Raw genomic sequence first — 55,228 nt, 5'->3', positions numbered from 1 at the left:
CTCGATCTTGGTGGCCATGTCGGCCATCATGAAGCGCAGCCCCTGGAAGTCGGCGATCGGGTGTCCGAACTGCTTGCGGTCCAGGGCGTACACCAGCGCCTCGTCCAGCGCTGCCTGCGCGACGCCGATGGCGCAGGCCGCGATGCCCAGGCGTCCTGCGTCCAGTGCGGCCAGGGCGATGGAGAAGCCCTGCCCCTCCTCGCCGATGCGGCGGGAGTCGGGCACCCGTACGCCGTCGAAGTGCAGCTGGGCGGTGGGCGAGCCCTTCATGCCCATCTTCTTCTCGGGCACGGCCGCGCTCAGGCCCTCCGCGTCCCCGGGGACCAGGAAGGCCGTGATGCCCTTGGGGCCCTCGACGCCGGTGCGGGCGAGGACGGTGTAGAAGTCGGCGACTCCGCCGTGGGTGATCCAGGCCTTGGTGCCGGTGATGATCCAGTCGTCGCCGTCGCGCACCGCCTTGGTGGTGAGCGAGGCGGCGTCGGAGCCGGCGGCCGGCTCGGAGAGGCAGTAGGCGCCCAGCAGGCCGCCGCCGAGCATCGCGGGCAGGTGGGCGCCCTGCTGCTCCTTGGTGCCGTAACCGGCGAGGCCGTGGCAGGCCAGGGAGTGCACGCTGACGCCGAGACCGACGGTGAGGCGGGCCGCGGCCAGCTCCTCCAGGACCTGGAGGTAGACCTCGTACGGCTGCTCGCCGCCGCCGTACTCACCGGCGTACGGGAGGCCGAGCAGCCCCGCGTCGGAGAGGAGGGTGAAGACCTCTCGCGGGAAGCGTCCGGAGTCCTCTTCCTCGGCGGCTCGGGGGCGGATCTCCCTCTGGGCGATCTCGCGTACGAGTGCGAGGAGGTCCCGGGACTCCTCGGTGGGCAGCTGACGGTCCACCGGCTGCGGGGCGCGGTCGGTCATGGCGGCGCTCTCCTCCCTGGTCGGGCACGGCGGCGACGCGTGAGTGGTGGGACGCGGCGCCGGGTCTCGGTGCTCTTGCAGCCGATCCTGCCCGGCCCGGATCACGGGCGGGGCTGTTCAGCGGCTGCGGCGGCTTGAGTATGCCCGATCAGGGACCTCCCGTCACCGGGGCAAGATCACCAGATGGGTCGAACGGCTCTTCGAGGGCGGGAGGTGCCGGACACTCCGGGACGAACTCCTCGATCACGGTGAGCGTCGCGCGCAGCTGGCGCACCAGCAAGGCTGCGAGCCTGCCGCGGTCGGGCTGGTCCGGGGCGCCCGGCCGGCCGATCCACTCCAGGGTGGTCCCCTCCACCCCGGAGAGCCAGCCGACCAGGGCGAGCCGGGCGAGGGGCGGGAGGGCGCGGTGCCCGTACGCGCCTTCGGCGATGGTGGCGACGAGTTCCTCGCGGACGGCGTCACGGATGGCGAGCACCTCGGCGTCGGAGCCGACGCCGCCGGTGACGATGGTGCGGTAGGCGGCGTGGTGGTGTTCGGCGTAGTGCAGGTAGCCGTCGATGGTGCGGCGGACCCGCTCCGCGCCCGGGAGGTCGGTGTCGCCGCCGGCGCGGGCGACGAGTTCGGCGACGGAGTCCTCGACGATGGCGAGGTAGTAGCCGCGTTTGCTCTTGAAGTAGTAGTAGATCAGCCCCTTGGCGACGCCCGCGTGCTTGGCGATGTCGTCCATGGAGAGCGCGTCGTACGAGGTGTCGGCGAACAACTTGCGTCCGGTCGCTATGAGTTCGGCCCTGCGGACCTGCGAACGCTCGGTCGTACCGCGCCGTTGACTATTATTCAAATTCAGCCCTAGCCTCGAACTGCCACAAGATGCCCGAAGTATGGCAGCACTTCCCCTGCGCACCGGACGACGTACGGGAGGAAGACCATGAGCACCGAGAGCACGCGCAAGGGCACGGGACGGCCCCGCGAGGGCCGGGTCCACTGGAAGAGGACGGCCGCCGTCGCGCTGCCCGCGGTCGCCGCCGTCGGCGCGCTGGCCGTGGTCGCGTCACCTTCAGCCCGGACGGGCTGCCCGCTCCCCCGGTCATCCCGCCGTTCGTCTTCATGACCCAGGTCAGTGCCGAGCAGGCACTGGTCACGTCCGACGTCCTCGTCACCGAAGGACTGCGACTGGACGCGGCTACAGCCAGCCGACCTGCGTGACGAACATGGCGACGACGACCACGAGGGTCCAGCCGAGGACGTGCTCCAGCCAGGAGGAGCCGTCCTCGGGGCCCCCGGTACGGACGAGGCCGCGGGCGCGGGCGGTGGGGGTGGCGGTGTCTGCGGTCATGCCGTCCAATGTGCCATCGTTCGCGGCTTTCGCGGGAGAGACGATCGTCACGGTCGGCGTCGGCGCCTTCCGGCCTCCGCGCCAGACGCCGCGGCACGCCACCGGGCCCCGGCCGCCCCGGATTCACGGAGCGGTCGGGGCCCGGTGGCCGACGCCGGTCTCTTCCGGCGTCCGCGTCAGACGCGGGTCTCGCGGTTGCGGCCTGCCATGGCCGCCATCGCGAGGCCGAGACACAGGGCGACGCCTCCGGCGATCACATTGCTGACCACCGTGCGCGTCGTGTCCATCTCACCGGCGATGACCCACGGGGCGACGATCGTCCACGCACCGAGGCCGACCGCCGTCCACGCCATCGCGTGGGTGCGCTCGTAGGCGGAACCCAGACCGCCCATGCACAGGCAGTAGGCCAGGCCGGCGATCAGGTTGTTGATGGCCAGCGGGGTCAGGGTGCTGAATCCCGCGATCCACGGGGAGGCCGCCAGGTACAGGCCCGTGAGGAGGGCCAGTGCTTCTACGGCCTGAGCGGCGGGGGTGCTGGTCACCCGCTCGAACCGAGTGCGCATCTCGGCGAGGTCGGGGTGGTGCTCGATGCTCGGATGGGTGGTCATGGCGGGCCGCCTCCTATTGCGACGAAGCCTTTATGTGCCGTTTACCCCATTATGTTCCGCTTATCCGTGCTGGTCAGTCAACGGGAAACTTCGCGCGGAAGCCTCGCGGCCGCTTCACAGCACTCCGACCAGCCGCAGCGCCGCGATCTGCGCCGGGCTCGGGAGCGCCGGAACGTAGAGGTAGCAGATGCCCCCGGTGCCCGAGGTGACCTTGCCGGTGGTGCCCAGCCGCTTGGTGCGCAGCCAGATGTTCTCCCACTCGGCGCGCTTGTAGACGCGCCGGACGGAGCGGTTGTCGGGCGAGTTGGGGTCGTTGGCGATCACGTCCCCAGCGGCGGTGAAGCCGATGACGGTCATCAGGTGGCCGGTGGTCCCGTAGCCCGCGCCGGTGAGCTCCTCGGGGCGGAACGACTGCGAGGTGATGGCCGGGATGCCGGCGCCGACCAGGGTCTCCAGGTCGGTCAGGGAGGTGAGGCGGGTGACGACGCCGGCGAGAGAGCGGTAGGTGGCGGCGTACGCGGCGTTGAAGGGCCAGTTCCCGCAGCCCTTGTAGGCGGCGTCGTAGGTGGAGCGGGCCGCGTGGCAGATCTGCGGGTCGGCGTACTTGGGGTTCACCCAGGTCAGGGCGGTGGCGCTGGCCTTGCGGCCCCAGAACTCGATGATCATCTGGGAGGAGGTCGGGCTGCACCAGGCCTCGCCGCCGTTGTCGTATTCGGGGTACTGGCCGGCGTGGGTCTCCTGCGAGTAGCGCGGGACCTTCAGCTCGTGGGCCTTGCCGGAGGGGGTGGAGGCGGGGACGGTGAAGCGGTCCGGGACGTCGGAGGCCATGGCGCCGGCCAGCCATACGGTGGGGCCGCGGTCGGCGCCCGGCTTGCGGTGCAGGGTCAGGCGCAGCTGCCAGTCCGTGATCCGCAGGCCGCCGGCCGCGGCCGGGGCGTCGACGGCGAGGGTGTCGGTCCAGACGGTGGACTTGCCGTCGCTCTGGCCGTCCACCGAGGTGCGGCGGATGTCGCGGTCGCCGGAGGCCCACCGGCCCATGACGTACCAGGGGGTGGCGGCGCCGTCGGTGTAGGTGCCGCGCAGTTCGATCTGGATCCAGGTGCCGGCCGGGGTGTGGGCGTTCCAGGAGGCGATGGCCTCGGTGGCGGGCACGGTGGAGCGGTGTACCGGCGAGGTCCAGGTGGCGTACTCCCAGGTGCTCTTCTTCCCGGTGTGCGGGTCGGCGTACTCGGTGCGGCCGGTCGCCGCGGCGATCTCCAGGCCGGGGCGGGCGCCGGCGACGGCGGTGGTGCCCTCGTGGGCGCCGGCCAGCCAGTGGGCGTACGAGAACCAGAACCGGTTGTCGACGGTGCGGCCCGGCGCCCGTGGGGCGGGCGGGACGGCGGCCGAGGCGCCGGCGCCCGGGACGGTGGCGGCGGTGGCCGCGGCGGCGACCGCGAGTGCGGCGACGAGTACGGCCCTGCGTGGCGTGGGTGTGGTCATCGCGAGGTTCCCCCGGGGTGGGTCGGCGCTTCGGTGGCTTCACCCTTCCAGTTCCCGGCGGCCGCAGGCCGAAGCCACGGGTCGTGTCGGGCTTGTCTACGCTGGTCGGGTGGAGCCACACCAGTCACTTGAGTCACTCGCACGGGAGCTCGCCGCCTCGCCCCCCTCCCTCGGCCCGGTGCGGCTGATCGGGATCGACGGGCACGCCGGATCCGGGAAGAGCACCTTCGCGGGGCGGCTCGCCGAGGCGCTGGGGGCTCCCGTGCTGCATCTGGACGACGTGGCCAGCCACGAGGAGCTGTTCGGCTGGGAGGAGCGGCTGCGCGCGCAGGTGCTGGAGCCGCTGGGCGAGGGACGGGCCGCGCACTGGGCCCCGTACGACTGGGTGGAGCGCCGCTTCGGGCCGCAGCGGGTGCTCGAGCCGGCGCCGGTGCTGCTCGTCGAGGGGGTCGGGGCCGGGCGGCGGGCGCTGCGGCCGCATCTGGCGCGGTTGCTGTGGATGGAAACGCCGCGCTCGCAGTCCTGGGGGCGGGGGCGAAACCGGGACGGGCGTGAACTTTCCGACTTCTGGGACGGATGGGAGCGCGCGGAGCTCGCGCACTTCTCCAGCGACCCTTCGCGCCCCTTCGCCGACACCCTGGTACGCCAGAGCGGTACGGGATACGAGTGGTCTTCCGGGACGGGTGAGACCGCGGGAACCGGCGCTTCCGTCACCGGGGGTGACGAACTCCCCCGGGCCTGAGCGGCCCCGGAAATCCGCTTTCGCCGGGCCTCCGCCGACCCGCTTGACCTCGGGCCCGCAGCGGCCTTACGTTCTCAATGCGCGGCCTTTACGGGCCGCCGCGGACACGAAGCCCCCGATTGTTCCCCCGTGATCGGGGGCTTCGTTCTGCCCGCGCGCCCCCTCCGCGCCGGTGTCGCGCGGGGCGAATCCGCCCCGGCCCTTCACCCTGAGTCACCACAACCGCCCGGGGCGCATGCCCGAACCGGGCCTGTCGCGCCCTACGTAAGGTGCCGTACCGCAGGTACGATGCACCCCTGATTTCATCGGCGCAGTGGGCAACTCGCGCGCTCGAAGCGGGGGTTACCGCGCACCACGGGGGCAGGCTTGTGGGGGACGTGATGGATTTCGGCACGCCGGGCAGCATGCACTCCCCGGCCGAACTCGCCTGGCTGCGCGGGGTCGACGCCTGCACGATGGGCGCCTATCCGCAGGCCGAGGAGGAGTTCCGGGCGGCCGTACGACTCGATCCCTCGATGGCCGACGGCTGGCTGGGCCTGCACGCGCTACGGGTCGACACCGGCAATGCCTTATTGCGCATGTACGCGCACCGGGACCGGTTCGGCGAGCAGCGGGCCCGGCACCGGCGGACCCTGAACTCCTGGTACTGGCTGGGCTGGTGGGTGCAGCCGGTGCTGGAGAGCCGGCGGGACCTGCTGCTCGCCCACGCCTCGCACTGGCTGGACGGCCGCCACGTGCCCGAGCTGGACCAGGCCCTCGCCGCGCTGCCGCCGGTGGACACCGATGCGCAGGTGCGCTTCCTGCACGCCTGCCGGGCCTATCTGGTCAAGGACTGGGACCAGCTGGTCCGGCACACCGAACCGCTGGTGAACGATCCGCTCCTCGGGATCGAGGCGGGGCTGTTCGGCGGGATGGCCCGGGTCCGGCTGGAGATGTACGGGCAGGCGGAGCCGATGCTGTCGGCGGCCCTGATGCGGTGTCGCAGCGAGCAGCCGCAGCGCAAGGAGCTGCGGTACTGGCTGGCGCGGGCGCACGAGGGCACCGGGCGCAGTGCGGCGGCGCTGCCGCTGTACCGGGCGGTGCACCGGGTGGATCCCTCCTTCATGGACACGGCGGCCCGGCTGACGGCCATCGAGGACGGTGACGACACCGACGGCATGGCCGATCTGGCGGGCCTGGCGGGGTACGCCGGGTACGGGGCCCACGCCGGGCACGGCACGTCCCCGGCCGGCGGGGACTTCGCGGCGGTCGCGCTGGGCGGCGGGCCCGTCCAGGACATCGCGGCGGACGGCCAGGTCGAGCCGGACCCGCTGACTCCGCCCACGCCTCCCGGGGGCCGGGTGGAGGGCGCACGGCGCAAGGTGTCCGTCCCGCCACAGGGCGCGCCCGAGGAGCTGCCGGCCGGGCCGGCGGACCCGGCGGCGCTCGCCGAGGCGCTGGCGGAGCTGGAGCGCATGGTGGGCCTGGAACCGGTCAAGCGGCAGGTGAAGGCGCTCTCCGCGCAGCTGCACATGGCGAGGCTGAGGGCGGGGCAGGGGCTGCCGGTGCAGCCGCCGAAACGCCACTTCGTGTTCTCCGGGCCCTCGGGCACCGGCAAGACGACGGTGGCCCGGATCCTGGGCCGGGTCTTCTACGCGCTGGGCCTGCTCGGCGGCGACCACCTGGTGGAGGCGCAACGGGCGGACCTCGTCGGCGAGTTCCTCGGGCAGACGGCGGTGAAGGCGAACGAGCTGATCGACTCCGCGATCGGCGGGGTGCTGTTCGTGGACGAGGCGTACTCGCTGTCGAACTCGGGCTACAGCAAGGGCGACGCGTACGGCGACGAGGCCCTGCAGGTGCTGCTCAAGCGGGCCGAGGACAACCGGGACCACCTGGTGGTGATCCTGGCCGGCTATCCGGCCGGGATGGACCGGCTGCTGGCCGCCAACCCGGGGCTGTCCTCGCGGTTCACCACCCGGGTGGACTTCCCCAGCTACCGGCCGCTGGAACTGACCGCGATCGGCGGGGTGCTGGCGGACTCGAACGGGGACCACTGGGACGAGGAGGCGCTGGAGGAACTGCGCAGCATCAGCGGGCACGTGGTCGAGCAGGGGTGGATCGACGAGCTCGGCAACGGCCGCTTCCTGCGGACGCTGTACGAGAAGAGCTGCGCGTACCGGGACCTGCGGCTGGCGGGCTTCGCGGGTGAGCCGTCGCGGGACGACCTGGCCACGCTGCGGCTGCCGGACCTGATGCAGGCGTACGGGGAGGTCCTGTCGGGGCGGGGGCCGCAGGAACGGCCGGAGCCGCCGTTGTGACCCCGGCGGGCCGCTGTGGCCGCTGCGCGGAGCCTCTCCCCGCCCCGCCCTTTCTCCGTTTCCCGGGGCTCCGCCCCAGACCCCGTACGTGCGCTCCGCGCCCGTGCCCTCAAACGCCGGGCGGGCTGAAAATCAGCCCCGCCGGCGGTTGAGGCGCGGGGGTCCGGCGGCGGCTACGCGCCCCGCACGTAGGCCCGGTGCGACGGGTCGCGGACCTCGCCGACCAGCATTTCCAGGACGTCCTCCAGGGCGACCAGGCCGAGGATCCGGCCGTCCTGGTCCGCCACCTGGGCCAAGTGGGTGGCGTTGCGGCGCATGACGCCGAGGGCGTCGTCCAGTGGGACGGTGGCGCACAGCGTGGTCATCCGGCGCCAGACCCGCTGGGGTACGGCCCGCTCCCGGTCCTCCAGGTCCAGTACGTCCTTGACGTGCAGGTAGCCCATGAAGGCGCCGCTGTCGGCACGGACGGGGAAGCGGGAGTAGCCGGTCCGCACGGTCAGCTGCTCGATCTGGCGCGGGGTGACGGCCGGGTCGACCGTGACCAGGCGGTCCCGGTCCAGGAGGACGTCGGTGACGGGGCGGCTGCCCAGTTCCAGTGCGTCCTCCAGCCGCTCCTGCTCGACCGGTTCCAGGAGCCCGGCCTGCCGGGAGTCCTTGAGGAGGCGGCCCAGCTGGGCGGAGGTGTAGACGGCCTCGACCTCGTCCTTGGGCTCGACCTTGAAGAGCTTCAGGACGAGCTTGGCGCAGGCGCCGAGCGCGGTGGTGACGGGCCCGCAGAGGCGCGCGAAGGCCACCAGGCCGGGGCTGAACCACAGGGCGGTCTTCTCGGGGGCGGCCATGGCGAGGTTCTTGGGGACCATCTCGCCGATGACCAGGTGCAGGAAGACCACGGCGGCGAGCGCGAAGGCGTAGCCGAGGGGGTGGATCAGGCCCTGCGGTACGTGGACGGCGTGGAAGACGGGCTCCAGGAGCCGGGCCACGGTGGGTTCGGCGACCGCTCCGAGGGTGAGCGAGCAGACGGTGATGCCGAACTGTGCGGCGGCCATCATGCGGGGCAGGTTCTCCAGGCCGTGGAGCACCTGGCGGGCCCGCTTGGAGTCGGCCGCGAGGGGTTCGATCTGGCTGCGGCGGACGGAGACGAGCGCGAACTCGGCTCCGACGAAGAAACCGTTGGCCAGGACCAGGAGCAGGGCGAAGAGGAGCTGGAGCGCGTTCATCGGGTGGCCCCTTCCAGCTCGGCCCGCTGCGGGACCGGGTCGCCGTGGCGGCCGGAGCCGAGCGCGGCGGCGTTGTCGGCCTGCGAGGCCTGCTTGTACGGGCCGGCGGCGGGCACCGTCGTCAGCCGGACCAGCCGCACCCGCTCGGCGCGGTTGCGGCCGACCCGGCGGACCGAGAGCTTCCAGCCGGGGAGCTCCGCGCGGTCCCCGGGGGCGGGGATCCGGCCGAGCAGGTCGGCGACGAGGCCGGCGACGGTCTCGTACGGGCCTTCGGGCACCTCCAGGCCTATCCGGCGCAGGGTCTGGACCCGGCAGCTGCCGTCGGCCTCCCAGGAGGGGCGGCCGTCCTCGGCCGCCACGACGGCCAGTTCGGGGCTGTCGTCCTCGGCGAGGTCGTGCTCGTCGCGGACCTCGCCGACGAGCTCCTCCACGATGTCCTCGAGCGTGACCACGCCGGCGGTGCCGCCGTACTCGTCGACGACCACGGCCATGGGCTGTTCGCTGCGCAGCCGCTCCAGCAGCGGCTGTACGGGCAGGGAGCCGGGCACCAGCAGCGGGGCGACGCAGATCCGGCTGACGCTGGTGCGGTCGCGTTCCGCCTCGGGCACGGCGAGGGCGTCCTTGAGGTGGACCACGCCGGTGATCTCGTCGATGCGTTCCCGGTAGACCGGGAAGCGGGACAGGCCCGTGGCGCGGGTCAGGTTGAGCACGTCGGCCGCGGTGGCCGTGTGCATGAGGGCGCTGACCTTCACACGGGGGGTCATGACGTGCTGGGCCGTGAGCCCGCCCAGCGACAGGGTCCGTACGAAGAGGTCGGCGGTGTCCTGTTCGAGGGCGCCGGCCTGGGCCGAGTGGCGGACCAGGGAGACCAGTTCGCCGGGGGTGCGGGCCGAGGCCATCTCGTCCGTCGGTTCCACGCCGAGCGCCCGGACGAGCCGGTTGGCCACGGCGTTGAGGCCGGCGATGACCGGCCGGAAGGCGCGGGAGAAGGCGTTCTGCGGTCCGGCGACGAAGCGGGCCACCTGGAGCGGCCGGGAGACCGCCCAGTTCTTCGGGACGAGCTCGCCGACGACCATCTGGACGGCCGAGGCGAGCAGCATGCCGATGACGACGGCGACGCCGGATACGGCTCCCCGGGGCAGGCCCGTGGCGGCCAGCGGCCCGGCCAGCAGTGCGGCGAGCGCGGGCTGGGCGAGCATGCCGACGACGAGGGAGGTGATGGTGATGCCGAGCTGGGTGCCGGAGAGCTGGAAGGACAGCTCCCGCAGGGCCTTGACGACCGTACGGGCACGGCGGTCACCGTCGGCTGCGGCGCGTTCGGCCTCGGGTCGCTCCACGGTGACGAGGCCGAATTCGGCCGCCACGAAGAAGCCGTTGGCGAGGATCAGGGCGAAAGCCGCCAGGAGCAGGAGTAGCGGGGTGGTCATGCCGCCGCCTCCGGAGGGAGGGCGGCGCGGGTATTACCGGACGATCCGTCCATTGCTGGAGGGAGTCACTCCTCAAGTCGCAGGTGCCCTCGGGCCACGGGGTCCCGGGGCCGGTGGGAGGGCGCACAGCTGCGCCCCGCCACCAGGGTAGTCACTGATATCGCGGCCGCAACGGTACGCAGCGACGAGGTTCGGGGCGATCAGTGGGCGTTTGTACCGGTTCCGCGGGCCTCGGCGAGGGCGCGCAGGGCGCGCGCGTCGCCGATCGCCTGCTGCTTGGCGACGCCCGGCTGGATGCCGAGGGCGGGCAGGCTGGTGCCGTCGCTGAGGTCCAGGAACACCCACGGGTCGCCGGGGCGGAGGTTGACGCGCAGGATCTGCGCCCACTCCAGGCGGCGGGTGGTGGTCAGGTTGACGACGGTGACCCCGGTCTCGTCCGCGACCACCTTGGGGCGGCTGAGCAGGACGAGTACGGAGGTCAGCAGGGTGGCGACGAAGACGAAGCTGATCCGCTCGCCGGGCTGGAGGCGCTCCAGCATCACGGCGATGGTGGTGATGGTGGCGAACATGGCGAGGCCGACGCTCAGCAGGACGACCCGGGTGCGGGTCGGCCGGAAGGTGACCGGCAGGGTGGGCGGTGCGGGCTGGGCGGCGGACTCGGCCATGGTGCTTGGGGTGCCTTCTGCAGTGGTGTCGCGGGCCGGACGGGTCAGAGACGGCAGGCGTGGATCGAGGTGGTGAGGATCGCGCGCGCGCCGAGCTCGTACAGGTCGTCCATGATCCGCTGGGCTTCCTTGGCCGGGACCATGGCGCGGACCGCGACCCAGCCCTCGTTGTGCAGCGGGGAGATGGTCGGCGACTCCAGGCCCGGGGTGAGGGCGACCGCGCGCTCCAGGTGCTCGGCGCGGCAGTCGTAGTCCATCATCACGTAGCTGCGGGCGACCAGGACGCCCTGGAGGCGGCGCAGGAACTGCTGGGCCTGCGGGTCGTCGGCGTCGGCGCCGTTGCGCCGGATGACGACGGCCTCGGACCGCAGGATCGGCTCGCCGATGACCTCCAGGCCCGCGTTGCGCAGGCTGGTGCCGGTCTCGACGACGTCCGCGATGATCTGGGCGACTCCGAGCTGGATGGCGGTCTCGACCGCGCCGTCCAGGTGCACGACGGAGGCGTCGATGCCCTGGTCGGCGAGGTGCTTGGCGACGATTCCCTCGTACGAGGTCGCGATCGTCATCCCGTGGAAGTCCTCGGGGCCCTTCGCCGTGCCGGGCTTGGTGGCGTAGCGGAAGGTGGAGCGCCCGAAGTTCAGCGGCAGGATCTCCTCGGCGTTGGCGCCGGAGTCGAGCAGCAGGTCGCGGCCGGTGATGCCGATGTCGAGCTTGCCCGAGGAGACGTAGATCGCGATGTCCTTGGGGCGGAGGTAGAAGAACTCCACCTCGTTCTCGGGGTCGACGACCACGAGCTCCTTGGACTCCTTGCGCTGGCGGTAGCCGGCCTCATGGAGCATCGCCGACGCCGGTCCGGAGAGTGAACCCTTGTTGGGGACGGCGATGCGCAGCATGGGGCTTCCTTTGGTGCGTGGATTGCGTGATGACGGGCGGGGTGTGCGTGCCTGGGCTCAGAGGTGCGCGTAGACGTCGTCGAGGGAGATCCCGCGCGCCACCATCATCACCTGGACGTGGTAGAGCAGCTGGGAGATCTCCTCGGCGGCGGCTTCCTTGCCCTCGTACTCGGCGGCCATCCAGACCTCGGCGGCCTCCTCGACGACCTTCTTGCCGATGGCATGGACGCCCTTGTGGACGAGCTCGGCGGTGCGGGAGGTGCTGGGGTCGCCTTCGGCGGCCTTGAGCTGGAGCTCGGTGAAGAGTTCTTCGAAGCTCTTGGGAGGTTTGTTCGCCATGATGGTCCTCAGAATACGGGGTTTCCCTACGCCACTCAGCGCCAGGGTTCGCTGACGGTCCGCAGGGTCATGGCGGTGGAGACGGCGGCGGTGACCGCTTCGTGCCCCTTGTCCTCGTTCGACCCTTCGAGCCCGGCGCGGTCCAGCGCCTGCTCGTCGTTGTCGCAGGTCAGTACACCGAAGCCAACGGGGACTCCGGTGTCGATCGACACCTGTACCAGGCCCTGGGTGACGCCCTGGCAGACGTAGTCGAAGTGCGGGGTGCCGCCGCGGATGACCACTCCGAGGGCGACGATGGCATCGTAACCGCGACCGGCCAGTACCTTCGCCACGACCGGGAGCTCGAAGCTGCCGGGGACGCGGAGCACGGTGGGCTCGTCGATGCCGAGCTCGTGCAGGGCCCGCAGGGCGCCGTCGACCAGTCCGTCCATGACCTTCTCGTGCCACTGGGCCGCGATCACGGCGACTCGGAGGTCGCCGCAGTTCTTCACGCTCAGTTCGGGTGCGCCCTTGCCGCTCACAGCTCTGCTCCTGGGGGTTCGTGAAAGTACAGGTGTGTGGATGTGTGGATGTACGGGTGGTGCGTTCGGTCCTACTGGTTGCCGCAGGCGGACGTGGTCACGGCCTCGTCCAGCCAGGGCAGGTCGTGGCCCATCCGGTCCCGCTTGGTGCGCAGGTACCGCAGATTGTGCTCGCCCGCCTCCACCGGCATGGACTCCCGGCTGGTGACCGTGATGCCGTGCCGGACGAGGGCGTCGGACTTCTCCGGGTTGTTGGTCAGCAGCCGGACGCTGTGCACGCCGAGGTCGGCGAGGATCTGCGCGCCGGCCGCGTAGTCGCGGGCGTCGGCGGGCAGGCCCAGCTCCAGGTTGGCGTCGAGGGTGTCGCGGCCTCGCTCTTGGAGCTCGTACGCGCGCAGCTTGGACAGCAGTCCGATGCCGCGGCCCTCGTGGCCGCGCAGGTAGACGACGACCCCGCGGCCCTCGGCCTTGATCCGCTCCATGGAGGCGTGCAGCTGGGGGCCGCAGTCGCAGCGCTGGGAGGCGAAGATGTCACCGGTCAGGCATTCGGAGTGCATCCGGACCAGCACGTCCTCGCCGCCGCCCGCGCCGACGTCGCCGTGGACGAGCGCGACGTGCTCGACGCCGTCGACCGTGGAGCGGTAGCCGTACGCCGTGAAATCACCGAAGGCGGTCGGCAGACTGACCTCGGCCTCGCGGCGCACGGTGGGCTCGGCGGAGCGGCGGTAGGCGATCAGGTCCTCGATGGAGATGATCGTCAGGCCGTGCTTGCGGGCGAAGGGGATCAGCTCGGGCAGGCGCAGCATGACGCCGTCCTCGCCGGCGATCTCCACGATGGCGCCGGCCGGGCGCAGGCCCGCGAGGCGGGCGAGGTCGACGGCGGCCTCGGTGTGGCCGTTGCGGACCAGGACGCCGCCGGGCTTGGCGCGCAGCGGGAAGATGTGGCCGGGGCGGACGAAGTCGCCGGGCTCGGCGCCCCCGTGGGCGAGCAGGCGCAGGGTGGTGGCCCGGTCGGCGGCGGAGATGCCGGTGGTGACGCCGTGGACGGCGCTCGCGTCGACGGAGACGGTGAAGGCCGTCTGCATCGACTCGGTGTTGTGCTGGACCATCTGCGGGAGTTCGAGCCGGTCCAGCTCGGGGCCCTCCATGGGGGCGCAGATCAGGCCGCGGCACTCGCTCATCATGAAGGCGATGATCTCGGGGGTGGCCTTCTCGGCGGCGATGACGAGGTCGCCCTCGTTCTCGCGGTCCTCGTCGTCGACGACGACGATCGGACGGCCCGCCGCGATGTCGCGGATGGCCTGCTCGACGGGGTCGAGGCGGAAGGTCTCTTCGGGGACGTCGGGCACGGGCTTGAGGCTGGTCATGCCGTTGCTCCTTCCAGGGCCGGGGCGGGGGTGGTGCGCGAGCGGAGCCACCAGTCGCGCAGGCCCCACAGGACGAGCGCGCCGTAGATGACGTAGACGAAGCCGGAGAACGCGTAGCCGTTGGCGAAGTTCAGGGGCACGCCGACGAGGTCGACGAGGAGCCAGGCGAACCAGAACTCGACCATGCCGCGCGACTGGGCGTACATGGCGACGATCGTGCCGACGAAGATGTAGGCGTCGGGCCAGGGGTCCCACGACAGCGCCGGGTAGGCGGTGAAGAGCAGGGCGACCGCGACGGTACCGAGGGCGGCGGCGCCCACGAGGACACCGCGCTCGCGCCAGCTGGCGAAGCGGACGGCGATCGTGCCGTCCTGGGCCTGCCGCCGGCCCCGGCTCCACTGCGCCCAGCCCCAGGCCGCGACGAGCATGACGACGACCTGCTTGCCGGCGCTGCCGGACAGGTGACCGGCGGCGAAGGCCACGAAGAGGATGACGCCCGAGAGGAACTGGGCGGGCCAGGTCCATATGGAGCGCCGCCAGCCGAGGGCGAGGGCGATCAGACCGATCGTGTTGCCGATCATGTCGGACCACTTGATGTGCTGGTCGAAGGCGGTGAACGCCTCGGAGTTCAGCCAGTTCAGGGCGCTCACTGTCCGGCCTCCCGGTTCGCGCCGAGCAGGCGCTCGACGTACTTGGCGAGGACGTCGACCTCCAGGTTGACCGGGTCGCCGCTCTGCTTGATGCCGAGGGTGGTCAGCGCGAGGGTGGTGGGGATGAGGCTGATGGTGAACCAGTCGGCGGCGGCCTCGACCACGGTGAGGCTGACGCCGTCGACCGTGATGGAGCCCTTCTCGACGACGTAGCGCGAGAGGTTCGCGGGGAGGGCGATCTTGACGATCTCCCAGTGCTCCGAGGGGGTCCGGGAGAGGATCTCGCCGGTGCCGTCCACGTGCCCCTGGACCAGGTGGCCGCCGAGCCGGCCGCCGAGGGCCATCGGGCGCTCCAGGTTGACCCGGGAGCCCTTGGTCAGGGCGCCGAGGCTGGAGCGGTTGAGGGTCTCCTGCATGACGTCGGCGGTGAACTCGCCCTCGGCGGTCTCCACGACGGTCAGGCAGACGCCGTTGACGGCGATGGAATCGCCGTGCTTGGCGCCCTCGGTGACGAGGGGGCCGCGCAGCCGGAAGCGGGAGGCTTCCTCGAGCTGCTCGACGGCGGTGACCTCACCCAGTTCTTCGACGATTCCGGTGAACACTCAGTGCTCCTTGGTGGCGGGGACGGTGATGGTGGCGGGGACTGCGGTGATGCGGAGATCGGGGCCGATGCGGACGGCCTCGGTGATGTCGAGGCGCACCGCATGGGAGATGTTCTTGATGCCGGCGTCGGCGAGGGCGGCCGGGCCCGCGCCGAGGAGTGCCGGGGCGAGGTAGCCGATGACGCGGTCGACGGCTCCGCCTTCGAGGAAGGCGCCCGCCAGAGTGGGTCCGCCTTCCAGGAACAGGGAGCGCACACCGCGGGCGTACAGCCGGTCGAGCAGGTCGTGCACACCGATGCGGCCGCCGCGCAGGGGCAGTCGGAGCAGCTCGACGCCGGGCAGGTGCCGGGTGTCGGCGTCCTCGCCGACGACGATCAGGGTCGGCGCCGCGTCGTCGAGGATGCGGGCGGTCGGCAGGATCGTGGCGTGCGTGTCGAGGGCGATCCGCAGCGGCTGGGTCGCGCCCTCGATGCCGCGGACGGCGAGGTGCGGGTCGTCCTGGCGCAGCGTCCCGCCGCCGACGAGGACGGCGTCGCACTCGGCGCGCAGCCGGTGGACGTCGGCCCGGGACTCGGCGGAGCTGATCCAGCGGCTGCTGCCGTCCGCGGCGGCGCTGCGGCCGTCGAGGGTGGCGGCGTACTTCCAGGTGACGTACGGGCGGCCGAGGCGTACGGAGGTCAGCCAGGCGGCGTTGCCCGCCTCGGCCTCGTCCGCGAGCAGCCCGGACTCCGCGGTGAGCCCGGCGGCGCGCAGGGTGGCGCCGCCGCCGGTGGCCTGCGGGTTCGGGTCGGAGACGGCGTAGACCACGCGGGTGATCCCGGCCTGGATGAGCGCCTGTGCGCAGGGTCCCGTACGGCCGGTGTGGTTGCAGGGTTCGAGGGTGACGTAGGCGGTGCCGCCGCGGGCGGCGGCGCCTGCTGCGCGCAGGGCGTGGACCTCGGCGTGCGGGCCGCCGGCCCGCTGGTGCCAGCCCTCGCCGACGACCGTGCCCGCGGCGTCGGTGATGACGCAGCCGACGACCGGGTTGGGACTGGTGGAGCCGAGTCCGCGGGCGGCGAGCTCGATGGCTCGGCTCATGGCGCGGGTGTCCGCGTCGGGTGCTGCGTGCGCGGCGTGTGTCGCCACCGGGTCCTCCTGCCTCATCGGGCACGGACTCCGGGGCCTGTCGGGATACGACAGATGAAGCGGTACAGCTCACAGGGGGACGCCGAGGCCGGAAAAACGGTCCGCTCGGACATATCCACAGGGATATGCCGATGAACCGCCGACGGCGGCGTACCGGTGACTGGCCCGCCGCGCACTGCCTCCCATCCGGACTTTAACCGTCGGTCCAGGAATCTCACCTGGTCAACCGGCCGCTGGCTGCGGACGGGTCGCGGACTATAACCGCCGGTTCGGAATTACACCGACCCCGGAGTGCGCTGCTACTGGTACTGAAGCCAGTCTGCCACGGGTGATCGGCGGCCACGCGAGTGATGCGGTGTGGCCTGGCTCACAGCGGGGGTACCCCGGGGCGGGTTTTGTCAAGTGGGTCGAGGCTGGTCCAGACCTATTGACGGGTTGGTCTAGTCCTCTTAACGTTCCCTTCATCTTCCCGGGAACAGCCCGTCAGATGTGCGCACGTCACGGGCCAACAAGAGCCACCGCCATCCCAGTTGCTTCACGTTGTGCCCTGTCGTGTCCTGCCATCCTCCCCTCCCCAGGAGGCACCATGCTGTCCCCCACACGTACGAGAGTGATGCTCCTGGCATCCGGCGCCGCAATCGCCGGACTGCTGGTGGGCGGGCTCTCGGCGGGCGTCTCGCACGCGGCCGACCACGAGGGCTGTCGCCCCGACGGGCTCTACAAGACGGCCGGCGTCGACGTCCCGTACTGCTCGGTGTACGACTCCGAAGGCCGCGAGAAGATGGGCGCCGACCACCAGCGTCGCGTCATCGGATACTTCACCGGCTGGCGCACCGGCAAGGACGGCACCCCCGCCTACCTCGCCAACAACATCCCGTGGTCCAAGGTCACCCACCTGAACTACGCCTTCGCCCACGTGGGCGCCGACAACAAGATCTCGGTCGGCTCGGACAACGCGAACAACGCCGCCACCGGGATGACCTGGCCGGGGGTCGCGGGCGCCGAGATGGACCCGGCCCTCCCGTACAAGGGCCACTTCAACCAGCTGACGAAGTTCAAGAAGCAGTACCCGAACGTCAAGACCCTGATCTCCGTCGGCGGCTGGGCGGAGACCGGCGGCTACTTCGGCGACGACGGCAACCGGGTCGCCTCCGGCGGCTTCTACTCCATGGCCACCAACGCCGACGGCTCCGTCAACCAGGCCGGCATCGACACCTTCGCCGACTCCTCGGTCGAGTTCATCCGCAAGTACGGGTTCAACGGCGTCGACATCGACTACGAGTACCCCACCACCATGAAGGACGCGGGCAACCCGCTGGACTGGCAGCTGTCCAACGCCCGCCGCGCCGGCCTGGTCCAGGGCTACGCGGCCCTGATGAAGTCCCTGCGCGAGAAGCTCGACCGCGCGGGCGCCGCCGACGGCAAGCACTACCTGCTCTCCGTCGCCGCCCCCTCCTCCGGCTACCTGCTGCGGGGCATGGAGACGTTCCAGATGCAGAAGTACCTGGACTACGTCAACGTCATGTCCTACGACCTGCACGGCGCCTGGAACGAGTACGTCGGCCCCAACGCCTCGCTGTTCGACGACGGCAAGGACGGCGAACTGGCCGCCGCCGGCGTCTACTCCACCTCCCAGTACGGCGGCGTCGGCTACCTCAACACCGACTGGGCCTACCACTACTTCCGCGGCTCGATGCCGGCAGGCCGCATCAACATCGGCCTGCCCTACTACACCCGCGGCTTCAAGAACGTGCAGGGCGGCACCGACGGCCTGTGGGGCAAAGCCCCCGCGACCACCTGCCCGGCCGGCGCGGGCCTGACCAAGTGCGGTGACGGCGCGGTCGGCATCGACAACCTGTGGCACGACAAGGACACCAACGGGGTCGAGTCCCCGGCGGGCTCCAACCCGATGTGGCACGCCAAGAACCTGGAGAAGGGGGTCGTCGGCGACTACGTCACCAAGTACGGATTCCCGGCGAACACCACCCTGACCGGCACGTACGTCCGCAAGTACGACTCCACCCTGGTGGCGCCGTGGCTGTGGAACGCCCAGAAGAAGGTCTTCCTCTCGACGGAGGACGAGCAGTCGGTGGGCGCCAAGGCCGACTACGTGGTGAACAAGGGCATCGGCGGCACGATGGTCTGGGAGCTCGCGGGCGACTACGCGTACAACGCGGCCAAGGGCCAGTACGAGATGGGCGACACGCTCACCGACACCATGTACCAGAAGTTCAAGTCGGCCTCCCCGTACGGCGCGAAGAAGGCAGGCTCGGCCCTGCCCACCCAGGCCGTGGACATCAAGACGGAGTTCACCGAGTTCAAGCTGGGCGACTCCAACTACCCGCTCACCCCGAAGCTCAAGATCACCAACAACACGCACAGCACGCTGCCCGGCGGCACCGAGTTCCGCTTCGACTACGGCACCTCGGCCCCGAACAACGCCTCGGACCAGTCCGGTTTCGGCACGACGGTGATCAGCAGCGGCCACACCGGCAACAACGTCGGCGGCCTCAAGGGGGACTTCCAGCGGGTCTCCCTGAAGCTCCCGGCCTGGCAGACGCTGGCCCCGGGCGCCTCGGTCGACCTGGCGTTCAACTACTACCTGCCGGTGTCCACGCCCTCCAACTGGACGGTGACCATCTCGGGCACCACCTACGCCCTCGCCGGGGACCTGGCGCGCGGCACCACGGTGGTGGAGCCGGGCGGCCCGACGACCCCGCCGACCACCACTCCCCCGACCACCACCCCGCCGACGACGACGCCTCCGACCGGCGGCACGTGCTCCAGCCCGGCCTACGTCGCGGGCACCATCTACAACAGCGGCAACCTCGTCTCCCACAAGGGCCACACCTGGAAGGCCCAGTGGTGGACGCAGAACGAGGAGCCCGGCACCACCGGCGAGTGGGGCGTCTGGAAGGACCAGGGCGCCTGCTGACAACGGACGGCTGACGACGGACGGATGGAAAGGTGAGGACCCGGTGGCCCGGCGGCCACCGGGTCCTCTCCTCGTAGGCTGGACCGGTGAGTACACACGTCACCGCATCCGTCGCGGACTTCGAGGAACACCGGCCCCGGATGTTCGGCATCGCCTACCGCATGCTCGGCTCCGCCGCGGAGGCCGAGGACACCGTGCAGGAGGCGTACCTGCGCTGGGCGTCGGCGGACCGCGCGGACATCGGGCACCCGGGGGCCTGGCTCGCCAAGGTCGTCACGAATCTGTGCCTCAACACCCTCACCTCGGCGCGGGTCCGGCGTGAGCAGTACGTGGGTCCCTGGCTCCCGGAGCCGGTCCTCACCGGGGACGGGACGCTCGGGCCGCTGGAGTCGGCGGAGCAGCGGGACAGCGTGTCCATGGCCCTGCTGGTGCTGCTGGAGCAGCTCACGCCGACGGAGCGGGCGGTGTACGTGCTGCGCGAGGCCTTCGGGTACGGCCACCGGGAGATCGCCCAGGTCCTGGACCTCTCCGAGGCCAACTGCCGCCAGCTCTACCGGCGGGCGGCCGCACGGGTGACGGCGGACCGGGCGGACACGCCGGAGCCGCGCTTCGACCCGGATCCCGAGCGGTGGCAGAGCCTGGTGGAGACCTTCCTGACGGCGGCGCGCGGCGGGGACCTGGCCCTCCTGGAGGGCCTGCTGACGGCGGACGTGCGGTACGTCGGGGACGGCGGCGGAGTGGTCAGCTCGGCGCTGCGGCCGGTCCTGGGCCGCGACAAGGTCGCCCGTTTCGCGATCGGCATCTTCGCGAAGTACGCGGCGGGCCTGCCGGTCACCGTCGCGGAGGTCAACGGGGCGCCCGCGCTGCTCTTCGGCGAGGTGGCGGTCCTCTGCGTGGAATTCGAGGACGGGCTGGTCAGCGCCCTGCACACGGTCGTCAATCCGGAGAAGCTGGAATTCCTCTCGCGGCAGCTGTCACATTCCTGAGGGCCGTCCGGTCTTCCGCTGGTGAAGGAACGTTCCCGGCGAAGGGCAGGACCCCATGAGCACCATCCTCGTCACCGGAGGCACCGGAACCCTCGGGGCGCTCGTCGTCACCCGGCTGCGGGAGCGGGGCCACGAGGTCCGCGTACTGAGCCGGCACTCGCCGGACCACCCGGTCGACCTGCGGGACGGCCGCGGGCTGGACGCGGCGATGGCGGGCGCCGAGGTCGTCGTGCACTGCGCGAGCAACACGCGCAGCGCGGGCAAGGGCGACGAGGTGGCCACCGGTCACCTGATCGCGGCGGCCCGCCGGGCGGGGACCGTACGGAACGTCGTCTACATCTCGATCGTCGGGGTGGACGTGGTCCCGCTCGGCTACTACAAGACGAAGCTGAAGGTGGAGCGGCTGCTGGAGGAGTCCGGGCTGGGCGTGACGATCCTGCGGACGACGCAGTTCCACGACCTCGTGGCGCAGGTGGTGCAGACGGCGGCGAAGCTGCCGCTCGTCGCCCCGCTGCCGAACGGGGTACGGGTGCAGCCGATCGCGGTCGACGAGGTCGCGGAGCGCATCGCGGAGCTGGCGGTCCCGACCCCGTCGGGCCGGGTCCCGGACATGGGCGGCCCGGAGATCCGCACCCTGTCCGACCTGGCCCGCACCTACCTCACGGCGACGGGCCGGCGCCGCCGCGTCGTCCCCCTGCCGCTGGCGGGCAAGGCGTACGCGGGCTTCAGGCGCGGCGGCAACCTGACCCCGTCGCATGCGGTGGGGCGGGTGACGTTCGCGGAATTCCTGGCGCGCCGGAACCTCTGACCCGCGGGTCGCGACGGTGTGTACCGCCGCACGGGCGCCCGCCCGCCGGCCCAGACGGGGTCGGGTGTGTGCCGGGGCGTCCCCGCAGGGCGTCGAACGCAACCACCCCGCAGGCTCCGACCCCCCGCACGTTCGGCGCCCGAGGAGACGCCCCGGCGCGCGCCCGGCCCCGTCTGGGCCGGCCCGCCCCGCCCCCTCCCGCTGGACCCGGCGCGGCTCCGCCACATCCAGCCCGGCCTGCGAGGCGCGGGGTCCGGGCCAGCGCCCCGAGAAACCCGGGCTCCACCGGGCACCGGGCTCCGCCCGGACCCTCCCCCAGCCTTCGCCCGGGGGGACCCCCACTCAAACGCCGACGGGGCCGGATGTGGCGAACAGCACCGCCTGCGCCGCCTCCCGCGCGGCCAGGCGCGCGCCCGCCAGGACCGCCGGGTCGCCCAGGGCCGTGGCGCGGACCTCCGTCGGGACGGGGGTCAGTTCGGCCAGGCGGCGGGCGACCCGGGCCGCCAGGGCCGGGCCGCCCGCGCGCCCGAGTTCGCCCGCCAGGACCACGCAGCCCGGGTCCAGGATCGCCGCGGCGGCCGCCGCGCCCAGCGCGAGCCTCTCGGCCAGGGCTTCGAGGAAGGCCTCGCCCGCGGCCCCGGCCACGGCCTCTTCCACCGGGCCCGCGAAGCCGTGGTCGCGCGCCAGGGCCGTCACGGCCTCCCGGCCCGCCAGCGCGTGGAACCCGCCCCCGCAGTCGGCGGCCGAGGGCAGGCCGCCGGTGCCCGGCACCGGGAGGAAGCCGATCTCGCCCGCCCCGCCGGAGGCGCCCCGGCGCAGCCGGCCGTCCAGAACCACGGCCGCGCCCACGCCCGCGCCGAGCCACAGCAGTACGAACGAGTCCAGGTCGCGGGCGACGCCCAGGCGCTGCTCGGCGAGGGCGGCCAGGTTGGTCTCGTTCTCGACCACCACCACGGCGGGCAGGCTCCGCTGGAGGGCGCCCACCAGCTCCCGGTGCCAGGCGGGCAGTCCGCTGGTGTCGCGGAGTTCGCCGGTGGCGGGGGCGACCAGGCCCGGGGCGCCGACGACCACGGTGTGCAGTGCGCCGGCCCCGGCCCGGCGGGCGGTGTCCAGGAGGGCCGCCACCGCGTCCTCCGGGGCGCCGACGGGCAGGGCGGCCTCGGCCAGGGGGTGGCCGAGCAGGTCGGTGACGACGGCGGTGACCCGGTCGGTCCGTACGTCCAGGGCGGCCAGGTGGGCGCGGCCGGCGACGATCCCGTACAGCTTGGCGTTGGGGCCGCGCCGCTGTTCGCCGGACTCCCCGACGACCTCGATCAGGCCGGCCTCGGTGAGCCGGTCGACGAGGTCGGCGACCGAGGGCCGGGAGAGGCCGGTCATGGCCTTGAGCTGGGTGGCCGTCAGCGGACCGGACTCCTGGAGGAGTTGCAGGGCGAGCCGGTCGTTGATGGCGCGGGCCGTGCTCGGCGAGGCGGGGGACGGCGGGGCGGCGGACGGCGGGGCGGCGGACGGCGACGGCGACGGCGACGGCGACGGGGACGGGGACGGGGACGGGGACGGGGACGGGAGCGGCGACGGGGACGTCACCGGGGTGAGGGCTGGGGTCACGGCGCCCATCCTAGGGAGTCGGGGCATCATCTATCAGGCAGGCTCCCTGATAGTTTATCTCCCATGACCGGGGACACCGACCTCAGCCCGGCGCGCCTGCGCCATGCCCGTTTCGCCATCGCCGCCGTCTTCTGCGCCCACGGCGCCGTGACCGGCTCCTTCGCCACGCGCATCCCCTGGATCCAGGACCACGCCCAGCTCGGCGCGGGCACCCTCGGGCTCGCCCTCGCCTTCCCCGCCCTGGGCGCGGCGCTCGCGATGCCGCTGGCCGGGCGGATCAACCACCGGTTCGGCGCCCGCACCGCGCTGCGGGCGCTGCTGTCGATGTGGACCCTCTCCCTGATCCTCCCGAGCTTCGCCCCGAACCTGCCCACCCTCTGCTTCGCGCTCTTCGTCTACGGAGCCACCTCCGGCATGTCGGACGTGGCGATGAACGCGCTCGGCGTGGAGACCGAGAACCGGCTGGGCCGCTCGGTCATGTCCTCGCTGCACGGCATGTGGAGCGTGGGCGCCCTGCTCGGCTCGGCCGCCGGCACGGTCGCCGCGCACACCGGGGCCGACGCCCGCCTGCACCACCTGATCGCCGCGCTCGCCCTCACCGCGGCCGGGCTGGTCGCCGTACGGGGGGTACTGGACCTGAGGAGCGACCAGGAGGCGCAGGCTCCGCCGCACTTCGCGCTGCCGCCGAAGTCCGCCCTGCTCATCGGCGCCATCGGCTTCTGCGCGGTCTTCGCCGAGGGGGCGAGCCTGGACTGGTCGGCCGTCTACCTGCGGGACGTCCTGGACACGGACGCCGGCCTGGCGGCCGCCTCCACCACCGCCTTCGCGCTCACCATGGCCGTCGCCCGGCTCGCCGGCGACCGGGTGGTGGACCGGTTCGGGGCGGTGCGCACGGTCCGCGCGGGCGGCGTACTGGCCACCGCGGGCGGGCTGCTCGTGGTCACGGCCGGGCACCCGGCGGCGGCGCTGGCCGGCTTCGGGATGATCGGGCTCGGCATCGCGGTGGTGGTCCCGCTGGCCTTCGCGGCCGCGGCGCGCAGCGGGCCGTCCCCGGCGCAGGCCATCGCCGGCGTCGCGACGATCACGTACACCTCGGGTCTGATCGCGCCGTCGGCGATCGGCGCGGTGGCCGACGCGACCTCGCTGGTGGTGTCCTTCGGCCTGGTCACCCTGCTGGCCTTCGCGCTGATCGCGGGCGCCGCCGTGCTGCGGCAGGGGCCGCCGGTGGGGCAGGCTACCGGGAAGGCGGGCCCGTCGGACCTGGACGAACCTGCCGATATCCGGCCGTAACATATCGACTGGCCGCAGCGGCATCCCTGGCGCTGCGGCCTCGATGTGTGATCCGCCGGAGCTGTGGTCATCCGGAGAAGAAGAGGAGTGGAACATGCGCCTCGGCGTGGGCTGGACCCTGCACGGAGACGGGCGGACTCCCGCCCCCGGCGCGGTGGTGCGGCCGGACGAGCGGCTGTCGTGGCCGCGGACCGCGGGGCTGGGAGCCCAGCACGTCGTGGCGATGTTCGGCGCCAGTTTCGTCGCTCCGGTCCTGATGGGCCTGGACCCGAACCTGGCCATCATGATGTCCGGCATCGCGACGGTGATCTTCCTCCTCGCGACGCGCGGCCGGGTCCCGTCCTACCTGGGCTGCTCGCTGTCCTTCGTCGGTGTCGCGGCGGCCATCCGGGCCTCGGGCGGGGACAGCGCGGTCGTCACCGGCGCCGTCTTCGTCGTCGGCGCGGCGCTGTTCGCCTCCGGGCTCGCCGTCCAGCGTTTCGGCGCCCGCATCATCCACGCGGCGATGCCGCCGGTGGTGACGGGCGCGGTGGTGATGCTGATCGGCTTCAACCTGGCGCCGGTGACGGCGAGCACGTACTTCCCGCAGGACCAGTGGACGGCGCTGCTGGTCATGCTGTTCACGGGGCTGGCCGTGGTCTGCCTGCGCGGCTTCTGGTCGCGCATCGCGATCTTCCTCGGGCTGCTCTTCGGGTACGGGCTCTCCTGGGTGCTCGACCGCGTCTTCGGCAAGATCCACTCCCCGATGGGCGGAGCCTCGGCCGTGGACCACTGGCGGCTCGACCTCTCCGGGGTCTCCGAGGCCGACTGGATCGGACTGCCGTCCTTCCACGCCCCCGCCTTCGAGTGGCCGGCGATCCTGATCGCCCTGCCCGTGGTCATCGCACTGATCGCCGAGAACGCCGGGCACATCAAGGCCGTCGGCGAGATGACCGGCGACTCCCTCGACGACAAGCTGGGCACGGCCATCGCGGCCGACGGCGCCGCGTCCATGCTGTCCACGGCGGTCGGCGGCCCGCCCAACACCACGTACTCCGAGAACATCGGCGTCATGGCTGCCACCCGGGTCTACTCGACGGCGGCGTACTGGGCGGCGGCCGGCTTTGCGCTGCTCTTCGGGCTCTGCCCCAAGTTCGGCGCGGTCGTCGCCGCGATCCCGGGCGGGGTGCTCGGCGGCATCACCGTGATCCTGTACGGGATGATCGGCCTGCTCGGCGCCCAGATCTGGATCAACGGCCGGGTGGATCTGCGCAATCCGCTGAACCTGGTGCCGGCCGCGGCGGGCATCATCATCGGCGTCGGCGGCGTCAAGCTGCAGATCACCGACAGCTTCGAACTCGGCGGCATCGCGCTGGGCACGATCGTGGTGATCACGGGCTACCACGCGCTGCGGTTCTTCGCCCCCGCGCACCTGAAGCAGCAGGAGCCGCTGCTCGACTCGGGGACCTCCGCCTACGACGACACGGCCACCGGGGACAAGCGGGGTTGACGCGGCTTCGCCCGAACCGGGGAAGCGTACGGCCAAGTTCCCCGGATCGGCGGCGGCGCCTGCGACTCTGCCCCCATGGAAGCGGTGCTGGCGCGGATGCGCGCCCTGGACGAGCGGCTCCCGCCGCAGGACGGTGTCGCCGTCTTCAACCGGGTCTACCTGACGGTGACGGAGACCCTGTACGAGCGCATCTCCCACGGGGGTTTCCCCGCGCCCCGCAGGGCAGCCGTGCTGAGCGCGCGCTTCGCGGAGCAGTACCTGACGGCGGTGGAGGCGGACCGGCCTCCGGCCTGCTGGCGCCCGCTGCTCCAGTACCGCCGCCACCCGGGGGTGCGTCCGCTCCAGCACGCGCTGGCCGGCATCAACGCGCACATCGGCCACGACCTGGCGCTGGCGGTGGTGGCCACCTGCCATGCCCTGGACTGTGAACCACGGGCCCTGGAGGCGGACTTCGACCGGGTCGGCGACACCCTGGTCGCCCTGGAGGAGCACATCCGCGAGGACCTGATGCCGGGTCCGGACCTGCTGGAGATCGCCGACCCGCTGACCCACTTACTCGGCTCGTGGAGCCTGGACCGCGCCCGCTCGGGTGCCTGGGCGGCGGCCCGGCTGCTCTGGACCCTGCGCCGCTCCCCCGACCTGGCGGAGGAGTTCACGCAGTCCCTCGACTCGGGCGTCGGCCTGGTGGGCCGCTGCCTGCTGACCCCCGTCCGGGCGGCGTCGGCCGCCCGCCTCCGGTGACCCTTCGGCGCCGGGCATGAGAACGGGCCGCCTCCGCGCTGCTCGCGCGGGGGCGGCCCGTGGCCTGGGGAACCTGGGGACCCTGGGGACTAGTCCTCGGGGAGTTCGACCGGGGCGATGTCGTCGTAGGCGTCGCCCGGGCCCGGGTTGGTGGCGTCCGTGGAGCCGCCGAGGTGGTGCATGACGCCCCAGACGGCGTTCAGGGCGGTCTGGACCGCGCCCTCGGCCCAGCCGGCCGTCCAGGAGATGTCGTCGCCCGCGAGGAAGATGCCGCGCTTGTCCTCGGGGAGGCGGTCCTGCATGAAGTGGGTGAACAGGCGGCGCTGGTAGCGGTAGTGGCCGGGGAGGTTGGCCTTGAACGCGCCCATGAAGTAGGGCTCGTTCTCCCAGGACACGGTCACCGGGTTGCCGATGATGTGGCGGCGGATGTCGACCTTCGGGTAGATCTCGCCGAGGGACTTCAGCATGACCTCCATCCGCTCGTTCGCGGACAGCGGCAGCCACTTCAGGCTGTCGTCGCACCACGTGTACGAGAGGCAGATCACGGCGGGCTTGTCCGGGCCGTTGTCCAGCAGGTACGTGCCGCGGGTCATGCGGTCCGTGAGGGTCATCGACATGACGTCGCGGCCCGTCTCCTCGTCCTTGTCGAGCCAGAACGGCCGGTCGACGGGGATGAAGAGCTTGCTGGACTCCATGTAGTGGGTGCGCTCGATCGCCGTCCAGTGGTCGATCGGGAACAGCGTGTCGTCGCACTCGATCTTGGACAGGAGCATCCAGGACTGGGCGGTGAAGATCGCGGCGCGGTAGGTACGGATGTCGCCGGCGGCGTCCGTGACCGTGATGCGGTTGCCGGCCGTGCGGTGCAGACGGGTCACCGCCGGGCGCGGGGTGCCGTCGTGGAGGGAGGAGAGGGACGTGCCCTGGGCCCAGTGGACGATCTTCTCGGGCTCGCGCTCCCACAGGCGCAGCGGGAGCTGCTGCGAGCCGCCCACGATGCCGCGGTGGTGGTCGTCGGCCTCGGTGTAGACGACGCGCAGGATCTCCAGGATGGAGTTCGGGAAGTCGGTGTCCCAGCCGCCCGTGCCGAAGCCGACCTGCCCGAAGATCTCGCGCTTGCGGAAGGACTGGAAGGCCTCGGACTTGCAGAGGAACCCGTAGAAGGTCTCGTCGTCGAGCTTCTCGACGAGCTTCGCCCAGATCTCGCGGATGCGCGGGACGTCCCGCTCGCGCATCGCGGTGTTCATGTCGGAGAAGTCGGCGCCCTCGTCCAGGCAGGCGTTCCACGCGGCGGCGACGTCGCGGTAGACCTGCGGGAGGTCGGCGATGGTCTCGGCGTAGTGGGTCTCGCCCTTGAGGTCCACGACCGTCGAGGGGGTGGCCTCGGCCAGCGGGTTCGGGAAGGGCTCCGTGACCAGGCCGACGAGGTCGATGTAGTGCTGGAGGGCCGTGGAGGACGGCGGGAAGCGCATGGCGCCCATCTCCGCGGTCAGCTCCTCGGTGCCGGCGCCCTCGAAGCCGACGGTGCGCAGCCGGCCGCCGATCTGGTCGGCTTCGTAGACGACGGGCTTGAGGCCCATCTTCATCAGCTCGTACGCCGAGATGATGCCGGACAGACCGCCGCCGATGATGGCGACCTCGGTGCCGAGCTCGGTCGCGGGTATCTGGCCCAGGCCCGCCGGGTGGGCCAGGAAGTCGTCGTACGCGTACGGGAAGTCCGGGCCGAACATGGTGATCGGCGGCTGTCCGTCGCTGTGCGGAACGGCGGTGGTGGGCACCGTGGACGTCATGGGGGTACGTCTCCTTGCGGCCTTGCGGCAGAGCTGGGGAAAGAAGAGGGCTTAGACGAGGGAGGCGTAGAGCCCGGGGCGGCGATCGCGCAGGTAGGGATTGGTCTCGCGGGATGCCGCCAGCAGCTCGGGGTCGGCCTCGCCGAACACCAGCTCCTCGCCGCGGCCGGCCCGGGTCCGGGTGACCCCGTCGGGGCTCGCCAGGCAGCTGAGTCCGACGAACTCGAACTCGCCTTCCGGGCCGGTGCGGTTGACGTACGCGATGTACATCTGGTTCTCGAAGGCCCGTACGGGGACGAGCTGTTCGGCCACGAACTGGAACGGGTGCATCTGCGCGGTCGGCACCAGGAGGAGGTCGGTGCCGGCGAGCGCGTGCGCCCGGACGTTCTCGGGGAACTCCACGTCGTAGCAGATCATGATGCCGATGCGGAGGCCGCCGAGGTCCGCCTGGACGACGGGGGTGTCGCCGGGGGTGAAGGCGTCCTGTTCGAAGCAGCCGAAGAGGTGGGTCTTGCGGTAGTTCGCGAGCCGGACCCCGTCGGGGCCGATCAGCTGCGCCGCGTTGAACACCACGGTGCCCGCGTCGCCCGCCTCGCCCGCCCGCTCGGGGTAGCCGTAGAGGACGGCGACCCCGTGGCGGCGGGCGATCTCGCCGATGGCGACGGCGGACGGGCCGTCGGCCGGTTCGGCGAGGCCGGGGATGTCCTGGAGGTCCAGCGCGTAGCCGGTCAGGAACATCTCCGAGGTCACGAGGAGCCCCGCCCCGCTCTGTGCGGCGCGCGCCGCAGCCTCGTCGAGCGCCTTGAGGTTCTCGGCGGTGTCGCCGAGCACTCCGGAGCTCTGGAGGAGGGCGGTGCGCAGCGGGGGCATGGGCGGTCCTCTGTGACGGGTGGGGTGGGGGTCGTAAAACGGTACGTTTGCGGACTCGACCCGGACAAGCCGTGACCGTTGCGCTCCGCGCATCGATTCGTTGCGTGTTCGACGGCCTGTACGGAGATTCGTTGCGCGGGCACCGTTACGGACCCTGGTGGACCCCCGGCGGCTCCTCCTGGGGACCCGTGTGGAAGGCCGGGTGCGCGCCCAGGAAGCGCAGGTCGTCGAGGATGTCGGGGGTGTGGTCGGAGACCACGCGGCCGCTCCAGGTGTCGACGAGCGCCGGGACGGTCAGCGTGCCGTCGAAGTGGTGGCCGGTGGCCTCGTAGGCCAGGCGCAGCGCGCTGTACCCGTCCGCCTGTGGGTCCGCGCCGAGGACGGTGGCGGTGACGGAACCCTCCAGGCCCAGCAGGGCGAGGGCGGCGCGCACGCGCAGGGAGCGCGGACAGCCTGCGGAGAGGTAGAGGTGGTAGCGGTGCGGGACCGGGGAGAACCCGGCCCCGATGCGGCCGCGCAGGGCGGGGGCCGGGCCGGTGCGGGGCAGGGGCAGGGGCAGGACGGTGCGCGACATGACTCTCCTGGGGCTGCGCGGAGGGGCCTGGGCAGGACGGTGCCCCGGGCGACGCGGTGCGCGCCCGGTCCGGGTCACTCGCCTGTGAGAGGGGTCAGCCGCGCGGGCCGAATGCGCTGCACACCCGCAGGAGGTCGATGTGCAGGCGCCGGGTGAGCCACCAGCGCCGTGGGGTCCGGGCGATACGGGTGCTCCTGGCGATACGGGTGTTCCGGGTGATCCGGGTCCCCGCGTCCGCCGTCAAGGCCGTGTCCACTGGTTCCCCACCCCCGTCCCGTCCCCGCCCCGCCCCGCCCTGTCCTCGGCCTCCCGCCTCGCGGTGGTTAGGCTTCCCGCTGCGGGCTCTGTCCGTCATGGCCGTCCCCCGCAGTCTCGTGGCGGCGCCCGGGGCCGTCAAGAAGGCGGTCGCGCCCACCCTCGGAAGGAGTCCCGCACCCATGTCCCCCGAGACCGGAACGCTGTCCGGCAGCGAGGTACTCGACAATCCGGTCTGGTCCGCGCTGACCGGCCCCCATCGCGGATTCGCCGAGTTCGGGCCCGCGGGCCTGGCCGGCCGCTACGCCGAGGACGCGGCCCCCTTCTCCGCGCTCGCCGATCCGGAGGATCCCCGGGCATGGGCGGATCTGGCCGCGCTGGCCGGGCCCGGGGAGGGGGTCTGGGTGACGGGGCTGCTGACCGCGCCGCCGGGGTGGGAGACCGTGGTGACCCTGCCGGGCGTGCAGCTGGACGGCCGGGCGGTACGGGCCGAGGCCGCGCCGGAGGCGGTCCCGCTGGGCCGCGGTGACGTACGGGAGATGCTGGAGCTGGTCGAGCTGACCAAGCCGGGCCCGTTCCTGGACCGGACGGTCGAGCTGGGCACGTACCTCGGGATCCGCCGCGAAGGCCGGCTCGTGGCGATGGCCGGGGAGCGGATGCGGCCGGGCGGCTGGTCGGAGATCAGCGCGGTGTGCACCCACCCCGACCACCGCGGCCGGGGCCTGGCCGGCCGGCTGATACGCGCGGTCGCGGCGGCGGTCCGCGAGCGCGGGGACAGCCCGTTCCTGCACGCGGCGGCGTCGAACACGGGCGCCGTCCGGCTCTACGAGTCGATGGGCTTCACCCTGCGCCGCAGCCCGGTCTTCCTGGGCCTGCGCACACCGGCCCAGGGAGCCTGATCCGGAGGCTGCCGGCCACGGCGGGGTTTCACGGGGCGTCCAGCGGTCAGACGCGGGACAACCCACGGAAAGGAACTGCCATGACCGACGTCTCCTACCTGCCCGGCGCCGCGCACCACTTCTGGCAGTGGCAGTCCCGGGCCGCCTGCCGGGACCTGGGGTCCGGCCGCTTCTTCCATCCCGCCGGTGAGCGGGGCGAGGACCGGGAGGAGCGGGACGCCGCCGCCAAGCGGGTGTGCGGGGGCTGCCCGGTCCGGACGGCCTGCCTGGAGCACGCGCTGCGCACCCGCGAGCGGTTCGGCGTCTGGGGCGGCCTGACGGAGGAGGAGCGCCACGAGCTCCTCGCCCCGGCGCGCCTCGCGGCCCGGACCTGATCCACCGGAAACCCTAGGCCGGGGCTCCCGAGGTGAAGCGGCGGAGCAGCGGGGAGAGGACGAGGACCGACTTGGTGCGTTCCACGAAGGGCTCGCCCGCGATGCGCTCCAGGACCCGCTCGAAGTGCCGCATGTCGGAGGCGAAGACCTGGACGAGGGCGTCCGCGTCGCCGGTGACGGTCGACGCGGACACCACCTCGGGGTAGCGCTCCAGTCCTCGCCGGATGTCGTCCGGCGAGGTGTTGTGGCGACAGTAGATCTCGATGAAGCCCTCGGTCTCCCAGCCCATGGCGGCGGGGTCCACGCGGACGGTGAAGCCGGTGATGGCGCCTTCGGCGCGCAGCCGGTCCACGCGCCGTTTCACGGCGGGGGCGGAGAGCCCGACCTCGGAGCCGATGTCCGCGTAGGAGCGGCGGGCGTCCTCGGCGAGGGCGTGCACGATGCGTTCGTCGAGATCGTTCAGTCGCACGGGGGGTGGATCACTTCTATTCAGCGGCCTCCGCGACCAAGGCGGTCACGGCGGCCACAGTGGCCAGGCTGGAGCGGCGCATGCCGTAGAAGAAGTAGATCACGAGCCCGACCGCCATCCAGCCACCGAAGACCAGCCAGGTCGCCATCGGCAGCCTCACCATCAGGACCGCGCAGAGGATGAAGCCCAGGATCGGGGTGACCGGGAAGAGGGCGACCTTGAAGGTGCGGTTCATGTCGGGGCGGGTGTAGCGCAGGATGACGACGGCCACGTTGACCAGGCCGAAGGCGAAGAGCGTGCCGATGCTGGTGGCGTTGGCCAGCTCACCCAGCGGGATGAACGCGGCGAGGAGACCACAGAAGAGGCAGACGATGATCGTGTTGACCTTCGGCGTGCCGGTCTTCGCGTCGACCTTGGCGAAGGCCTTCGGCATCAGGCCGTCGCGGGACATCGCGAACAGGATGCGGGTCTGGCCGTAGAGCACGGCGAAGACGACGCTGGCGATGGCGACGACCGCGCCGGCGGCGAGGATGACGCTCCAGAAGGCGTGTCCGGTGACGTTCTCCATGATCTGGGCCAGCGCTGCCTCGCTGCCCTCGAACTCCTGCCACGGCATGGCGCCGACGGCGACCAGGGCGACCAGGCAGTACAGCGCAGTGACGATCAGCAGCGAGAGCATGATCGCGCGGGGCAGGTCCCTCTTCGGGTTCTTGGCTTCCTCACCGGCGGTGGAGGCGGCGTCGAAACCGATGTACGAGAAGAAGAGCATGGAGGCCGCGGTGCCGATGGCGGTGACGCCGAGCGGGGCCAGAGGGGTGTAGTTGCCGGCCTTGATGCCCATGAAGCCGATGACGCAGAAGAGCACCAGCGTGACGATCTTTACGGCGACCATGATCGAGTTGATCCGGGCGCTCTCCTTGGACCCGCGCAGCAGGAACACCATGCAGAGCAGGACGACGACCAGAGCGGGCATGTTGATGTAGCCGCCCTCGCCCAGCGGGGCGGAGAAGCCCTCGGGAATCGTGAGGCCGAGCGTGCCGTCGAGCAGCTCGTTGAGGTACTGGCCCCAGCCGACGGCGACGGCCGCGACCGAGACGCCGTACTCCAGGACCAGGCACCAGCCGCAGACCCAGGCTACGAGCTCGCCCATGGTGGCGTAGGCGTACGAGTACGAGGAGCCCGAGACGGGTATGGAGCCCGCCAGCTCGGCGTAGGAGAGCGCGGAGAACAGCGCGGTCAGGCCCGCGAGGATGAACGCGACGAAGACGGCCGGGCCGGCGATCGGGGTGGCTTCGCCGAGGACGACGAAGATGCCCGTGCCCAGGGTCGCGCCGATGCTGATCATGGTCAGCTGCCACATGGTGAGCGAGCGCTTCAGCGCCCCGCCCTCACCCTGGCCGCCCTCGGCGACCAGCTGCTCCACCGGCTTGCGGCGGAGCAGCGGGTTGAGGGGCCTACGGGACTCGGAAGCGAGCGGCGGCGCCTGGCCGTGGTCGAGCACGAGGGGACTCCTTGTCACTGCGGATCGGGGAGGTCGGGGATGAGGCGTCGACCGCGACGGTCCGGAGCAGGACAGGGCCCGACGAAGGAAGGGCCTGAGCATGGCGGACCGCCGAGCAGGCGATCCGCGCCACTCCACGTACAGCGAGTGAGCCTACGAGCTGAGTGATACCGCCCGTAATGCACCATCCTTGCACATTGACGCACGATCGTTGCGCGGATCTGTCCCAGATGGTCCTTTGTTGCGTGCGGATGATCGATCGCTGCGCAGCCCGCCGAAAACCCTCGTTCTTGACACTTCGTCAGATCTGCCGCAGCGTGCCGTCATGGATCTGGATGTGCTCTACGAGATCGACGTACCGAGGCCCTGGCCCGGGGCCCATCCGCGCGGCCAGCGGACCGCCGAGCAGCGCGCCTACCGCGAGGCCGTCGAGCAGATCAGGCTCGCCGACCGGATGGGGTTCCGCACCGTCTGGGCGGTCGAGCACCACTTCCGCGAGGGCCGCTCCCACTGTCCGGCCCCCGAGGTGCTGCTCGGCCACCTCGCGGGGCTGACCGTGGGGGTCCCCCCGGACGAAGTCTGGGGGAGGATCCGGCTCGGCTTCGGCGTGACCCTGACCCCCTTCGGCTTCACCCCGCCGCAGCGCATCGCGGAGAAGGTGGCCACCGTGGACGTGCTCTCCGGGGGCCGGGTGGAATGGGGCACCGGACGCTCCACTCCCATGGAGCAGGCGGCCTTCGGGGTGGACCGGGAGCGCTCGCGCGAGGACTGGCGCGAGGCGATCGGGATCGTCACCGGCATGTGGCGGGAGGAGTACTTCGAGTACGCCTCCGAGCGGTTCCGCTTCCCGCGCCGGATGGTCACCCCCAAGCCCGTGCAGGATCCGCACCCGCCCGCCTGGATGGCGGCCACCTCCCCGGGCTCGGCGGAGGTGGCCGGGGCCGCCGGCCTCGGGCTGCTCTCGTTCTCGATCATGCAGCCGCTGGAGGCGATGGCCCGGCAGGTGGCGGCGTACCGGGCGGCGGCCCGCGAGCCCCGGCCGCTCACCGACGTCACGACGGACCGGGTCAGCGCGTACACCCTCGTCCACGCGACCGCGCCGCGCGCGCAGCCGAGCGCCCGGGTGTGGGACTCGGTGGCCTGGTGGTACTCGAACCTGGCGCGCTTCACCCTGGAGTGGGAACTGCCGCACCTGGCGGCCGAGGAGCGGGAGCGGGCCTTCCCGCTGCTGGACCCGATCCTCCAAGGGGACGTTCCCGTACGGGAGTTCAGCGACGGGGACATGATCCTGATCGGCGACGCCGAGACCATCGTCGCCAAGGCCAAGCGGTACGCGGACCTCGGCGTGGACCAGCTGATCTGCTACGTGCAGTGGGGGTACCTGGAGCACCAGGAGATCCTGCGGACGATCGAGATCCTGGGCAAGGAGGTCATTCCGGAACTGGCCCGGTACCGGCCCGGGACGGCCGCCCCGTGAGCGCCCCGGCCGAGGCCGCCGACTCCCCCGCAGAGTCCGTCGACTCCCCCACCGGGCCCCTCGACTCCCCCGCCGAGCCCCTCGACGCCTCCCCCGTGCCCGACTACGCCGCCCTGCACCGCCTCGACGGCCGGGGCCTGGTCCTCCTCGGCGCGGGCCACGGCATCGGCCGGCAGACCGCCCACGCGCTCGCCGCCGCCGGCGCCCGGGTGCTGTGCGTGGACGTCGACGAGGAGCGGGCCGCGGCCGTCGCCGCCGAGACCGGGGGCGTCCCGTACAGCTGCGACGTGACCCGCCGCGCGCCCGTGCGCACCCTGTTCGAGGAAGCGCCGAAGCTGCTCGGCGGCCCGGTGGGCGGGGTCGTCGACATCGTCGGCATGGCCCGGTACGCGGGGCTGCCCGAGCTGGACGACGCCGGCTGGGACTGGCACTTCGACGTCGTCCTGCGGCACGCCTGGCTCGCCGTCCAGTACGGCGGCGAGGCCGTCGCCGCGGCCGGTGGCGGCCCGCTGGTCTTCGTGGCCTCCGTCTCCGGGCTGACCGCGGCCCCGCTGCACGCCGCGTACGGGGCCGCCAAAGCCGCCCTGATGGCACTGGTGCGCTCGGCGGCGGTGGAACTGGGCCCGCGCCGGGTACGAGTGAACGCGGTGGCACCGGGCGTGGTGTGGACCCCGCGGGTCGCCGCCCTGCTGGGTCCCGAGGGGCGGCGTCGCAACGCGCAGAACGCCCCGCTGGGCCGGGTCGCCGAGACCGCGGACATCGCGGCGGCCCTGTACTTCCTGGCTTCGCCGCTGTCCTCTTACGTGACGGGGCAGACGCTGGTGGTGGACGGCGGGGTCGGCGTGAAGTTCCCGTATCCGACGATCGGAGGCGAAGAGTGAGCGCCGACAGCGCCTACAGCACCGATGCGCAGTGGCAGGATCCGCTGCCCTTCCTGCGCGGGGTCGCCTGGCTGGACAAGGGGCGCCCGGTGCGGGCCGACCCGGCGGACACCATGCGGCTGCCGTGGGACACCGGCGAGCGGTCCACCCTGCCCATCGGGGTCCGCCTGGAGTTCACCACCGAGACCGCGCGGGCGGTGGAGATCCGCTACCGGGCGACCGTGCCCGGCCCCACCGACGCCCTGCGCGACCTCGCCCACGGCTTCGCGCTGTGGGACCGGCACGGGGTGGTCACCGAGGTGTTCACCGACCCGGCCGCGGAGGCCGTCGTACGGATCGGCCTGGGCGGCGGCACCGGCCCGTTCACCATCCACCCGCCCGAGGCCCAGGCCCCGCTGGTCCTCGCGCTGCGCGGGATCGGCGGCCCGCTCGCCCCGGGGCCGCCCGCCCCGCGGTGGGTGGTGCACGGCGACTCCATCACGGAGGGCTGGTGGTCCACCCGCCCCGCGCACGGCTGGCCCGCGGTCACCGGCCGGGCGCTCGGCTGGGACACCGTCAACCTCGGCTACGCGGGCGCCGCACGCGGCGAACTCACCACCGCCGAACACCTCGCGGGCCTGCCCGCCGACGTCCTCACGCTCGCCTTCGGCACCAACTGCTGGTCCCGGGTGCCCTTCTCGGCGCCCCTGCTGTACGAGACCACGCGCGCGTTCCTCGAACTGGTCCGGCAGGGGCACCCGCGGACCCCGCTGCTGCTGGTCTCGCCCGTCCTGCGGCCCGACGCCGAGCGCACCCCGAACAAGCTCGGCGCCACCCTGGGCGCCCTGCGCGACGCGATGGAGCGCGCCACCCGGGAGCGGATCGCCGCCGGGGACGACCGGCTGGCCCTGCTCCCGGGCCGGGACCTGCTCGGTCCCGAGCACCTGGCGGACGGGCTGCACCCCAACGACAGCGGACACCAGGTTCTCGGCCTCGCTGTGGCCACGGCTCTGCGGCGCGCCGGGTTCGATGCGGACTGAGTGAAACAGCCCACACCGTCCGAAGTGAACAGATCTCTCCCACCACGGCGTGTCCTGGGCAGAGTTGACGCCGCCAGGGCGGCGGACGCGACGAACACCACACGTGGGAGAGATCAAGATGGGCATCAAGCGCGGAACCACCCTTGCCGCGGCCGCGATCGCCGTCGTCCTCGCGGCGACGGCCTGCGGCCCGTCGGACGACAAGGCCGCCGACACGACCACGCCGGCCGGAGCCGCCTCCCAGGCCCCGGCTCCGGCCGCCGACGGCGACTCGGGGGCCGAGCCCGCCGGGCAGTTGGCGACCGCCGCCAGTGAGCAGCTCGGCCCGGTCCTCACCGACGGCGCCGGTCTCACCCTCTACCGCTTCGACAAGGACACGGCCAAGCCGCCGAAGTCGAACTGCGATGGGGACTGCGCGAAGACCTGGCCGGTGGTCGCCGCGGGCGACGCCACCGCCGCGGCGGGCATGGACCCGGCGCTGCTGGGCGAGGTGGTGCGCAGCGACGGCACGAAGCAGCTGACGGTGGCCGGCTGGCCCGCGTACCGCTTCAACAAGGACGCCAAGGCGGGCGACTTCAACGGCCAGGGCGTCGGCGGGGTGTGGTTCGCGTTCGCCCCGGACGGCAAGAAGGCCGCGAAGGCGGCCGCGGCCGCACCCGCCGCGGCCGAGGCGGGTGCGGCGCTGTCGGTGGCGAAGGACCCCAAGCTGGGCGACCACATCGTCGACGGCAAGGGCATGACCGTCTACCGGTTCAAGCCGGACACCGCGTGGCCGATGGTCTCCAAGTGCGTCGGTGACTGCCTGACCAAGTGGCCGGTCGTCCCCCCGGTGGACAAGGCGAACGCCAAGGGCATCACCGAGCGCAACTACCTGGTCCTGGACCGCCCGGACGGCAAGAAGCAGCAGACCGTCGACTGCTGGCCCGTCTACACCTTCGCCGGTGACAAGAAGCCCGGTGACATCAACGGCCAGGGCGTGGGCGGCACGTGGTACGCCGTCTCCCCCGACGGCAAGCTCATCACCGTCCAGTAGCCCTCCTTCCCTCCCGCCCCCCACCACGGCCGGCGCGGCCCCTGCCCTACCTCCCCCGGGGCGGGGGCCGCGCCCCGTCCGGCCCGTCCCGCCCGTCCCGGCCGTCCGCCCCGTCCCGCCCGTCCGGCCCCGTTCCGTCCCGGGGCCGCGGGTATCTAGACTCGGCCGCATGCTGCGCGTACTGGCCGTCGACGACGAGAAGCCGCTCCTGGAGGAACTCCTCTACCTGCTGCGCTCGGACCCCCGGGTGCGCAGCGCGGAGGGCGCCTCGGACGCCACCGAGGCCCTGCGCCGGATCACCCGGGCGCTGGAGTCCGGCCCGGACGGGTCCGACGGCATCGACGTGGTCTTCCTGGACATCCACATGGCCGGGCTGACCGGTCTGGACATCGCCCGGCTGCTGGCCGGGTTCGCGCGGCCGCCGCTGATCGTGTTCGTGACCGCCCACGAGGGTTTCGCCGTACAGGCCTTCGACCTCAAGGCCGTGGACTACGTGCTCAAGCCCGTGCGTCCGGAGCGGCTGGCCGAGGCCGTCCGGCGGGCCTGCGCGCAGCTGGGCCGGCCCGCGGAGGCACCGGTGGCCACGGATGCGGGCGCGGGCGCGGGCCGGCCGGCCGCGATGGTGCCGCGGCGCCCGGCCGCCTCCGAGGTCTCCGTGGCGGTCGCCGACCGGGCCCCGGAGCAGATCGCCGTCGAACTGGGCGGCGTCACCCGCTTCGTGGCGATCGCCGACATCGCCTACGTCGAGGCGCAGGGCGACTACGCCCGCCTGCACACCGACGAGGGCAGCCATCTGGTCCGGATCCCCGTGTCCACGCTGGAGGAGCGCTGGGCGTCGCGCGGGTTCGTGCGGATCCACCGCCGCCATCTGGTGTCGCTGGCCCGGATCGACGAGCTGCGGATGGACGCGGGCACCACCACGGTCCGGGTCGGGGCGGCGGAGCTCCAGGTCAGCCGTAGGCACGCGCGGGAGTTGCGGGACCTGCTGATGCGTCAGGCCACCGGCTGAAACCGTCCGCCCGGGAGGAGCCGGTCCGACCGTCCGGCGCGCGCGGGCGCCGTTCGTCGCGCCACGAGGGGCGTACGGCGATCCGCCGGAGCCGTCGACCGCACCGGTCGCGTGAACGGCCGCCTCGGCCCTCACCGCCCGCCTATCGTGGATCTTCCGGCGCGGGAGGAGCGCGATGTCCGAAATCCAGGCGCTGGTCGACGCTCTGAGCGGACTGCCCCGCACCCGGCCCGCCGGGCCCGCCGAGGCCGAGGCCCTGCTGGCCCGGCTGCGCAGCGCGGCCGCCCGCTGGGCGGACATCCTGTACGAGGCCCGCGAGGGCGTCCGCGAGCAGGTGCCGCCGCGTGCGGAGGCGGCGCTGACGCTGGCCTTCCGGCGTGCGGAACAGTCGTACGTGGAGCTGGAGATCGCCCTGCGCGACTGCGCGGAGCACCGCGACCCGGTGATCTGACCCAGCCGGACCCTCAGGGTCCGAATCGAGCCTGTTGCCAGGTCAGCGCTCATGCATAGACTCCGGTCGCCCCTGCCCTCCGCCGAAGGACCGCCCGGTGAACCAGACGTACGCGCTGACCGCGGTCGCCGTCGTCGTCCTGGTCACGGTGCTGGTGGGCGCCCTGGGGCTGCGGATATCCCGGACCACTTCCGACTTCTACGTGGCCTCGCGCACGGTGGGCCCGCGCCTGAACGCGGCGGCCATCAGCGGGGAGTACCTCTCCGCCGCGTCCTTCCTCGGGGTGGCCGGCCTGGTGCTCCTCCAGGGGCCCGAGATGCTCTGGTATCCCGTGGGCTACACCGCCGGATACGTGGTGCTGCTCGCGCTGGTGGCGGCCCCGCTGCGCCGCTCGGGCGCGTACACCCTGCCCGACTTCGCCGAGGCCCGGCTGGAGTCCCAGGCCGTGCGCCGGATCGCCGTGCTGTTCGTGATCGGGGTCGGCTGGCTGTACCTGCTGCCGCAGTTGCAGGGCGCCGGGCTCACCCTGGAGATCCTGACGGGGGCCCCGCACTGGGCCGGCGGGCTGGTCGTCGCCTTCGTGGTGTGCGCGGCGGTGGCCGCCGGCGGGATGCGCAGCATCACCTTCGTGCAGGCCTTCCAGTACTGGCTCAAGCTCACCGCGCTGCTGGTCCCCGCCTTCTTCCTGGTCGCGGCCTGGGCCGGGGACGGCGCGCCGCGGGCCAGCTTCGACGCCCCGGCCGTCTTCCGGGAGCACACCTCGGTGACGCTGGCGCAGGACGTGCGGCTGTCCGTGGAGGAGCCGCTGACGGTGACGGTGACCGGGCAGGTGGACGGGCTCGACTACGAGTCGGTCCCGTTGACCCTGACCGCCGGGCAGCATTCGGTACGGGCCCACGCGCGGCTGGAGTTCGCCCCGGACACCCCCGTCCCGGACACCCGCGCGGAGGCGGGTCTCGGTGTGTCCAGCTGGTCGGAGCCGTTGTCGGGGGACCGCCCGGAGTACCGGCTGTACGCGACGTACGGGCTGATCCTGGCCACCTTCCTCGGCACGATGGGCCTGCCGCACGTCGCGGTGCGCTTCTACACCAGCCCCAACGGGCGGGCCGCGCGGCGCACCACGCTGGTCGTCCTCGGGCTGGTCGGCGTCTTCTACCTCCTGCCGCCGGTGTACGGGGCCCTGGGGCGGATCTACACCCCCGAGCTCGCGCTCACCGGCGACGCGGACGCGGCGGTGCTGGTGCTGCCCGAGCGGATGCTCGGCGGGCTGCTCGGCGATCTGCTGGGGGCGCTGCTGGCCGGGGGCGCCTTCGCGGCGTTCCTGTCGACGGCTTCGGGGCTGACCATGGCGGTGGCCGGGGTGCTGCACCAGGACGTGCTGCGGGCGCGCGGGGTGCGCAGCTTCCGCACCGCGGTGCTGGTGGCGATCCTGGTGCCGCTGGCCGGGAGCGTGGCGGCAACGGACGTGCCGGTGGCGGACGCGGTGGGCCTCGCCTTCGCGGTGTCGGCCTCGTCGTTCTGCCCGCTGCTGGTGCTGGGCATCTGGTGGCGCGGGCTGACCCCGCCGGGTGCGGTGGCCGGGCTGGTCACGGGCGGCGGGGCGGCGCTGAGCGCGGTGCTGGCGACCCGGGCCGGGCTCGCCCCGGCGGGCTGGGCGCACACCCTGCTGGCGTGGCCGGCGGTGTGGTCGGTGCCGCTCGGGTTCCTGACGATGGTCGCGGTGTCCGTGGCCACCCGGTCGCGGATCCCGGGCGGGACGGCGGCCACCCTGGCCCGGCTGCACCTGCCGGAGAACCTGGCCGGGGACCGGGTGGGAGGTTCACGGTGAGCTCGGTGGGACCGACCGTGCTGGCGGTGCTGGCGGTGGCGGGCCCCCTCCTGCTGGGAGCGGGCTGGGCGGCGGGCCTGTGGCACGCCCGGCGCGGCGAACGGGCGGCCGGGCTGGACCTGGGGACCCCGGTGGAGCGGGCCACCTTCCACACCCTGCACACGGCTTCGCTGGCCGCTCCCCCGCTGCGCGCCGGGCTGACCGAGGACGCCGCCCGCAAGGCCGCCCGGCGGCTGCGGTCGCTGCTGGGCACGGAGGCGCTGTGCCTGACCGACCGGAGGTCGGTGCTGGCGTGGGACGGCCCGGGCGCCGACCACCATCAGCGGGGGGCGATGGCCCGGGTGGCGATGATGCTGGCGACGGGGCGCAGTCAGAGCGTGCGGACCGAGTGCCAGCGGCCCGACTGTCCGTTGAAGTGGGCGGTGGTGGCCCCGCTGACCGGTGAGGACGGGATGCTGGGCGCGCTGGTGGCGTTCGGGTCGCGGGAGTCGGCGGTGCTGGTGCGGGCGGCGACGGAGGTGGCTCGGTGGGTGTCCGTACAGCTGGAGCTCTCCGAGCTGGACCGCTCGCGGACCCGGCTGATGGAGGCGGAGATCAAGGCGCTGCGGGCGCAGATATCCCCGCACTTCATCTTCAACTCCCTGGCCGCGATCGCCTCGTTCGTGCGGACCGATCCGGAGCGGGCCCGGGAGCTGCTGCTGGAGTTCGCGGACTTCACCCGGTACTCCTTCCGGCGGCACGGCGATTTCACCACCCTCGCCGAGGAGTTGCGCTCGATCCAGCAGTATCTGGCGCTGGCCGGCGCCCGCTTCGGGGACCGGCTGAAGGTGACCTTGCAGGTGGCTCCGGAGGTGCTGCCGGTGGCGCTGCCGTTCCTGTGTCTCCAGCCTCTGGTGGAGAACGCCGTCAAGCACGGTCTGGAGGACTCCACGCAGGAGTGCCGGATCACCATCACGGCGCAGGACGCGGGCTCGGAGGCGGTGATCACGGTGGAGGACAACGGGGTCGGGATGGATCCGGCCCTGCTGCGCCGGATCCTGGCCGGGGAGCGCGCGGGCTCCTCCTCCGGCATCGGGCTGCCCAATGTCGACGAGCGGATCCGGCAGGTCTACGGGGACGAGTACGGTCCGGTGATGGAGACGGGCGTCGGCGCCGGCATGAAGGTGACCCTGCGGATTCCCAAATATCGTGCGGGCGTGCACAGTTCACCGACGGAACATCATCCTCCCGGCCCCTGACGGCCGAGCTGCTCGTACCGCGCGACGCAAACGCCGACGGGGCTGGTGGATCCAGCCTCGCCGGCGTTTTCGGCACGCGGGGGTCCCGGGGCGGAGCCCCCGGAAGAGGTGCTTAGCTCCAGCTGGCGTGCAGCGGCTTGCCCTCGGCGTAACCGGCCGCGGACTGGATGCCGACGACCGCCTTCTCCTCGAACTCCGCCAGGGAGCCGGCACCGGCGTAGGTGCAGGAGGAGCGGACGCCCGCGATGATCGAGTCGATCAGGTCCTCGACGCCCGGGCGGGCCGGGTCGAGGAACATCCGCGAGGTCGAGATGCCCTCCTCGAAGAGACCCTTGCGGGCACGGTCGTACGCCGACTCCTCCGACGTGCGGTTCTGCACCGCACGCGCCGAGGCCATGCCGAAGGACTCCTTGTAGAGGCGACCCTCGGCGGACTGCTGGAGGTCGCCCGGGGACTCGTACGTACCGGCGAACCAGGAGCCGATCATCACGTTGGACGCACCGGCGGCCAGCGCCATCGCCACGTCACGCGGGTGACGGACGCCGCCGTCGGCCCACACGTGCTTGCCGTACTTCTTCGCCTCGGCCGCGCACTCCAGCACCGCGGAGAACTGCGGGCGGCCCACGCCGGTCATCATGCGGGTGGTGCACATGGCGCCGGGGCCCACACCGACCTTGATGATGTCGGCGCCGGCGTCGATGAGGTCCTTGACGCCCTCGGCGGCGACGATGTTTCCGGCCACGATCGGGACCTGCGGGTCCAGCGCGCGGACGGCCTTGATCGCGCTGATCATCGATTCCTGGTGGCCGTGCGCGGTGTCGATGACGAGCGTGTCCACGCCCGCGTCGAGCAGCTGCTTGGCCTTGGCCACGAAGTCGCCGTTGATGCCGACGGCGGCCGCGATGCGCAGCTTGCCGTTGGCGTCGGTGGCCGGGGTGTAGAGGGTCGCGCGCAGGGCGCCCTTGCGGGTGAGGATGCCGACGAGCCTGCCGTCCTTGTCGACGGCCGGGGCCAGCTTGCGGTGGCCGGCGTCGAGCTGGTTGAAGGCCTCGCGCGGGTCCATGTCGGCGTCGATGAGCAGCAGCTCCTTCGACATGACCTCGGAGAGCTGGGTGAAGCGGTCGACACCGGTCAGGTCGTGGTCGGTGACGACGCCGACCGGGCGGCCCTCGCCGTCGACGACGACGCCGGCACCGTGGGCGCGCTTGGGCAGCAGGGACAGAGCGTCGGCGACCGTCTGGGTGGGAGCCAGCGTGATCGGCGTGTCGAGCACGAGGTGGCGGGTCTTCACCCAGGAGATGACGTCGGTGACGACATCGATCGGGATGTCCTGCGGGATGACGACGATGCCGCCGCGGCGGGCGACGGTCTCGGCCATCCGGCGGCCCGCGATGGCGGTCATGTTCGCCACGACCAGCGGAATGGTGGTGCCGGTGCCGTCGGGCGAGGACAGGTCCACGGCCTGACGGGAACCGACCGCGGAGCGGCTCGGCACCATGAACACATCGTCGTACGTCAGGTCGTACGGCGGCTTCAGGTCATTGAGGAAACGCACGTGCTGAACATCCCAGTCGATCGAAGGATCCGTCTATGGCCTCGACCGGGTCAGCCGAGGAAACGCACGTACTTCATTCTCCCACGACCTGGCGTTTTCACAGCCCGGGGCGATCGTCCAGGACATACCGGGCCGCCTGGTTCTTTCCTACGGGACTTTGGTCCCGCCCGGCCACACCACGCGCGTAGCCCGCCGGCCGTGCCGACCTCGCCCCGAGCAGTTTCGCGGCGTGGGCGACGCTGGCGAGGGTGGCGTGGTGGTGCCAGCCGCGGAAGGAGCGGCCCTCGAAGTCCCGGATGCCGACCGTTTCGCAGGTCTGGGTGAAGTCCAGGGAGACCCGGTCGGTGAGTTTGGCGAGCAGGAAGAGCTGGGCGAGGGGCCGGTCGCCGATGTTGGTGATCCAGAACTCGGCGGGCAGCAGTGCGGCTTCGGTCCGGGCTCCGACGAGCAGCAGCGGGGTGGGCGGCGCGGGCACGGGCCGGTCCTCGCAGGGGGCGGCGAGGACCGAGGCCGCGGTCAGCAGGGTGACGGCGCGCTCGGCGCGGCCGTGCCGGGTCCATTCGACGACGCGGCGCCGGGAGCGCAGGGAGTCGATGACTTCGCGGGCGGGCGCGGTGCGGGGCCCGGGTTTGTGCCGGCCGGCGCCGCCGAAGGAGACGGGGAGGGTGCCGTCGACCTTGAAGACGAAGGGGATGTCCTGGAGGGCGAAGGACTCGATGCTCTGCGGCAGATCGCAGTTCGCGACCTCCATCACCACCGGCCGGCGCTGGAGTTGCCAGGTCGCGGCCATCCGCAGGACGGCGCGCACGGCGTCCTGAGCGGGGGTGAGGGAGCGTGCGGCGTCGGGGATGCCCGCCTGGCGGCGGCGCAGGAGTTCGCTGGTCCAGGGCCCGGGGAGGGTGAGGGTCCATTCGACCGGGAAGCTGGCCTCGCTGGAGGCGAGCCAGATCCCGCTCGCCTGCTGGCAGTTGGCGGTGCGGCCGAGCTGGGGGACGAACTGCCGGCCGACGCCCACCGAGCGGTCGCCGGCCTTCTCTATGACCATGGGCCGGAGCACCCAGGCCAGGGGGCGCTGTGCGGTGCGTTCGAGGTGCTGGGCGAGGGAGCGGCGGACCGGGGTCCAGTCCCAGGGGGACTTGCTGACGAACTGCTGGAGGCTCTGCTCCACGGAACCGGCCCCTGATCCGGCTATGTTCCGGATGGTTTTCTTCCCCGTGGTGCGCACGAGCCCGTTCAGGTACACGCGGGCCCAGTTCCGCTGGTCCCGCCGGGGTAAGGACTCGAAGAGAAGAGCGATCAGGACGTCGATCGATGCGGAGATTTCCTTGCCGGAAGCCTCCGGCAGGACTGCGCGAGCCATCTGGGCCACCCCCCGTGACCAGCTAGATCCGATACCTGCGTGACCGCGCGGAACGGCCCTGCGTCCCAGCGGCTACTTCCTGAGGTCACGGATGCGGGACGGCGGATGCGCCGTCACCGTCCCCCTCCCGCACACGGTACCCAGACGGCGGTCCCCCTGATCCACCGCCACCGTCCGGTGGGCTGAAAGCGAACGCGAAAGCCTTGCGATCACGAAGGCGCCGGATGCAACGTTGATTACATGATTACAGCCGAACAGAGCGAACAGCTCCGCGCGTGGTTCGCCGAGCGCCTGCCGGTGGACGTCTACGAGTCCCTCCTCTCGGTCACGGCCGACCGCGAGGAGATCACGGTCGTCGGCACCATCCCGGCGGCCGAGTCCGTCAAGGAGTTCCGCGAACGCACCCGCGAACAGCGCATCGAGGTGGCCCGCGAGGCCGAGTCCCTCTACCGCCGCAAGGTCGCCTGGGGCGTGCGAGCGGGCGAGGAGACGATCCTCTTCACCCACCTCGCCGTCCCGGTGATGACCCGCCTGCGCCAGTCCGAGCGCCAGGTCCTCGACACCCTGGTCGCCGGCGGCGTCGCCCGCAGCCGGGCCGACGCCCTGGCCTGGTGCGTCCGCCTCGTCGGAAAGAACACCGACACCTGGCTGACCGAGCTGCGTGACTCCCTGGACAAGGTCCACCACGTCCGCGCGCAGGGCCCGGACGTCTCCGACGGGACCGACTCCAGGAAGTCCGAGTCCGAATGACGAAAACCCCCCACGACCGCCCGTGATCGCGTGAGGCTGGCCGGGATCGACATCAAGGACCGATACCGAGGACCGACACCGAGACCAACCCCGAGGGAGGGGCACGCACCATGACCACGACCGTCGAGTACATCCGCTACCGGATCGCGTTGGACGACCAGCAAGCCTTCGAGACCTCGTACGCGCGGGCGGCCGAAGCCCTGGCCGCCTCGCCCGCGTGCATCGACTACGAACTGGCCCGCTGCGAGGAGGAGAAGGAGCGCTACATCCTCCGCATCCGCTGGACCTCGGTCGACGCCCACCTGGGCGACTTCCGCAAGGGCGAGCACTTCCCGGCCTTCTTCAGCGCGATCCGGCCGTACGTGACGGCGATCGAGGAGATGCAGCACTACACGGTGACCGACGTCGCGGGCACCGGAAAGGCCGTCGGGCAGCGATGAGCACGACACCCACGATCTACGAGTGGATGGGCGGCGCGGAGGCGATGAACCGCCTCACCGACGCCTTCTACGCCCACGCCCTGCAGGACGAGATCCTGGCCCCGGTCTTCGCCGGCATGGACTCGCGGCACCCCCGGCACGTCGCGGTCTGGCTGTCGGAGGTCTTCGGCGGCCCCTCGGACTACACCGCCCACCACGGCGGCCACCAGCACATGGCCACCCAGCACCTGGGCCGCGCGATCACCGAGCGGCAGCGCCGCCGCTGGGTGGACCTGCTCATGGACACGGCCGACGAGGTCGGCCTCCCGACGGACCCCGAATTCCGCGGAGTGTTCGCCTACTACATCGAGTGGGGCACCCGCATGGCCCTGATCTACTCGGGCCCCAACCCGCCCCCCGTCGACGCGGCCGAGATCCCGGTCTGGTCCTGGGGCCAGACCCCTCCCTGGATCCCGAAGACCCCGACGGACTGAGACATCGACGCTCTCGTCGCGTCCGGTCTGCTCCGATCGGTCGGATCAGACCGGGCGCACCGGTGCGCCGCCCCCGCAGACCACTGGAGGCAACCAGCCAGGGGATAGAACGGGACATTGAGTGACCAATCGTCACACACATGCTCGTAATTCCCAGGAGGCACATGATGCGGCCCTTCACAGCAGCAAGTCTCGGTGCGGCCACCGCGTTGGCCGCGATCCTCACCTGCGCACCGGTCGCGGCCGCGGCGGCACCGGGGGGTGACGGTGACGGTGGCCACGGCGGCGAGAAGGCCTTCAATCTCGTGGAGCGGAACTTCCAGGAGACGCTCGTCGACGTGGACAACAGCGGCACTCCGAGTGCCGGCGACACGCAGGTCTTCACGAACGACCTGTTCCGCAACGGGCGGAAGGTCGGCACCGGTGGTGGTGTCTGCACCATCCTCAGCACCGCCGACGGCGGCGAGGCCCAGTGCAACGTGACCCTTGTACTGAAGGACGGGCAGATCACGGCCCAGACACTGGTCTACAACGCCCTGACCCCGACCCCGTCCGACTTCGACGCCGCGATCACCGGCGGCACCGGGACCTTCAGCAAGGCCCGCGGTGAAATCCACGGTTCCTTCGTCAGCCCGACCGAGGTCGAGCTCGAGGTGCACCTCACCCACTGACGCACGGCCGTCCCACCCCGGCACCATTCAGCCCCACCCGGCCCACCCCGGCCCCCACCTGGCGCACCCCAGCCCCACCCGGCGCACCTCAGCCCCGCCGGCGTTTGAGGCGCGGGGTCGGGGGCGGAGCCCCGGTCTTTCAGCCCCGCCGGCGTTTGAGGCGCGGGGTCGGGGGCGGAGCCCCGGTCTTTCAGCCCCGCCGGCGTTTGAGGCGCGGGGTCCGGGGCGGAGCCCCGGCGGCCGGCCCGGGCTCGGCCCCCGCCTCGGCCCCGGCCTCGGCCAGCAGCACCGTCAACCCCGGCGCCCCCTCCTGCCCCCGCCAGAAGTCCACGGCCTCCTCCAGGATCTCCACCAGGATCTCCCAGTCGTCCGGCCGCGCCTCGGCGAACCGACGCCACGACGTCACCGCCACCAGCCGCCCCGCCCCCTCGGCATCCGGCAACCACGACAGGTCCCGCACCGCGTCCGCCAGCGCGTCCCAGTTCCCGCCGAACCAGTCCGGCAGCCGCAAGGCATCCCCGCACCGCCGCATCAGCTCGGCCTTGCCGCGTACGCCGTCCAGGTCCAGCCGTACGGTCGTCCAGCCGGCGGCCTCCGCCGCGGCGAGCGCCGGCGCGAGCGGCTGCGGGTCCAGGGTCATCGGAGAACCGCCTTGAAGGTCTTGTAGTGGTCGTCCGTGTAGAAGAACTCCCCACCCTCACCCGTCACGATCCGCCGGGCCCCGCGGTCCCGCTCCCCGGGCGTCCGCACCGTGAACTCGTGGTAGTAGCCACGCTTCTGCTTGGGCAGGACCTTCTCGAAGTTCCCGAAGACGGTGCCGTCCTGCCGGTAGGGATACGGCCCGCCCTTGTCGATGAGCGCGAGCACGTCCCGGGCCTGCTGCGGCAGCACGTCGACCCGTACGGTCGCCAGCCCCTTCGCCCACCCCGGGGCGGCACTGGGAGCAGCACTCAGATCAGCACTGGCACCGGCACTGGTACTGGCGACGGCAGGCGCGGTCTTCTTCCCGCCACAGCCCACCGCGCCGACCAGCGCGACGCAGAGGAACACGGCCCCCAGCAAACGCAGCAACGATCGGGGCACGTTCCGAAAGATCATGCACCGATCGTGCCAAATATCCGATTCGCTCGCGAATCGCCCTCTGGCCTCAGAGCGCGGCCATCTTGGTGTAGGGACTCAGGATTCGCTTCTGGACCGAACCGAAGTCGACGAGAACAGCGATCCCCTCCTCGATTCCGACGACACGGCCGAGGCCGTGCTCATCGTGAGTAACCCGGTCGCCGACGGAGAACTGCCGGATGGGCTGTTCCACGGGGGCCTTGAACGGGCTGGACGGCAAATGGCGGCGAGGTACTGCGGACTTTGTCATTGGAACCAGTATGCGCCCAGCGGGCCGCCCCGCGGTCCGCCGTTCGGATCTCAATTCCGGCACCATCTGCACCAGCACCGACCGACGGCCACGCCCGAACCCCCCTCCCGCCCGGTCAGGCCGGGCGGGCCGGGCTACTCGTCCGGGTCGGCCCGCTCCAGCGCGGGCCGCAGCCCCGGCGCCGATTCGGTCAGCAGGTAGTCGGCGACGGCCGTGTCCGTGACCAGGCTGGTCACCAGCCCCGACCGCAGCACCGCCCCGATCGCGGAGGCCTTGCGCAGCCCGCCCGCGATCGCCACGACCTCGGGGATCCGCCGCAGCCGGTCGGCCTCGACCGTGATGCACCGCTCGCCGAGGTCCCTTCCGACCCGCCGGCCCTCGGAGTCGAAGAGGTGGGCGGACATCTCGGCCGCGACGCCCAGCGAGGCGTAGTGGGCCCGCTCCTCGTCGGTCAGCATGTCGTGGACGGTCGAGATGCCCGGCTCCCACGACCCGATGGAGACGGCCGCGACCGTCACCTTGTCGAAGTATTCGAAGGCCCGCGCGATCCCGGTCTGGCTCCGCAGCGCGGCCGCGGTCGCCGGATCGGGCAGCAGCATCGGCGCGTAGATGGGGTGTGCGTCGCCCCCCGAGACCTGGGCGGCCCGGCGTACAGCCTCGACCGAACCGCGCTCGGCGGTCCCCGCGTCGTACACGCCGGTCAGCTGCACGACGGTGCAGGGGGGCAGCCTGTGCAGGGAGGCGGCCATGTGGATGGTCGAGCGCCCCCACGCCAGGCCCAGTACGTCGCCCTCGTTGACGAGTTCGCCCAGCAGGTCGGCGGCGACCGCGCCCAGGTTCTCCGGGTCGGGCGCGTCCTCGGTGGCGTCGGCGGGCGACTCCACGACGACGGCGTGCCGGAGCCCGTACCGGGCCCGGAGCGCGTCCGAGCGCTCCGCGTCCAGTTCGGCCGGGACCCGGATCTCGATCCGTACGAGGTCACGTTCGAGGGCGGTCTCCAGGACCCGGGCCACCTTGAAGCGGCTCACGCCGAACTCCTCGGCGATCTGGATCTTGGACTTCCCCTCCAGGTAGAAGCGGCGCGCCATGGCCGCCGCCTGCACCAGCTCCGCGGGTCCCATCCGCAGGGCTGACCGTCCCGCCGACATTGCAGACACCGCGTTCTCCTCACTGCTGTTCACACTGTCGTGTTCACACTCTCGACTCGCCGTTCATCCTGTCAGATCCGACGGCCGTTGATCAGCCTGGACGGCTACCGTTCACCGAGCTGTTCACCAACGCTCCACTCAGTGGTCGCAAGCCCACGGCGCCGCGGCGATCGCCGCGCCCGCCTGCTCACGGAGCGTGCGGACGGCGGCACCCGGATCGACCGCCCCGTAGACCGCGCTGCCCGCCACGAAGACGTCGGCGCCGGCCTCGGCACAGCGTTCGATGGTCGAGGCCGAGACCCCGCCGTCGACCTGGAGCCACAGCTCCAGACCGTGCTTGGAGATCAGCTCCCGGGTGCGGCGGATCTTGGGCAGCATGATGTCGAGGAAGGCCTGGCCGCCGAAGCCGGGCTCGACCGTCATGATCAGCAGCATGTCGAGCTCGGGGAGGATGTCCTCGTACTGCTCGATCGGCGTCGCGGGCTTGAGCGCCATGGACGCTCGTGCCCCCTTGGCCCGGATCTCCCGCGCCAGCCGCACGGGCGCCGCGGCGGCCTCGGCGTGGAAGGTGACGGAACCGGCGCCGGCCTCCACGTACTGCGGGGCCCAGCGGTCCGGGTTCTCGATCATCAGATGGAGGTCCAGCGGGATGTCCGTGGCCCGGCTCAGGGACTCCACGATCGGCACACCGAGGGTGAGGTTCGGGACGAAGTGGTTGTCCATGACGTCGACATGCAGCCAGTCCGCCCCCTCGACAGCCCTGGCCTCCTCGGCGAGGCGGGCGAAGTCGGCGGACAGGATGCTGGGATAAATCTGAGCGGCCATGCCCCCAAGCGTGCCATGCCCCCACCCGGTTCCGGCCACGACCCCGCAAGTCGCGGCTCGCGTAGTGACGCTAAAGTGATCATGGAGAACATTTCACTTGTCCTGCGAGATCGCCTTCGGCACGGTTCTGTCCATGACATCGTCTCCGCGCAGGCGCCCCGGGCGTCTTTCCCGGACGGCCCGAACGGGGCCCACACCCGTCCCAGGAGCAACCACCGACCTCACGCTCCCCTCTTCCCCTTGGCTGAACGAGGACTTCCGCACCCTCTTCGGCGCCGCCACCCTCAACCAGCTCGGCACCAACACCGGCTACGTGGCCATCCCCCTGCTCGCCCTCACCGCACTCGACGCGACCCCCGCCCAGGTCGGAACCCTCGCCGCGCTGTCCACGCTCGCCTTCCTCCTCATCGGCCTGCCGGCCGGCGCCTGGGTCGACCGGCTGCGCACCCGCGGCGTCCTGATCGCGGCGGACCTCGCGCGGGCGGCGCTCTTCGCCTCCCTCCCGCTCGCCTGGTGGCTGGACGCGCTCACCCTGGCGCAGCTGTACGCGGTCGTCCTGCTGACCGGCTGCGCCACCGTCTTCTCCGACGTCGGCTCCCAGAGCGTCCTGCCGCAGCTCATCGGCCGCGGCGGCCTGGTCCGGGCGAACACGGCCATGGTGACCCTGATGGCCGCCGCCAACATCGCGGGCCGCGGCGCGGGCGGCGCCCTGGTCGCCGCGCTGACCGCCCCGTTCGCGCTGGCCTGCTCCTCGGCCGCGTACCTCGCCTCCGCGCTCCGCCTCACCCGGATCCGGCCCACCCCGGCCCCGCAGGCGCCTGCCCACACCCCGCTCCTGGCCCAGATCAAGGAGGGACTCCAGCACGTCCTCGGTCACCCCGAGCTGCGGGCCCTGGCACTGGCCGCCACCCTGAACAACCTGGGCAGCGCGGTCGTCAACACCATGCTCCCGGTGCTCTTCGTCCGCGAGCTGGGCCTGTCCCCCGCCGCGCTGGGCCTGTTCTGGGCGGCGGGCGGCGTGGGCCTGCTGCTGGGAGCCCGCCTGGCCCGGCCCGTCGCGGCCCGCGTGGGCTACGGCCGCGCCCTGCTCCTCAGCCTGACCCCGGCGGCCCTGCTGGTACCGCTGCTGGACCACGGCCCGTGGCTCTGGCTGGCGGGCGGCGGCTGGCTGCTGACCATGATGAAGATCGGCTCGGACAACGTCCTCGGCGTCAGCCTCCGCCAGCACCTGACCCCGGACCCGCTCCTGGGCCGGATGAACGCCACTTTCCGCTTCACCCTGACCGGCGCCCTCGCCCTGGGCTCCGCCGCCTCGGGCCTCCTGGCGGAACTCACGACCCTGCACACGACCCTCTGGACGGGAGCCGCGATCCTGGCCCTGTCCTGGACCCCGATGGCGGCCTCCCCGATCCGCCGGAGGCGGACCGGGGCGTGAGGATGCCGGCCGGCCGTGCCTAGGCCGTTCGCCTCAGCAGCGCCAGATACATCGCGTCCGTCCCGTGCAGGTGCGGCCACAGCTGGACGTCCGGGCCGTCGCCCAGGCCCGCCACGCCCGGCATGTACGGGCGGGCGTCGATCAGTTCCGCGGACACCGGCGAGGCGCCCGCGCCGCGGCCCTTGAGGACGTCGTCCACGACGACCCGGGTCTCCGCCAGGTGCGGCGAGCACGTCGCGTAGCCGACGATGCCGCCCACCCGCACCGCCGACAGCGCCTCGCGCAACAGCCCGCGCTGGAGCGGGGCGAAGCCCTCCAGGTCCTCCGGGCGGCGGCGCCAGCGGGCCTCCGGGCGGCGGCGCAGCGCGCCCAGGCCCGTGCACGGCACGTCCATCAGCACGCGGTCGAAGGACCCCGGCAGCCACGGCGGCCGGGTGCCGTCGGCCGCGATGACCTGGTAGGGGCCCGGGTTGCCCGCCAGCGCGCGCTCCACGAGCCGCGCCCGGTGCGGCTGCTTCTCCGAGGCCAGCAGGAACGCCCCGCGCTGCGCCGCGAGCGCCGCGAGCAGCGCCGCCTTGCCGCCGGGGCCCGCGCAGCCGTCGAGCCAGCGCTCGTCGCGGCCCTCGACCGGCGCGGCCGCGAGGGCCATCGCCACCAGCTGGCTGCCCTCGTCCTGCACGCCCGCGCGGCCCTCCCGTACGGCCTCCAGCGCGCCCGGCTCGCCGCCCTCGGCCATCCGGACGGCGTACGGGGACCAGCGGCCCGGGAGCGCCGAGTCCTCGCCGACCGCCTCCAGCAGTTCCTCCTGCGTGGACCGCCCGGGACGCGCGACCAGCGTCACCTCGGGCCGCTCGTTGTCGGCCTCCAGCAGGTCCTCGATCCCGGCGCGCCCGCCGCCCAGCGAGTCCCACAGGGCGCTGACGACCCACCTGGGGTGCGAGTGGTACACGGCGAGGTGTTCCTCGGCGTCGTCCTCGTACGGCGGTGCGACCCGCTCCAGCCAGCCGTCCAGGTCGTGCGCGGCGATCTTCCGCAGTACGGCGTTGACGAACTTGGCGCGCCCGTCCCCGAGCACCACCCGGGCCAGCTCCACGCTCGCCGAGACCGCCGCGTGCGTGGGGATCCGGGTGCCCAGCAGCTGGTGCGCGCCGAGCGAGAGCACGTCCAGCACCGGCGGGTCCACCTCCCGCAGCGGCCGGTCGATGCACGCCTTGATCACGGCGTCGTACGTGCCCTGCCTGCGCAGCGTCCCGTAGACGAGCTCGGTGGCCAGTGCCGCGTCGCGCGCCTGGAAGCTCTCGTCCTGGCGGGCCTTCTTCAGGAGCGGCGGCAGCACGAGGTTGGCGTACGCGTCGCGCTCGTCCACCGCCCGCAGCACCTCGAAGGCCAGCATCCGCACGGGGTCCTTCTGCGGCCGGCGGTACGGCTTGGCCTGCCGGTTGCCTGCGGGGTTGCGACGGGGACGGGGCTGTTCGCTCACGTGAAAGGTGCTCCGGGTTTACGAGGTGGTGCGTGGTGATGAGAGGGGATACCGGGCGTCCCGGGGGACGCGGCGGTACGGTGCTGCGCCCGCGCCGCCGCGAGCGGCGCGGCTGGATTCAGCCTACGTCGGCCCCGCCGGCTGCCGTGGCCGGACCGTGCCGGTCACGCCGTCAGCCGCTCGCCGGGAGCGATCCGCACCCCGCGGGCCCAGTCGGCGCCGCGCATCGGCTTCTTGCCCTGCGGCTGCACCCACAGCAGCTCCACGGCGTGCGAGCCGGTGCCGACGTAGACGTTGTTCTTGGCCGGGGCCAGCACGCCCGGCGCCAGGTCCGTGCGGTCGGCCACCAGGCCCACCGAGATCAGCTTGAGCCGCTCACCGCGGAAGACGGTCCACGCGCCCGGCGCCGGCGTGCAGCCGCGCACCACGCGGTCGGCGCGCATCGCCGGAGCCGTCCAGTCGATCCGCGCGTCCTCGACGGTGATCTTGGGCGCGAGGGAGATCCCGTCACGGGGCTGCTCGACGGCGCGCAGCGTGCCGTCCTCGATGCCGTCCATGGTGGCGGCCAGCAGCCCGGAGCCGGCGAAGGCGAGCCGGGTGAGCAGGTCGCCGCTGGTGTCGGTGGGGCGGATCTCCTCTGTGAGGATCCCGTAGACCGGGCCGGAGTCCAGGCCCTCCTCGATCAGGAAGGTGGAGGCGCCGGTGACCTGGTCCCCCGCCATGATCGAGTGCTGCACGGGCGCGGCTCCGCGCCAGGCGGGCAGCAGCGAGAAGTGCAGGTTGACCCAGCCGTGCTTGGGGATGTCGAGGGCGCTCTTGGGGAGCAGCGCGCCGTACGCGACGACCGGGCAGCAGTCCGGGTCGATCTCCCGCAGTCGGGCCTGGAAGTCCGGGTCGCGCGGCCGGGCGGGCTTGAGGACCTCGATGCCGGCCTCCTCGGCGCGCTCGGCGACCGGGCTGGCGACGAGCCGCCGGCCTCGGCCCGCCGGGGCGTCGGGCCGGGTGACGACGGCCGCGACCTCGTGCCGCCCGGAGGCGATGAGGGCGTCCAGGGCGGGCACGGCGACCTCGGGGGTGCCTGCGAAGACGAGCTTCACTGGGGTCCTACCTCGCTATTTCGGCTGACAGCAGCGCACCAGTCTATGGGGCCTCGGCCGGGCGGCCCACCTGTGGTGTCGAGGGGGCGTACACACACACGCGCGCCTCTCGCATATGCCGACACGCCCCCACAGCGTGACCTGGGCGACGGGTGGCGCGTTGGTCAAGAGAGATTGACCAAAACGGGCCGCGTGTGAACGGTTTCTGCGGCCCGATCCGCCCTTCAGCACCGGTTCGAGAGGCTTCTTCATGGCCGACCACGCCACCCACGACGCCCAAGCCCGGGCCAGCCTGCACCTCTTGGTGCGGGACATCGAGCGGGTTCGCCGCCAGGTGGATGCTCTGCGTACGCTCACCGCCCAGCTCGGCAATGTGTACCGCCCGCGCCGCTCAGGCCCCTCCACGGGCTTCGTCGTCTACGGCCGGGCCCCCGCGCCCACCGTCCGCCTCGCGCAGGAGCTGCGCGACAGCGTCGAGACGCTGGTCACCGCCGCGGTGGACTTCGACCGCTCGCTCGGCTTCTCGTGGGACGCGGTCGGCTCGGCTCTCGGCGTCACCAAGCAGGCCGTGCACCGCCGCTACGGTGCCCGGCGGGCGCAGTCCGCGGAGTCCTCGGAGCCGCTGGCCGAGGGAGCGACCACCCGCACCCTGGGTCCGCTCCCCACGATCCCGGCCGCCCGCTCGGTCCCCCCGCAGCCCCTGCGCGAGGAGTCCCAGCCCGCCACGGCGGGCGCGTCCCGCTCCTCGGCCTTCCCGGGCCCGCGCAACGGCTGACCGCCGCCCACGCCGCCGGGACGCCGACCCCCGACGGAAGCACCGGGCCGAACGCCGGCGGGGGGGGGGGGGGAGGGGGAGGGAGGACAGCTGAAAAGCCCTTCGGCGGGGGGTGGTGAGGGGGGGAAGAAACCAACAAGACAACCCCCCGCCCCGTCATCTA

Annotated in this window: 56 protein-coding genes and 1 riboswitch (1 of these 57 running past the window's edge); of the genes, 25 read left to right on the top strand and 31 right to left on the bottom strand. The window is 72.4% G+C overall.

The window, feature by feature from the left end:
* Both ACZ45T_RS08160 and ACZ45T_RS08155 read right to left on the bottom strand, forming a co-directional pair.
* On the bottom strand, window positions 1-900 hold the 5' portion of the coding sequence (locus ACZ45T_RS08160) for an acyl-CoA dehydrogenase family protein (protein WP_468438627.1). Its footprint begins 273 nt before the window's first position; only the first 900 of its 1,173 coding nucleotides appear in the window; it begins with the start codon at window positions 898-900; its stop codon lies beyond the left edge, outside the window.
* Between the two features lie 148 nt (window positions 901-1,048).
* A complete protein-coding gene (locus ACZ45T_RS08155; RefSeq protein WP_468438625.1) occupies window positions 1,049-1,738 on the bottom strand; it encodes a TetR/AcrR family transcriptional regulator in 690 nt (229 codons plus the stop codon).
* Between the two features lie 87 nt (window positions 1,739-1,825).
* Between ACZ45T_RS08155 and ACZ45T_RS08150 the strand changes: the two genes are divergently transcribed.
* Window positions 1,826-2,008: a hypothetical protein gene (locus ACZ45T_RS08150; protein WP_468438623.1), complete on the top strand. Its 183-nt coding sequence runs from the start codon at window positions 1,826-1,828 to the stop codon at window positions 2,006-2,008.
* A gap of 72 nt (window positions 2,009-2,080) precedes the next feature.
* Here ACZ45T_RS08150 and ACZ45T_RS08145 read toward each other — a convergent pair whose 3' ends face one another.
* From ACZ45T_RS08145 to ACZ45T_RS08135, 3 genes are all read right to left on the bottom strand, one after another.
* Window positions 2,081-2,233 carry an SCO1431 family membrane protein gene (locus ACZ45T_RS08145; protein WP_468438621.1) on the bottom strand — a complete coding sequence of 51 codons (153 nt, stop codon included), beginning with the start codon at window positions 2,231-2,233 and terminating at the stop codon, window positions 2,081-2,083.
* Window positions 2,234-2,409: 176 nt separating this feature from the next.
* A complete protein-coding gene (locus ACZ45T_RS08140; RefSeq protein ID WP_468438619.1) occupies window positions 2,410-2,841 on the bottom strand; it encodes an SPW repeat protein in 432 nt (143 codons plus the stop codon).
* 114 nt (window positions 2,842-2,955) lie between these two features.
* Entirely contained in the window at window positions 2,956-4,323 is a 1,368-nt protein-coding gene (locus tag ACZ45T_RS08135) for a peptidase C39 family protein (RefSeq protein WP_468438617.1), read from the bottom strand.
* 109 nt (window positions 4,324-4,432) lie between these two features.
* Between ACZ45T_RS08135 and ACZ45T_RS08130 the strand changes: the two genes are divergently transcribed.
* Both ACZ45T_RS08130 and ACZ45T_RS08125 read left to right on the top strand, forming a co-directional pair.
* Entirely contained in the window at window positions 4,433-5,065 is a 633-nt protein-coding gene (locus ACZ45T_RS08130; protein ID WP_468438615.1) for a uridine kinase family protein, read from the top strand.
* A gap of 380 nt (window positions 5,066-5,445) precedes the next feature.
* Window positions 5,446-7,362 carry an AAA family ATPase gene (locus ACZ45T_RS08125; RefSeq protein WP_468438613.1) on the top strand — a complete coding sequence of 639 codons (1,917 nt, stop codon included), beginning with the start codon at window positions 5,446-5,448 and terminating at the stop codon, window positions 7,360-7,362.
* Window positions 7,363-7,535: 173 nt separating this feature from the next.
* Here ACZ45T_RS08125 and ACZ45T_RS08120 read toward each other — a convergent pair whose 3' ends face one another.
* The 10 genes from ACZ45T_RS08120 to ribD all read right to left on the bottom strand — a co-directional run bounded on the left by ACZ45T_RS08120 (window position 7,536) and on the right by ribD (window position 16,186).
* The gene (locus tag ACZ45T_RS08120) at window positions 7,536-8,579 is read right to left on the bottom strand and encodes a hemolysin family protein (protein ID WP_468438611.1); all 1,044 of its coding nucleotides are present in this window, start codon (window positions 8,577-8,579) and stop codon (window positions 7,536-7,538) included.
* Window positions 8,576-10,006: a hemolysin family protein gene (locus tag ACZ45T_RS08115; RefSeq protein WP_468438609.1), complete on the bottom strand. Its 1,431-nt coding sequence runs from the start codon at window positions 10,004-10,006 to the stop codon at window positions 8,576-8,578. Before ACZ45T_RS08115 ends, ACZ45T_RS08120 begins: the two co-directional genes overlap by 4 nt.
* A gap of 200 nt (window positions 10,007-10,206) precedes the next feature.
* The gene (locus tag ACZ45T_RS08110) at window positions 10,207-10,671 is read right to left on the bottom strand and encodes a PH domain-containing protein (RefSeq protein WP_468438607.1); all 465 of its coding nucleotides are present in this window, start codon (window positions 10,669-10,671) and stop codon (window positions 10,207-10,209) included.
* Window positions 10,672-10,715: 44 nt separating this feature from the next.
* Window positions 10,716-11,564, bottom strand: a complete 849-nt coding sequence (gene hisG / locus ACZ45T_RS08105) for an ATP phosphoribosyltransferase (protein WP_468438605.1) — start codon at window positions 11,562-11,564, stop codon at window positions 10,716-10,718.
* A 57-nt stretch (window positions 11,565-11,621) separates the two neighbouring features.
* A complete protein-coding gene (locus ACZ45T_RS08100) occupies window positions 11,622-11,903 on the bottom strand; it encodes a phosphoribosyl-ATP diphosphatase (protein ID WP_468438603.1) in 282 nt (93 codons plus the stop codon).
* 35 nt (window positions 11,904-11,938) lie between these two features.
* On the bottom strand, window positions 11,939-12,424 hold the full coding sequence (ribH, locus tag ACZ45T_RS08095) for a 6,7-dimethyl-8-ribityllumazine synthase (RefSeq protein WP_215031692.1): 486 nt from the start codon (window positions 12,422-12,424) through the stop codon (window positions 11,939-11,941).
* A gap of 71 nt (window positions 12,425-12,495) precedes the next feature.
* Window positions 12,496-13,791, bottom strand: coding sequence for a bifunctional 3,4-dihydroxy-2-butanone-4-phosphate synthase/GTP cyclohydrolase II (locus ACZ45T_RS08090; RefSeq protein ID WP_468438601.1), 1,296 nt, complete (start codon window positions 13,789-13,791; stop codon window positions 12,496-12,498).
* A complete protein-coding gene (locus ACZ45T_RS08085) occupies window positions 13,788-14,432 on the bottom strand; it encodes a nicotinamide mononucleotide transporter family protein (RefSeq protein ID WP_468438754.1) in 645 nt (214 codons plus the stop codon). Before ACZ45T_RS08085 ends, ACZ45T_RS08090 begins: the two co-directional genes overlap by 4 nt.
* A gap of 5 nt (window positions 14,433-14,437) precedes the next feature.
* Window positions 14,438-15,043 (bottom strand): riboflavin synthase, encoded by a 606-nt coding sequence (locus tag ACZ45T_RS08080; RefSeq protein ID WP_468438599.1) that lies wholly within the window; start codon window positions 15,041-15,043, stop codon window positions 14,438-14,440.
* Window positions 15,044-16,186: a bifunctional diaminohydroxyphosphoribosylaminopyrimidine deaminase/5-amino-6-(5-phosphoribosylamino)uracil reductase RibD gene (ribD, locus tag ACZ45T_RS08075; RefSeq protein ID WP_468438597.1), complete on the bottom strand. Its 1,143-nt coding sequence runs from the start codon at window positions 16,184-16,186 to the stop codon at window positions 15,044-15,046.
* Window positions 16,187-16,336: 150 nt separating this feature from the next.
* Window positions 16,337-16,467, bottom strand: a riboswitch (FMN riboswitch).
* A gap of 287 nt (window positions 16,468-16,754) precedes the next feature.
* Between ribD and ACZ45T_RS08070 the strand changes: the two genes are divergently transcribed.
* From ACZ45T_RS08070 to ACZ45T_RS08060, 3 genes are all read left to right on the top strand, one after another.
* The gene (locus ACZ45T_RS08070; protein WP_468438595.1) at window positions 16,755-19,103 is read left to right on the top strand and encodes a chitinase C-terminal domain-containing protein; all 2,349 of its coding nucleotides are present in this window, start codon (window positions 16,755-16,757) and stop codon (window positions 19,101-19,103) included.
* A gap of 86 nt (window positions 19,104-19,189) precedes the next feature.
* A complete protein-coding gene (locus ACZ45T_RS08065; protein ID WP_468438593.1) occupies window positions 19,190-20,089 on the top strand; it encodes an RNA polymerase sigma-70 factor in 900 nt (299 codons plus the stop codon).
* 55 nt (window positions 20,090-20,144) lie between these two features.
* A complete protein-coding gene (locus ACZ45T_RS08060) occupies window positions 20,145-20,897 on the top strand; it encodes an SDR family oxidoreductase (protein WP_468438591.1) in 753 nt (250 codons plus the stop codon).
* A 342-nt stretch (window positions 20,898-21,239) separates the two neighbouring features.
* Here ACZ45T_RS08060 and ACZ45T_RS08055 read toward each other — a convergent pair whose 3' ends face one another.
* Entirely contained in the window at window positions 21,240-22,343 is a 1,104-nt protein-coding gene (locus ACZ45T_RS08055) for an ROK family transcriptional regulator (protein ID WP_468438752.1), read from the bottom strand.
* Window positions 22,344-22,565: 222 nt separating this feature from the next.
* Here ACZ45T_RS08055 and ACZ45T_RS08050 point away from each other — a divergent pair, with 222 nt between their 5' ends.
* The 3 genes from ACZ45T_RS08050 (at window position 22,566) to ACZ45T_RS08040 (ending at window position 26,022) form a co-directional block, all read left to right on the top strand.
* A complete protein-coding gene (locus ACZ45T_RS08050) occupies window positions 22,566-23,792 on the top strand; it encodes an MFS transporter (protein ID WP_468438589.1) in 1,227 nt (408 codons plus the stop codon).
* A 94-nt stretch (window positions 23,793-23,886) separates the two neighbouring features.
* Window positions 23,887-25,281: a uracil-xanthine permease family protein gene (locus ACZ45T_RS08045; RefSeq protein ID WP_468438587.1), complete on the top strand. Its 1,395-nt coding sequence runs from the start codon at window positions 23,887-23,889 to the stop codon at window positions 25,279-25,281.
* 75 nt (window positions 25,282-25,356) lie between these two features.
* Complete coding sequence (locus tag ACZ45T_RS08040) at window positions 25,357-26,022, top strand: DUF5995 family protein (protein ID WP_468438585.1); 666 nt, start codon at window positions 25,357-25,359, stop codon at window positions 26,020-26,022.
* A gap of 89 nt (window positions 26,023-26,111) precedes the next feature.
* On the opposite strand, the gene ACZ45T_RS08035 is transcribed toward ACZ45T_RS08040, so the two are convergent.
* The 4 genes from ACZ45T_RS08035 to ACZ45T_RS08020 form a co-directional block, all read right to left on the bottom strand.
* Complete coding sequence (locus ACZ45T_RS08035; RefSeq protein WP_468438583.1) at window positions 26,112-27,809, bottom strand: flavin monoamine oxidase family protein; 1,698 nt, start codon at window positions 27,807-27,809, stop codon at window positions 26,112-26,114.
* 51 nt (window positions 27,810-27,860) lie between these two features.
* Window positions 27,861-28,679, bottom strand: a complete 819-nt coding sequence (locus tag ACZ45T_RS08030; RefSeq protein ID WP_468438581.1) for a carbon-nitrogen hydrolase family protein — start codon at window positions 28,677-28,679, stop codon at window positions 27,861-27,863.
* Window positions 28,680-28,824: 145 nt separating this feature from the next.
* Window positions 28,825-29,253 carry a hypothetical protein gene (locus tag ACZ45T_RS08025; RefSeq protein WP_468438579.1) on the bottom strand — a complete coding sequence of 143 codons (429 nt, stop codon included), beginning with the start codon at window positions 29,251-29,253 and terminating at the stop codon, window positions 28,825-28,827.
* A gap of 94 nt (window positions 29,254-29,347) precedes the next feature.
* Complete coding sequence (locus tag ACZ45T_RS08020; RefSeq protein WP_468438577.1) at window positions 29,348-29,509, bottom strand: hypothetical protein; 162 nt, start codon at window positions 29,507-29,509, stop codon at window positions 29,348-29,350.
* Between the two features lie 181 nt (window positions 29,510-29,690).
* On the opposite strand from ACZ45T_RS08020, the gene ACZ45T_RS08015 reads away from it, so the two are divergent.
* Both ACZ45T_RS08015 and ACZ45T_RS08010 read left to right on the top strand, forming a co-directional pair.
* Window positions 29,691-30,407: a GNAT family N-acetyltransferase gene (locus ACZ45T_RS08015; RefSeq protein WP_468438575.1), complete on the top strand. Its 717-nt coding sequence runs from the start codon at window positions 29,691-29,693 to the stop codon at window positions 30,405-30,407.
* A gap of 80 nt (window positions 30,408-30,487) precedes the next feature.
* Complete coding sequence (locus tag ACZ45T_RS08010) at window positions 30,488-30,781, top strand: WhiB family transcriptional regulator (protein WP_468438573.1); 294 nt, start codon at window positions 30,488-30,490, stop codon at window positions 30,779-30,781.
* Window positions 30,782-30,794: 13 nt separating this feature from the next.
* Here ACZ45T_RS08010 and ACZ45T_RS08005 read toward each other — a convergent pair whose 3' ends face one another.
* Window positions 30,795-31,250, bottom strand: coding sequence for an Lrp/AsnC family transcriptional regulator (locus ACZ45T_RS08005; RefSeq protein WP_007262967.1), 456 nt, complete (start codon window positions 31,248-31,250; stop codon window positions 30,795-30,797).
* Window positions 31,251-31,266: 16 nt separating this feature from the next.
* Window positions 31,267-32,751: an amino acid permease gene (locus ACZ45T_RS08000; RefSeq protein WP_468438571.1), complete on the bottom strand. Its 1,485-nt coding sequence runs from the start codon at window positions 32,749-32,751 to the stop codon at window positions 31,267-31,269.
* Between the two features lie 325 nt (window positions 32,752-33,076).
* Here ACZ45T_RS08000 and ACZ45T_RS07995 point away from each other — a divergent pair, with 325 nt between their 5' ends.
* From ACZ45T_RS07995 to ACZ45T_RS07960, 8 genes are all read left to right on the top strand, one after another.
* Complete coding sequence (locus ACZ45T_RS07995) at window positions 33,077-34,228, top strand: LLM class flavin-dependent oxidoreductase (RefSeq protein WP_468438569.1); 1,152 nt, start codon at window positions 33,077-33,079, stop codon at window positions 34,226-34,228.
* On the top strand, window positions 34,225-35,109 hold the full coding sequence (locus ACZ45T_RS07990) for an SDR family NAD(P)-dependent oxidoreductase (RefSeq protein WP_468438567.1): 885 nt from the start codon (window positions 34,225-34,227) through the stop codon (window positions 35,107-35,109). The genes ACZ45T_RS07995 and ACZ45T_RS07990 overlap by 4 nt, the downstream gene beginning before the upstream one ends.
* Entirely contained in the window at window positions 35,106-36,128 is a 1,023-nt protein-coding gene (locus tag ACZ45T_RS07985) for a GDSL-type esterase/lipase family protein (RefSeq protein WP_468438565.1), read from the top strand. The genes ACZ45T_RS07990 and ACZ45T_RS07985 overlap by 4 nt, the downstream gene beginning before the upstream one ends.
* Window positions 36,129-36,246: 118 nt before the next feature.
* Window positions 36,247-37,161 carry an SCO0930 family lipoprotein gene (locus tag ACZ45T_RS07980; protein WP_468438750.1) on the top strand — a complete coding sequence of 305 codons (915 nt, stop codon included), beginning with the start codon at window positions 36,247-36,249 and terminating at the stop codon, window positions 37,159-37,161.
* A gap of 169 nt (window positions 37,162-37,330) precedes the next feature.
* The gene (locus ACZ45T_RS07975; protein WP_468438563.1) at window positions 37,331-38,170 is read left to right on the top strand and encodes a LytR/AlgR family response regulator transcription factor; all 840 of its coding nucleotides are present in this window, start codon (window positions 37,331-37,333) and stop codon (window positions 38,168-38,170) included.
* A gap of 175 nt (window positions 38,171-38,345) precedes the next feature.
* A complete protein-coding gene (locus ACZ45T_RS07970; RefSeq protein ID WP_468438561.1) occupies window positions 38,346-38,621 on the top strand; it encodes a hypothetical protein in 276 nt (91 codons plus the stop codon).
* A 97-nt stretch (window positions 38,622-38,718) separates the two neighbouring features.
* On the top strand, window positions 38,719-40,449 hold the full coding sequence (locus ACZ45T_RS07965; RefSeq protein WP_468438559.1) for a sodium/solute symporter: 1,731 nt from the start codon (window positions 38,719-38,721) through the stop codon (window positions 40,447-40,449).
* A 5-nt stretch (window positions 40,450-40,454) separates the two neighbouring features.
* The gene (locus tag ACZ45T_RS07960; protein WP_468438748.1) at window positions 40,455-41,687 is read left to right on the top strand and encodes a sensor histidine kinase; all 1,233 of its coding nucleotides are present in this window, start codon (window positions 40,455-40,457) and stop codon (window positions 41,685-41,687) included.
* 112 nt (window positions 41,688-41,799) lie between these two features.
* Here the strand turns inward: ACZ45T_RS07960 and ACZ45T_RS07955 are convergent, their stop codons facing one another.
* Both ACZ45T_RS07955 and ACZ45T_RS07950 read right to left on the bottom strand, forming a co-directional pair.
* Window positions 41,800-43,263, bottom strand: a complete 1,464-nt coding sequence (locus ACZ45T_RS07955; RefSeq protein WP_468438746.1) for a GuaB1 family IMP dehydrogenase-related protein — start codon at window positions 43,261-43,263, stop codon at window positions 41,800-41,802.
* 76 nt (window positions 43,264-43,339) lie between these two features.
* Window positions 43,340-44,602 carry an IS701 family transposase gene (locus ACZ45T_RS07950; protein ID WP_468438557.1) on the bottom strand — a complete coding sequence of 421 codons (1,263 nt, stop codon included), beginning with the start codon at window positions 44,600-44,602 and terminating at the stop codon, window positions 43,340-43,342.
* Between the two features lie 240 nt (window positions 44,603-44,842).
* Between ACZ45T_RS07950 and ACZ45T_RS07945 the strand changes: the two genes are divergently transcribed.
* The 4 genes from ACZ45T_RS07945 (at window position 44,843) to ACZ45T_RS07930 (ending at window position 46,936) form a co-directional block, all read left to right on the top strand.
* Window positions 44,843-45,352: a hypothetical protein gene (locus ACZ45T_RS07945; protein WP_468438555.1), complete on the top strand. Its 510-nt coding sequence runs from the start codon at window positions 44,843-44,845 to the stop codon at window positions 45,350-45,352.
* Window positions 45,353-45,462: 110 nt separating this feature from the next.
* Entirely contained in the window at window positions 45,463-45,792 is a 330-nt protein-coding gene (locus ACZ45T_RS07940; RefSeq protein ID WP_468438553.1) for a putative quinol monooxygenase, read from the top strand.
* Window positions 45,789-46,265: a group II truncated hemoglobin gene (locus ACZ45T_RS07935; protein ID WP_468438551.1), complete on the top strand. Its 477-nt coding sequence runs from the start codon at window positions 45,789-45,791 to the stop codon at window positions 46,263-46,265. Before ACZ45T_RS07940 ends, ACZ45T_RS07935 begins: the two co-directional genes overlap by 4 nt.
* A 140-nt stretch (window positions 46,266-46,405) precedes the next feature.
* Window positions 46,406-46,936 carry an allene oxide cyclase barrel-like domain-containing protein gene (locus ACZ45T_RS07930; protein ID WP_468438549.1) on the top strand — a complete coding sequence of 177 codons (531 nt, stop codon included), beginning with the start codon at window positions 46,406-46,408 and terminating at the stop codon, window positions 46,934-46,936.
* A 190-nt stretch (window positions 46,937-47,126) separates the two neighbouring features.
* On the opposite strand, the gene ACZ45T_RS07925 is transcribed toward ACZ45T_RS07930, so the two are convergent.
* From ACZ45T_RS07925 to rpe, 5 genes are all read right to left on the bottom strand, one after another.
* On the bottom strand, window positions 47,127-47,576 hold the full coding sequence (locus tag ACZ45T_RS07925; protein WP_468438547.1) for a barstar family protein: 450 nt from the start codon (window positions 47,574-47,576) through the stop codon (window positions 47,127-47,129).
* Window positions 47,573-48,034 (bottom strand): guanyl-specific ribonuclease, encoded by a 462-nt coding sequence (locus ACZ45T_RS07920; RefSeq protein ID WP_468438545.1) that lies wholly within the window; start codon window positions 48,032-48,034, stop codon window positions 47,573-47,575. The genes ACZ45T_RS07925 and ACZ45T_RS07920 overlap by 4 nt, the downstream gene beginning before the upstream one ends.
* 49 nt (window positions 48,035-48,083) lie before the next feature.
* Window positions 48,084-48,305 (bottom strand): CarD family transcriptional regulator, encoded by a 222-nt coding sequence (locus ACZ45T_RS07915; RefSeq protein ID WP_189740325.1) that lies wholly within the window; start codon window positions 48,303-48,305, stop codon window positions 48,084-48,086.
* Window positions 48,306-48,439: 134 nt separating this feature from the next.
* Entirely contained in the window at window positions 48,440-49,453 is a 1,014-nt protein-coding gene (locus ACZ45T_RS07910; RefSeq protein WP_468438744.1) for a sugar-binding transcriptional regulator, read from the bottom strand.
* A 138-nt stretch (window positions 49,454-49,591) separates the two neighbouring features.
* Entirely contained in the window at window positions 49,592-50,278 is a 687-nt protein-coding gene (gene rpe / locus ACZ45T_RS07905; protein WP_468438542.1) for a ribulose-phosphate 3-epimerase, read from the bottom strand.
* A 133-nt stretch (window positions 50,279-50,411) separates the two neighbouring features.
* Here rpe and ACZ45T_RS07900 point away from each other — a divergent pair, with 133 nt between their 5' ends.
* On the top strand, window positions 50,412-51,713 hold the full coding sequence (locus ACZ45T_RS07900) for an MFS transporter (RefSeq protein WP_468438540.1): 1,302 nt from the start codon (window positions 50,412-50,414) through the stop codon (window positions 51,711-51,713).
* Between the two features lie 19 nt (window positions 51,714-51,732).
* On the opposite strand, the gene ACZ45T_RS07895 is transcribed toward ACZ45T_RS07900, so the two are convergent.
* Window positions 51,733-53,193: an RsmB/NOP family class I SAM-dependent RNA methyltransferase gene (locus ACZ45T_RS07895; RefSeq protein WP_468438538.1), complete on the bottom strand. Its 1,461-nt coding sequence runs from the start codon at window positions 53,191-53,193 to the stop codon at window positions 51,733-51,735.
* Between the two features lie 164 nt (window positions 53,194-53,357).
* Window positions 53,358-54,290, bottom strand: coding sequence for a methionyl-tRNA formyltransferase (gene fmt / locus ACZ45T_RS07890; RefSeq protein WP_468438536.1), 933 nt, complete (start codon window positions 54,288-54,290; stop codon window positions 53,358-53,360).
* A 250-nt stretch (window positions 54,291-54,540) separates the two neighbouring features.
* Between fmt and ACZ45T_RS07885 the strand changes: the two genes are divergently transcribed.
* Window positions 54,541-55,065 (top strand): hypothetical protein, encoded by a 525-nt coding sequence (locus tag ACZ45T_RS07885; RefSeq protein WP_468438534.1) that lies wholly within the window; start codon window positions 54,541-54,543, stop codon window positions 55,063-55,065.
* Window positions 55,066-55,228: the final 163 nt, after the last annotated feature.

This window comes from Streptomyces sp. NPDC030995 (assembly GCF_055571215.1).
Note: the sequence above shows the minus strand (reverse complement) of the source record. Positions and strands in the feature narration are given on the sequence as shown.

Coding starts and splice junctions, on each gene's coding strand:
- ACZ45T_RS08150 (WP_468438623.1), top strand. CDS start 1,826: ATGAGCACCGAGAGCACGCGCAAGGGCACGGGACGGCCCCGCGAGGGC.
- ACZ45T_RS08145 (WP_468438621.1), bottom strand. CDS start 2,233: ATGACCGCAGACACCGCCACCCCCACCGCCCGCGCCCGCGGCCTCGTC.
- ACZ45T_RS08140 (WP_468438619.1), bottom strand. CDS start 2,841: ATGACCACCCATCCGAGCATCGAGCACCACCCCGACCTCGCCGAGATG.
- ACZ45T_RS08135 (WP_468438617.1), bottom strand. CDS start 4,323: ATGACCACACCCACGCCACGCAGGGCCGTACTCGTCGCCGCACTCGCG.
- ACZ45T_RS08125 (WP_468438613.1), top strand. CDS start 5,446: ATGGATTTCGGCACGCCGGGCAGCATGCACTCCCCGGCCGAACTCGCC.
- ACZ45T_RS08120 (WP_468438611.1), bottom strand. CDS start 8,579: ATGAACGCGCTCCAGCTCCTCTTCGCCCTGCTCCTGGTCCTGGCCAAC.
- ACZ45T_RS08115 (WP_468438609.1), bottom strand. CDS start 10,006: ATGACCACCCCGCTACTCCTGCTCCTGGCGGCTTTCGCCCTGATCCTC.
- ACZ45T_RS08110 (WP_468438607.1), bottom strand. CDS start 10,671: ATGGCCGAGTCCGCCGCCCAGCCCGCACCGCCCACCCTGCCGGTCACC.
- hisG (WP_468438605.1), bottom strand. CDS start 11,564: ATGCTGCGCATCGCCGTCCCCAACAAGGGTTCACTCTCCGGACCGGCG.
- ACZ45T_RS08100 (WP_468438603.1), bottom strand. CDS start 11,903: ATGGCGAACAAACCTCCCAAGAGCTTCGAAGAACTCTTCACCGAGCTC.
- ACZ45T_RS08090 (WP_468438601.1), bottom strand. CDS start 13,791: ATGACCAGCCTCAAGCCCGTGCCCGACGTCCCCGAAGAGACCTTCCGC.
- ribD (WP_468438597.1), bottom strand. CDS start 16,186: ATGAGGCAGGAGGACCCGGTGGCGACACACGCCGCGCACGCAGCACCC.
- ACZ45T_RS08070 (WP_468438595.1), top strand. CDS start 16,755: ATGCTGTCCCCCACACGTACGAGAGTGATGCTCCTGGCATCCGGCGCC.
- ACZ45T_RS08060 (WP_468438591.1), top strand. CDS start 20,145: ATGAGCACCATCCTCGTCACCGGAGGCACCGGAACCCTCGGGGCGCTC.
- ACZ45T_RS08050 (WP_468438589.1), top strand. CDS start 22,566: ATGACCGGGGACACCGACCTCAGCCCGGCGCGCCTGCGCCATGCCCGT.
- ACZ45T_RS08045 (WP_468438587.1), top strand. CDS start 23,887: ATGCGCCTCGGCGTGGGCTGGACCCTGCACGGAGACGGGCGGACTCCC.
- ACZ45T_RS08040 (WP_468438585.1), top strand. CDS start 25,357: ATGGAAGCGGTGCTGGCGCGGATGCGCGCCCTGGACGAGCGGCTCCCG.
- ACZ45T_RS08035 (WP_468438583.1), bottom strand. CDS start 27,809: ATGACGTCCACGGTGCCCACCACCGCCGTTCCGCACAGCGACGGACAG.
- ACZ45T_RS08030 (WP_468438581.1), bottom strand. CDS start 28,679: ATGCCCCCGCTGCGCACCGCCCTCCTCCAGAGCTCCGGAGTGCTCGGC.
- ACZ45T_RS08025 (WP_468438579.1), bottom strand. CDS start 29,253: ATGTCGCGCACCGTCCTGCCCCTGCCCCTGCCCCGCACCGGCCCGGCC.
- ACZ45T_RS08015 (WP_468438575.1), top strand. CDS start 29,691: ATGTCCCCCGAGACCGGAACGCTGTCCGGCAGCGAGGTACTCGACAAT.
- ACZ45T_RS08010 (WP_468438573.1), top strand. CDS start 30,488: ATGACCGACGTCTCCTACCTGCCCGGCGCCGCGCACCACTTCTGGCAG.
- ACZ45T_RS07995 (WP_468438569.1), top strand. CDS start 33,077: ATGGATCTGGATGTGCTCTACGAGATCGACGTACCGAGGCCCTGGCCC.
- ACZ45T_RS07980 (WP_468438750.1), top strand. CDS start 36,247: ATGGGCATCAAGCGCGGAACCACCCTTGCCGCGGCCGCGATCGCCGTC.
- ACZ45T_RS07975 (WP_468438563.1), top strand. CDS start 37,331: ATGCTGCGCGTACTGGCCGTCGACGACGAGAAGCCGCTCCTGGAGGAA.
- ACZ45T_RS07970 (WP_468438561.1), top strand. CDS start 38,346: ATGTCCGAAATCCAGGCGCTGGTCGACGCTCTGAGCGGACTGCCCCGC.
- ACZ45T_RS07950 (WP_468438557.1), bottom strand. CDS start 44,602: ATGGCTCGCGCAGTCCTGCCGGAGGCTTCCGGCAAGGAAATCTCCGCA.
- ACZ45T_RS07945 (WP_468438555.1), top strand. CDS start 44,843: ATGATTACAGCCGAACAGAGCGAACAGCTCCGCGCGTGGTTCGCCGAG.
- ACZ45T_RS07940 (WP_468438553.1), top strand. CDS start 45,463: ATGACCACGACCGTCGAGTACATCCGCTACCGGATCGCGTTGGACGAC.
- ACZ45T_RS07935 (WP_468438551.1), top strand. CDS start 45,789: ATGAGCACGACACCCACGATCTACGAGTGGATGGGCGGCGCGGAGGCG.
- ACZ45T_RS07930 (WP_468438549.1), top strand. CDS start 46,406: ATGCTCGTAATTCCCAGGAGGCACATGATGCGGCCCTTCACAGCAGCA.
- ACZ45T_RS07925 (WP_468438547.1), bottom strand. CDS start 47,576: ATGACCCTGGACCCGCAGCCGCTCGCGCCGGCGCTCGCCGCGGCGGAG.
- ACZ45T_RS07920 (WP_468438545.1), bottom strand. CDS start 48,034: ATGATCTTTCGGAACGTGCCCCGATCGTTGCTGCGTTTGCTGGGGGCC.
- ACZ45T_RS07915 (WP_189740325.1), bottom strand. CDS start 48,305: ATGACAAAGTCCGCAGTACCTCGCCGCCATTTGCCGTCCAGCCCGTTC.
- ACZ45T_RS07910 (WP_468438744.1), bottom strand. CDS start 49,453: ATGTCGGCGGGACGGTCAGCCCTGCGGATGGGACCCGCGGAGCTGGTG.
- rpe (WP_468438542.1), bottom strand. CDS start 50,278: ATGGCCGCTCAGATTTATCCCAGCATCCTGTCCGCCGACTTCGCCCGC.
- ACZ45T_RS07900 (WP_468438540.1), top strand. CDS start 50,412: ATGACATCGTCTCCGCGCAGGCGCCCCGGGCGTCTTTCCCGGACGGCC.
- ACZ45T_RS07885 (WP_468438534.1), top strand. CDS start 54,541: ATGGCCGACCACGCCACCCACGACGCCCAAGCCCGGGCCAGCCTGCAC.